Genomic DNA, 57,671 nt, shown 5'->3' on the forward strand with positions numbered 1-57,671 from the left:
GGTATTCCGTCTTCTCCTCGGCGACCTTCGTCGCCTCGATTACGTCGCGAATCTTCTTGGCAATGGTTTGCGGGGTTATCCCGTGCTCTATATTGTAGGCTTCCTGTATGGTCCGGCGGCGTTCGGTTTCCTTAATCGCCTTATCCATGGAATCCGTAATTTTATCGCCGTACATAATGACGCGTCCATCCGCATTCCGGGCCGCCCGGCCGATCGTCTGGATCAGCGAACGTTCCGCGCGGAGGAAGCCTTCTTTGTCGGCATCCAGAATAGCCACCAGCGAAACTTCCGGCAAATCAAGCCCCTCTCTGAGCAGGTTGATTCCCACAAGAACGTGGAAGGTACCGAGCCGCAGATCGCGGAGGATTTGCATCCTCTCCAAAGTCTTGATATCGGAGTGCAGATAACGTACCTTGATGCCGATTTCCTTAAAGTAATCCGTTAGATCCTCGGACATCTTCTTCGTGAGGGTCGTCACGAGAACCCGCTCGTCCTTAGCGATCCGGTCATGAATCTCACCGATGAGATCATCGATCTGACCTTTGGTCGGCCTCACTTCAATGATCGGGTCAAGCAGTCCGGTCGGACGGATAATCTGCTGAACCATCTCCGGACAGTGTTCCAGCTCATATGGCCCCGGCGTTGCCGAGATATAAACGATCTGGCTCACCTTGCGTTCGAACTCCTCGAACTGCAAAGGACGGTTATCCAGCGCGGAAGGGAGACGGAATCCGTGCTCGACCAGCACTTCCTTGCGCGCCCGGTCCCCGTTGTACATCGCACGAATCTGGGGCAATGTCACGTGGGACTCGTCGACCATCACCAGCATGTCGTCCGGGAAATAATCGAGAAGCGTATAAGGCGTCGCCCCGCGTTCGCGGAACGTCAGCGGCCCGGAATAGTTCTCGATCCCGGAGCAGAAGCCCATCTCCGCCATCATTTCGATGTCGTAGCGCGTTCTCTGTTCCAGTCTCTGCGCTTCGAGCAGCTTGCCCTTGCCGCGCAGTTCCTCGAGCCGTTCCTCCAGCTCGCGCTCGATGTTCACCAGCGCACGCTTCATCGTATCTTCTTTCGTTACGAAGTGAGACGCCGGAAAAATCGCGATATGGTCGCGTTCACCCAGAATCTCGCCCGTAAGCACGTCGATTTCGGTGATCCGTTCGATCTCGTCCCCGAACAGTTCCACACGGACGGCCTGTTCACTTCGGGAAGCCGGGAAAATCTCAATGACATCGCCACGGACACGGAACGTGCCGCGCACGAAGTTCATATCGTTGCGCTGATACTGGATGTCCACAAGCCGGTGAAGAATCTCGTTGCGGGACTTCTCCATTCCGGTGCGCAGCGACAGCAGCAGCGATCCGTATTCCGCAGGTGAACCGAGGCCGTAAATACACGACACGCTCGCTATGATAATAACGTCTCTGCGCTCAAACAACGAACTCGTCGCCGAGTGGCGAAGCTTATCGATTTCTTCATTGATGCTGGAGTCTTTCTCTATATACGTATCCGAAGAAGCTATATAAGCCTCCGGCTGATAGTAATCGTAGTAGCTGACGAAATAAGACACGGCGTTGTTCGGAAAAAACTCCTGGAACTCGCTGCAAAGCTGAGCCGCCAGCGTCTTATTGTGCGCAATAATGAGGGTCGGACGGTTTAGCTGGGCAATGACCTGAGCCGCCGTAAACGTCTTTCCCGTACCCGTTGCGCCCAAAAGCGTCTGGTGCCTCGTTCCGTCCTGTATGCTTTTGACGAGCTCTTGGATCGCAGAAGGCTGGTCTCCCTGAGGAGAAAAATCCGATACGAGTTCAAACTTGTTCGTGCTCTTGATTATTTCACTCAAAATTTATCACCCACCGTCAGGTAGTCAAATTTAAAAGCACGCGGCGGCTTGCACCCCCCGCATGCCTGTCTTAATACCTATAAACTTTTACCCGTCTTGCTCCGATATAGAACATATATACTTACCTACAACGGAGATATTCGGGCTGCCGGAAATAAGAATATGTGTTCCCGTATAATTATACTCTTTTTATGATCCGGTTGCAAATATTCAGACTCATTTTCATTTCCTTTTTTTAGGCGGCAGCCTGGTCTGCATCATGAACATATTTCGATTCTAGAGGTGGTCAATCGTGGATTTGGCAACATTGTTAGGGCTTATACTCGGCTTGGGGGCACTAATCGGGGGATACATGTGGGACGGCGGTCATCTGACCTCGCTCCTCGTTCCAAGTGCCATGCTGATCGTCTTCGGAGGCACCTTCGGTGCAGTCGCGGTGAGTTTCCCGGTAGCAACACTCAAAAAAATTCCGAAAGCGCTCGGAATCGCATTCAAACAAACCCAGCGGGACACGACCGCCACCATCGACGAAATCGTCGACATGGCTTCCATCGCCCGCCGCGAAGGCGTACTGGCCCTGGAACAGAGAGCCCAGGAGCATCCTAATCCTTTTCTGAGAGACGGTCTTATGATGGTCGTAGACGGAACGGATCCGGAGCTTACCCGGCAGATTCTGGAGCTTGAAATGGATTCCATCGAACACCGCAACGACGGCATGTCCAAAATGTTCGAAGCCGCAGGCGGCTACTCCCCGACCATGGGAATTATCGGAACGGTGCTCGGGCTTATTCACGTACTCGGCAACTTGTCCGACCCTTCCACACTCGGTCCGGCCATCGCGGTCGCTTTCTCCGCCACTCTATACGGCGTTATGTTCGCCAACGTGGTCTATCTGCCGATCGGCAACAAGATCAAGCTGCGCGGCAAAGAGCAAATTTCCGAAATGGAACTGATGCTTGAAGGCATTCTGGCTCTCCAGGCCGGTGAGAATCCTCAGTTGATCCGCAAAAAGCTGGCTTCCTTCGTTCACGAGAAGAATGCCGATAAGCAAAGCAGCGGAGAGGCGGGTGCCGATCTTGCGGAAGAGAGGTAAGAAACAAGAAGAACACGTGAACCATGAACGCTGGTTGATTACTTATTCCGACTTGATTACGCTGCTCCTGGTATTTTTTATCGTGATGTACGCGATGAGCAAAGTCGATATGAACAAATACGAGACTATGGCCAAGGCCCTGAACTCGCAATTTATGAAAAATGAATCCCTTCTGCCTCAAGGCAGCGGAATTTCCGGCACGATCATACCCACGGCGAGCGACGGAACCAAGCCTAAGAAGGATACCTCCGCGGAAGAAGCGGCCAAGAAAGAGCAGCAGCTCAAGGACATGCTTCAAGCGATCCAGGCGTACATCAAAGATAACAACCTGGAAGCTAAAGTTTCCGCATCGGATACACCGAGGGGCATCGCCATTACGCTGAACGATCTGTTCCTGTTCGATCTGGGTAAAGCCGATCTCAAACCGGCGGCTTATCCCGTACTTGAAAAGCTCGCTACCCTTCTTCCTACGCTGAGCAACCGGGTCAGCATCGAAGGGCATACCGATAATATTCCGATTTCATCCGGATCGGCTTACAAAGATAACTGGGGACTCTCGTTTGCGCGGTCGCTTTCCGTACTCCGTTATTTTACGAATACGGCTAAACTGAGCGATGATCATCTGATGGCGACGGCTTATGCGGATACCGTTCCTAAAATGCCTAACACAAACGAAGAGAACCGCGCCAAGAACCGGCGTGTGGAGATCGTCGTATTGAGGGAATTCCAAAATAATGAGCAGCAGCCACAGCCACAGAAAGAGGCGCCGCCGGCAGCTGTCGCGGAAGCGGCTCCTGCAAAAGCTAACTAGTCACGCTCCTGTTGTAAAGGCTTGGGAAGCTTTCCTTCCCTCCCGCCTGCATCGCAACGCTATAAAAACCTCGACGTTCACCATAAGGTGATGTCGAGGTTTTTATTTGGATGAAGAGCCCGCAAGCCGGTGTGCCAGTTCCTGCGGCGTCTGCTTCCGCCTGTCTCTAAACTGCTTGGCATCGTGCAGAATGCGGACATGCGCGTTTGAGAACCGATTTCCCCGCGGAACTCGCTCTGTTCGCCCCTACAAGGTTTCTTCCGAACGTTTCGTCAACAGCCCCGTCAGCTTTCTCGTAAAATAAGTCAGCAGCGGCAGCTGCCGGATTTCGACGTAATAAACGGCATCCTGATCCGGGCAGATGACGATACCCAGCTGATGATGTTCACCCGCGAAGACGGCCCGCTTGTGAAAACGGATCTCGCCTTCCATGTCGACGATCTCCAGCTTGCAGTACGCCGAGCTCACCTGGATCGCCTGGTGCAGCTCGGTTTTGCTGTGGACCCGGACGCCGTTTACCTTGTGTACAAGCTCTCCGGGTCTCAGCCCCAGCTCGGCGGCGGGGCTGCCGGGCACCACCGCCAGAATCTTCAGCCCGCGGGGCTGGTTGATAAAGCACGGGCTGCGCTGCGCTTCTTCCCATCGTCCGTACCAGATCACCGCTTCGTGCAGCACAATTCCAAGCACGGCAGCGACAACGGTGAACGGACTCCAGACCTGCGCAAGCAGCGCGGAGAGGAAGAGCACCGCTGCATAGACCAGCAGCATAGCGGAGCTTCGCCCCACCTTCTCCTTCGGAAGCCGGGTCATCGTCAGCTCCGTAAACCCGATCATGGCGGGGAATGCGAGCAAGCTCCAGCCCGCCATCAGAGCATCGCCGGTAAACAGCGGCGACCAGGGAAAATCAACCGCTCCCGTACCCGCTTGAACCGGAACCGCGAGGAAAAGCGGCACCGGCCAGAATCCCTGGAGCTGGTAGCCTCCGACGATCTTGCCCCGCTTGCCCTCGTAGAACATGGGGCTCGCCATCCGAGCTCCCTGCGAGCGGATCAACAGGGCCTCCGCCGCATGTAGGACGGCTACCAGAGCAAGCAGGGACGGAACGTCCGCATTCCTTACCACGGCAGCCACGCTGCTCCAGAAACCGTCCCCGCCAGGGGCGGGCAGTCCGGCCAGCACAACCTGCAGAATACCGAGGAGTCCCACCGAATAAGCGAGGCACAGAAACCGGATGCGGATGAGAATCATCGCGACGGACAGGCCCCACAGCAGCAGAATCGTATCGGCTTGCAGGGAGACGCCTACGAACAGCATAACGACCGATACGCCGAGTCCCGCGACCCAGCCCCATAAATAAGTCCGCCAGGTCTCCCCGATCAGGGAATGAAGGCGGGTGGCAAACAATTTTCGTTCAAATTGAATTTGTTTCCGGTACTGCAGAAGGACGAGAAGAAGTCCGATATACGTAAAAGGGTTCAGCCATAACCGACCGAACGCCGTCAAGAAACGTCCGGCAATTTCCGCAATAATGTCCATAACTCACTCCCTCAAGGCTCGAAACACGCTTCTTTTTTGTAAAAAATCCGACGGTCCGACTTAGTTATATACATTCGACCCGCCCCCTTCATTTCCTTCCGTCCCCATACAATTGGCAAAAAGAAGAGGACGGCCGGACCCGCGCCGGAGCGCGCAAAGTCCTACCGTCCCTCTTTTATTTCGAAAGCTGGGTCTGCAGCTCTTTAACGGCCGCTTTCAGCTGATTGTCGTTCTTCGGAAGCTTAACGGCTTCCAGAACGGCGCTTTCCAGCTTCTTGGCCGTCGCCGCATCCACATTACCGGTCACGGACAGACCGCTGCTCTTCTGGAACGCCTTGACGGCATCCGCCGTTTTGCTGCTGTAGTAGCCGTCTGTCCGGCCCGGTTCATAGCCTACACCGGTCAGCATCAGCTGCAGGTTCTTCACATCGTCGCTGTTGCTGTCCGGCTTTAAAGTATCTTTCTTGGACAGAATCGATGCTTTGAAGAATGCCGGCTGCTCGACCACGATATCCGGTTCGATCCCCTTCTTGTGGATCCAGTTCCCGTCCGGGGTCAGCCACTTGTAGACGGTCATTTTGATATTGCTGCCGTCTCCCATTTCCTTCACATACGTTTCCTGCACGGTGCCTTTGCCGAACGTAGTTTCGCCAACGGTCTTGCTGCCGACCGCTTCTTTAAACGCTCCCGCCAAAATCTCCGAAGCGCTGGCGCTTCCCTTATTCGTCAGCACGACAACAGGGTACTTCTTGCTGCCGTCCTTGGACGTAGTCGCTTCCCGTTTGCCTTCCCGGTTTTCGATCTGTACGATCGGTTTGCCCTTCGGCACAAACGGCTCGACAATATCTATCACAACGTTGAGAAGACCGCCGGGATCGTTCCGGACGTCGATTACGAGCCCTTTCATTCCCTGCGTCTCCAGCTTCTTCAGCTCCTGCTGGAAGTGCTCCGCAGTATTTGCCGAAAACTGGCGGATTTCGATTTTGCCGATGCCGCCCTCAAGCATTTCGCCGAAAACCGTCTCAATGTCGATTTCGTCACGGACTACAATCACTTGAACCGGCTCCGTCGAACCCTGCCGCAAAATCTCCAGTTTGGCCTGAGTGCCTTTCTGCCCGCGGATTTTGACGACCGCCTGATTGACGGTTAGCCCGTCCAATTTTTCACCGTTGACAGATACGATTACATCGTTAGCCATGATTCCGGCTTTCTCGGCCGGCGATCCCTTGATCGGGGAAACGACTTTGATCTTGCCGTCTTCCGACGTAACCTCTGCCCCGATTCCTTCGAACGAAGAATTGATGCTCTCGCTGAACTGCTTCGCTTCATTGGAATCCATATACACGGTATACGGGTCTTCAAGCGACTCCAGCATTCCGTTGATGGCGCCGTTCATAATTTTGTCGTGATCGACCTTGTTCAAATACTTGTTCTCGATCAGCTGGTACGTCTTTGCAATTTTGCCGACGTCCTGACTGCTGAGTCCCGAACTTCCTGCGGTTGCCGAAGCTCCGACGGATTTGCTTCCGAGAGGCAGCAGATTTCTGCCCGTAAAGGTCAGCGTCAGAATGCTGCTTGCAAACATCCCCAGCAGAACGAATGCGATCACCGTACGCCCTTTGAATTGCACTGCCGTTCACCACCTTTGTACTTGCACCCTTATGAGCTGCTCTTGTTAGTGTATGACAAGCTCTTCCAATTTATGAGTGCCAGTCGCCGAAAACCTTAATAGCCGATATAGCTGGACGGATTGACCGGTTTCGAATTGATCCGGACTTCGAAATGCAGGTGATTCCCCGTTGATCTTCCAGTTGAACCTACCTCTGCGATTTTCTCGCCGCGTTTCACGGATTGACCTTTGGAAACCTTAATGCCTCCGTTACGTATATGTCCGTATAGGGTCCAAACGCCGCCCCCGTGATCGATAATGACACAGTTGCCGTAGCCGCTCCACTCGGAAGCAACCAGTACGGTGCCGGATTCCGCCGCATAAATATCGGTTCCTTGCGGAGAAGGCATGTCAATTCCCGTATGACCGGCGTAGGAACCGTTGATCGGGTCTACACGGCCTCCGTAACCGGATGACAGCGAAACTCTCTTCGGAAGCGGATAGCCCATGCTGCCTCCGGAACCCGTTGCCGGGCCGCCACCGATGCCGGAGCTTCCGGACGACGAAGAATTCTTCGACGCGGCTGCCGCCGCAGCCGCCGCTGCAGCTTTCGCATCGGCTGCTTTCTTGGCCTGAAGTTGGGATTCTTTCTTCGCATATTCCATAATCGCCTGTTCCTGATCGCTGCTAATCTCTTCCAGATGCTGCTGCTCGGCGGACAGGGATGCGATTTTCACTTCTTTTGCTTTTTCCTTGACGAGGAGATCCTGTTTAAGAGTTTCCGTTTGCGCGTACAGATTCTTCACATAAGCCAACTGTTTCTCGATCTGCTGTTTCTTTTCGGCCACAAGGGCGCGGTCTTTCTTGTTCGCTTCCAGAATCTCTTTATCCTGGCCCACGATAGATTTCAGCGCCGACATCCGGTCGATAAAATCCGAAAAGCTCGTGGAGTTCAGGACGACTTCCAGATAAGACACCGAACCGTTCTCATACATAATGCGCATGCGCTTCTTCAAAAGCTCGTCCCGGGTTTCAACCCGCTTCTCCGCTTCGTCCAGCTGCCTGGCATTGTCTTCGAGGTCCTCGGTCGTGTTCTCGATCTGGACGTTCAAGCCGGAAAGTTTGGCCGTCGCACTGTCGAGCTGGTCCATCAAGGTGTCGATATCCTTGGCGGTTTCCTGTTTTTCCTGTTGAACCTGTGTAAGCTGATTTTGAACGTCCTTCGCCTTCTGTTCGGCTGCGGACTTCATTTTCTTCATATTCGAAATTTCCTGATCGATTTTGGCCGAGTTGGAAGCCCCGTTGGCCACCGCATACGGCAGCAATGTTGTCGAGATTCCGAGTGCAACCACTAAAGGCATGAGTCTTTTCTTCAAGTGTTGATCCTCCTCTTACACATTGTGCATGCGCCCATTCACGTCTACACTTTGAGAAACTTGCGCACGGAGATGATGCTGCCCCAAATTCCGATAAGGAAACCCAGGCATAACAGCAGTCCGGCAATGACATAACTGACTTCGGCAAAAGGCTTTAATTTGATAAAGACCATACTCAGGTCCGACTTGCTGGACTCCACCAGCTTGTTGTACCCGTACAGGAGCACGGCCACCGGTATGGCGGAACCGCCGACTCCCAGCAGAGCCCCTTCGATAAAGAACGGCCAGCGGATAAAAGCATTCGTCGCGCCGACCAGCTTCATGATCGAGATCTCTCTGCGTCTGGCGACAATGGTAAGCTTGATGGTGTTGGCAATCAGAAATACGGATGTAAAAGCGAGAAGCGCTACAAGAACGAGTCCGACGTTGCGGACAATTTGCGTAATTTTGAACATGTTCTCAACCGTGCCCTGGCCGTACTTGACGCTGCCGATCGGCTTCGGTTCCTTGCCTTCGTTAAGCTTATTGATTTTATCTGCAACTCCCGCCACTTGCCGGGGGTCTTTAACCTCGACTTTAAAAGCAGGCGGCAGCGGATTCTCGTCGCCTTCGAACCCTTCCAGGAACCCTTTTCCTTCTTCCCCGAGCCGGTTCCGGAGATCTTCAAGCCCTTGCTCCTTCGAAACGAAAGTGACCTGCTGGACTTCGGGCAGGGAATTCAGCTCCTGCTTCAACTGGTTGGTCTGATCTTCCGTAATGTTCAAATCCATGTACACGCGGATTTCGACTTGTTTCTCTATTTGATCTGCCACATAATTCACATTCAATGACAGCAGCAGGAATAAGCCCAGTATAAAAAGCGAAATGGTGATGGAACTGATCGACGCGAAGGTCATCCATCCGTTGCGAATGATGTTGCGAAAGCCTTCCCGCAGATGGCGGGCCATTGTCCTACTCTTCATAACCGTACTCACCTCGCAGCTCGTCACGGGCAATAATCCCGTTCTCGATAGCGATAACGCGTTTGCGCATCGTGTTGACGATTTCTTTGTTGTGGGTCGCCATCATGATCGTCGTTCCACGGAAATTGATTTCTTCCAGAAGCTTCATGATTCCCCACGAGGTTTCGGGGTCCAGGTTACCTGTCGGCTCATCGGCGACAATCACGGCCGGGTTGTTCACTATTGCCCGGGCAATTGCGATCCTCTGCTGTTCACCGCCAGAGAGCTGTCCCGGTAAAGAATTGGCCTTATCCTTCAAGTGCACGAGGTCGAGTACTTCCATTGTGCGCTTTTTGATCAACTTCTTCGGTGCCTCGATAACTTCCATCGCAAAAGAAATGTTTTCATAGACGGTCATCTTCGGCAGCAGCCGGTAATCCTGAAAAATAACGCCGATGTTGCGGCGCACATACGGGATTTTCCGTTGTTTAAGCTTCTCGATGTTAAACCCGTTCACAAATATTTGCCCTTTTGTAGGTTTTTCCTCCCGATAGATCATCTTCATAAAAGTAGATTTACCGGCGCCGGACGGGCCGACAATATAAACGAATTCGTTGCGGTCGACCTTGACATCGATCCCCCGCAGCGCATGAGTTCCGTTAGGATACGTTTTCCAGACATCCTGCATTTCGATCAAAATCATCACTTCCTGTTAACGGCGGATTGATCCTAGCTCATACAAGTTCGACAGCCATCTTAAAAATCCTTTTAAAAAAGGGAATTTTCAACATCTTTTCACAGCGGACGCGAATTTTGTTGAGGTTTGCCCTATTTTCGACTCAGGCATATTTGTCCGATGAATCCATAGACATGTAGAACAGGCATCCGTCTGAATGTTCAAGTTCAACTTGAGTCCAAAGTGTCAGTGCGCCAAATTCTTTGAAGGAGTTTACTTATGAAGCCAGTTAAGCGTGTGCTAACGACAATTGCCCTCGTCCTGCCGCTGACGGCCGTTATAGCTCTGGGTTCCATTGCCTTTTACGGCTCGCGCCCGGCTTTTCCGGAGCAATTCACCGTATCGGGATGGAAGGTGGGCGGAATGGCTTACGCCGATTTCCCCGGGCAGTTAAGCCGTCAGGTTGCGCTTCTGAATTCCGTCCCCGTACAGCTTGTGTCCGACCGGAAGGAAGTTCCTCCCCGCTCGCAGAAGCTTCAGGACCTGGGATTGCGTGTAGACGATCACGAGCTTCAGACACTCCTTCATGACCTTACGGAAGGAAATCTGCTGGATCGTGCGCGCAACCGGTGGAAGCTCCGCCATTACCAAGCGAAAATCGGCTTGTTCATAGAAGCGGATCAGCTCGAAAAGAAGCTGCGGATCCTATGGCCCGATATCTATGCCGTACAACCGGTATCTGCCCAGCGCATCGTTACGCCCGATGACCGCGTGCAGTATAAAGCGGGACAACCCGCCCTCCGCATTGATGCTTCCCGCTTAAAGGCGGACATAGAGCAGCAGATCAGGCAGATAGATCCGAAGCGGGCGGAGAATCCGCTTTCCATACAAGTCCCATTTCGGCTACAGGAACCCGAGGTGACGGAAAAAATGCTGCGCGACCAGCATGTGGACCGGCTTATCACGCAGTTCTCGACCCCGCTTAGCCAATCGTCGCCGGGACGCAAGCATAACGTCCGCTCGACCGCAGCAACGCTTCATGAAGTAATCCTAAAGCCGGGCGAAATTTTCGATTACGCCCCTATTATTGAACAGACCGGCGTTAAGTTCGGCTTTCGGGAAGCTCCCGTTATCCTAAACGGCAAGCTTGTTCCCGGAGTAGGGGGCGGAATTTGCCAAGTTTCCACCACGCTCTACAACGCGGTTCTGCGCGCCGGTCTGGAGATTGTCGAACGAAGAAACCATTCGCTGCCGATCAGCTACGCCCCTTTGGGGCAAGATGCCACTTTTTCGACAGGTTTCATCAATTTTCGCTTCCGAAACGACACAAAAGCCCACCTCCTTATCCGAACGGAAATGTCGGATATGGCGCTGACTATTAAACTATTCGGGAGCATTCCCTCGGATACGACGTATGAGATATTGTCGAATACCGTTGAGACGATTCAACCGCCCGTCAAATACGTGCACAATCCCGGGTTGAGAGCCGGCGAACAGGTGGAGCTAAGTCCCGGCAAGCAAGGGTTTGTGGTCGATACCTACCGGATAAAAAAGCAGGGCGGCAAAGAAGTCTCCCGTGAAAAAATTTCCAGAGACCGCTATACTCCGCAAGCGAGAGTCGTCGCGTCTAATACAGGTGTACTCAAGCCGCCGGCGGAATCCGCTCCTCCGCAAAAGAACGTCATTGAAGACGGAGTCACCCAGAACGGCAAGACACCTTAGTGCCTGCGAAACAACCCGTCCACCCGGCAAAAGAGGGACGGGGCGAAACAGGAAAGGCCCTGAATAACCCGTGCGCGGCACAACGGCCAAACGCATGAATTTCATGAGCCTTTCGGTTATTTCCCCATTATTTACTTTTATCGAGCTTGCTGTCAACCCATCTTACAGTTACTTCCAGCGACTTCTCCGCACGTGAAATAGCTCCCTCTACCTGGCTGCTGGCCGTACCTCCGTATACGTTACGGGCGTTAACCACCTGCTCCGGCTGAAGCACCTCGTAAATGTCGTCACCAAACAGTTCAGAGAACTTGTTGAACTCTTCCATGGACAGATCGAGCAGGAATTTACCCTCTTGGATGCAGTAGAGGACTGTCTTGCCGATCACTTCGTGAGCCTGGCGGAATGGCAGACCCTTGTTTACGAGATAGTCCGCAATGTCCGTAGCGTTAGAGAAATCCTGATTCACCGCCTGGCGCATGCGGGCTTTGTTCACTTTCATTGTCGAGATCATCGGTGCAAAAAGCTGCAGGGCGCCTTGAAGGGTACGAACTGTGTCCAGCATACCTTCTTTGTCTTCCTGCATGTCCTTGTTATAGGCCAACGGGAGTGCCTTGAGAACGGTCATGAGGCCGAACAGGTTGCCGTAGACGCGGCCGGTTTTGCCGCGGACAAGCTCGGCCACATCCGGGTTCTTCTTTTGCGGCATAATGGAACTGCCCGTACAGAACGCATCGTCCAGTTCGACGAAATTGAATTCGGTGCTGGACCACATAACTAGCTCCTCGCAGAAACGAGACAGGTGCATCATGATGAAGGATGCATTGGCGAGAAACTCCAGAATAAAGTCACGGTCGCTGACGGCGTCCAGACTGTTCTCGTACACTCCCTCGAAGCCAAGCTGTTCCGCTACGAAATGACGGTCAATCGGGAACGTTGTGCCCGCAAGAGCGCCGGCGCCCAGCGGCAGAACGTTGATCCGCTTGTAGCTGTCCTGAAGACGCTCGATATCACGCTGGAACATCGACACGTAAGCCATCAGATGGTGGGCGAACAGAATCGGCTGCGCACGCTGGAGATGCGTATATCCCGGCACGATAGTATCCAGATTGGCCTTTGCCTGCGTCAGGAGGGCTTCCTGAAGCTTCTGGAGCAGGCTGACGAATTCCACCACGCGCCCGCGCAAATACAGATGCATGTCGGTCGCCACCTGATCGTTACGGCTGCGGCCCGTATGCAGCTTGCCGCCTACCGGTCCGATCTCATCAATCAGCGTCTTTTCGATATTCATATGAATGTCTTCGTTGGCGATCGTGTATTCCAGCTCGCCGCGGCGGATCATGCCCAGTACGCGATTAAGACCGTCCTTGATCGTTTCGACATCCTCTTGAGGCAGGATGCCGCATTTGCCGAGCATAGTCACGTGGGCAAGACTGCCCTGGATGTCTTCTTCCGCCAGTTCTTTATCGAACGTGATGGAAGCTGTGTATTCTTCTACTAATTGGTCGGTTTGCTTCGTAAACCGGCCGCCCCATAATTTCGACACGTTGCTGCCTCCTTCGATTTTAACGGAACAACGGGCCGCTTCCGGCCCGTTCCCCGTTTCCTGTTTCACAGGTATATAAACAAACGATTGATTTCCCGTTTATTTCCCGGATTGCTGCTCTACGCCGGAACTTACTTTCAGACGCAGCGCGTTGAGACGGATGAAACCTGCTGCATCGCCCTGGTCGTAAGCTTGGGTCGGATCCGCTTCCATCGTCGCGATATTCGGGTTATACAAACTCACCGGACTCTTCACGCCGGCGGCAATCACGTTACCTTTGTACAGCTTCATACGAACCGTGCCCGTTACGTTCTTCTGGCTCTCGGATACAAGCGCTTGAATAGCCAGACGTTCCGGAGCAAACCAGAACCCGTTGTATACGAGTGTGCTGTATTTGGAGATCAGAGAGTCGCGCAGATGCATGACTTCACGGTCCATGGTCAGGGATTCGATGCGGCGGTGAGCCGCAAACAGAATCGTGCCGCCCGGCGTCTCGTACACGCCACGGCTCTTCATGCCCACGAAGCGGTTTTCGACCATGTCGATACGGCCGATGCCGTGCTTGCCGCCAAGCTCATTGAGCGTCTCCATCATTTGCAGCGGGTTCAGCTTCTCGCCGTTGATAGCGACTGCATTGCCCTGCTCAAATTCAAGCTCGATGTATTCCGGCTGATCCGGCGCATCTTCCGGAGCTACGCTGAGCACGTACATATCGCGGTTGGAATCGGCGCTTGCGTCGAACCAAGGATCCTCGAGCATGCCGCTCTCGAAAGAGATGTGCAGCAGGTTGCGGTCCGTCGAATACGGTTTCGACGCGGTCGCCTGCACCTGGATGCCGTGCTTCTCGGCATACGCGATCATTTCGGCGCGGCCCGGGAACTGCTCCCGGAATGCTTCCAGGCGCCATGGGGCGATTACGCCGATTTCCGGCGCAAGCGCAGCGGCCGTCAGCTCAAAGCGCACCTGGTCGTTCCCTTTGCCGGTTGCGCCATGCGCAATGGCCGTAGCGCCTTCGGCGCGGGCGATCTCGACCATGCGCTTGGCGATCAGCGGGCGCGCGATGCTCGTGCCGAGCAGGTATTGCCCTTCGTACAGCGCGCCGGACTGGAACATCGGATAGATGAAGTCGCTCGCGAATTCTTCGCGGAGATCATCTATGTAGACCTTGCTCGCGCCGGTCGCCAGTGCTTTTTCTTCCAGGCCGTCGAGTTCGTCCTTCTGCCCGATATCCGCTGTAAATGCGATAATTTCAGCGTCATATGTTTCTTTAAGCCAAGCCAGAATAACGGACGTATCCAAACCGCCCGAGTAGGCCAGCACGATTTTTTCTTTAGCCATGTTTTCCCTCACCTTTGCTGCCATAATTTTGGTTACATAATCGAAGCCATAACGGCTTTCTGTGCGTGAAGACGGTTTTCCGCCTGATCGAATACGAAAGAATTCGGTCCGTCGATTACGCCTTCGCTGACCTCTTCTCCCCTGTGTGCCGGGAGACAGTGCAGGAAGAGGTAATCCTTCTTCGCGTAGCGGGCAAGCTCCTCGTTCACCTGGTAGCCGCTGAAAGAACGCTCGCGCTCCTGCTGCTCCGCTTCGAAGCCCATGCTCGCCCATACGTCCGTATATATCACGTCCGCATCCGCCACGGCTTCCTTCGGATCCTGAGTAACCAGCACGGAGCCGCCCGATTGGGAAGCAAATTCCCTGCTGCTGCGGACAAGCTCTTCATCCGGCGTGTACCCTTCCGGAGAAGCGACCGTGATGTTGAGGCCGAGTTTGGCCGCTCCGACAAGCAGGGAGTGGACCATATTGTTGCCGTCGCCGACATAAGCGATTTTAAGCCCTTCCAGGCGGCCTTTATGCTCCTGAATCGTCATATAATCCGTCAGGGCCTGGCATGGATGAGAAAAGTCCGTCAACCCGTTAATAACCGGAATAGTCGCGGCACGCGCCAGATCGACCACGTTGCGGTGGGCAAACGTACGGATCATGATGCCGTCCAGGTAGCGGGACAACGTCTGCGCCGTGTCGGAAACCGTTTCTCCGCGTCCGAGCTGGATGTCGTTTTTGCTAAGGAACAAGGCTTGACCCCCGAGCTGAAACATCCCTACATCAAAAGAAACACGCGTCCGCGTGGATGATTTCTCGAAAATCATGCCGAGCGTCTTACCTTTGAGAAGCTGATGCGCTTCGCCGGCCTTTTGTTTGGCCTTCAGATCGCGGGCCAGCGTGATCAGGTAATTAAGCTCCGCGGGTGTGTAATCGACCAGCCCCAGGAAATCTCTTCCCTTAAGCTGCTGCTGCAATTCTTCCTGTACCGTGCTGGACATGGGAATCCGTCCTTTCTTCCTGCAAAATGTCGGAGCGCCCGCAGAGCTGCGGACGACCTTCTTGTCTATTGTACTAAAGCAGAGGCTTTTCTTGCCAGTACATCGCAAACGACGTCCAGGCCCTTCTGCAAATCTTCTTTCGGAATAACGAGGCTTGGCAGCAGACGCACCACTTGCGGGCCGGCCGATACGACCAGAACGCCCGCTTCATGAATCTCGGCTATAAGCTCCGCTGCGGGCTGCTTGCACACGATGCCGATCAAGAGGCCTTCGCCGCGCACTTCTTCGACGATCGGATTGCCCGCAAGCTTCTCACGAAGCGTCTTAACCGTCCATTCGCCAAGCTCCGCCGCGCGCTGAGGAATTTTCTCGCTCAGCATATATTCAACGGTTGCTATAGCTGCAGCCGTAGCGATTGGGGTTCCCCCGAACGTGCTGCCGTGGGAACCTGCCGAGAAAGCCGGCGCCACTTTGGCATTCCCCAGCATAGCCCCGATCGGGAAACCGCTGCCGAGGCCTTTGGCCAGAGTAAAGATATCCGGCTCGATGCCGTAATGCTCATAGGCGAACAGCTTGCCGGTGCGACCCATACCCGTCTGAATTTCATCGACGATGAGAAGCAGGCCGCGCTCCTTGCAAAGTTCGGCCAGAGCCTTCACGAAAGCGGGATCCGCCGGGATTACGCCGCCTTCGGCTTGAACCAATTCCAGCATAACGGCGCACGTACGCTCGCTGATCAGCTTTTCGACGGAAGCAAGGTCGTTATAGTCGGCGTAGACAAACCCTTCGGGAAGGGGGTGGAAGCCTTCCTGCACCTTCTCTTGTCCGGTTGCGGTCAGGGTAGCCAGCGTACGGCCGTGGAACGACTGATGGAACGTAATGATCTCGTAACGGTCCTCGCCCAGTACTTTCTGCGAATAACGGCGCGCAAGCTTGATAGCCGCCTCGTTGGCTTCGGCGCCGGTCGAGCAGAAGAACACGGCGTCCGCGCAGCTGTTATCGGTCAGCAGCTTCGCCAGCTTTTCCTGATTCGGGATATGGAACAGATTAGACACGTGCCAAAGCTGATCAAGCTGCGCCACAAGCTTCTCTTTAACCACTTCCGGAGCATGCCCTAAATTCGTAACGGCAAGACCGGCCATCAAATCGATGTACTCCTTGCCTTGATCGTCCCACAATCGGCTGCCTTCTCCCTTTACCAGTGTGATTGGAAACCGGGCATACGTCGGAAACAAACTGCTTGCCTGCTGAACCATGTTCTTCACTCCCATCGTTTAATTGTTAAAGATAGTTGCCGCTAGCGGATAATCCGGGTGCCGGCCTGCGCTCCGTCCAGAACGCTGCTGAGAATACCCGGGACGGAACCGTCCACGATCACGACTTCCCGCACGTCCCCTTGGATGCACTGGATCGCCGCCCGTACTTTAGGGATCATGCCCCCGTAAATATCTCCGCTCTCGATCATCGCCTCGATATCCGCAATGGTGACGGTCGGAAGCACCCGCTTCACACCGTCCTCCACCTTCATAATACCGGGTACATCGGTCACAACGATGAGCCGGTCCGTCCCGATCCGGGATGCGACCGCACCCGCTGCCGTATCGGCATTAATGTTGTAGCGCTGGTTCCCGTCGCCGCCGAGACCGATCGGTGCAATGACGGGCATGTAGCCCATCCCGACTACGCCTTGAATCAGCTCCGCGTTCACATCGGTCACGTCGCCTACGAGTCCTACTTCGGAGGTGTTTTCCACCGGGCGGGCCGTAATCAGGCGTCCGTCTACACCGGACAATCCCAGGGCTTTACCTCCGGACAGTTGGATGCGTCTAACGATTTCTTTATTGATCCGTCCGGCCAGCACCATTTCGACGACGTCGAGGACAGCCTCGCTTGTTTTGCGGAGCCCGCCCACGAACTCACTCGCTATACTGAGCTGATTCAGCGTCTCTGAAATGGCAGGCCCCCCGCCATGCACGATGACAGGGACAATGCCGCGGTCCTGAAGCTGCTTTAAATCCGTGAAAAAAGAATCCGGCAGTGCAGCTAGGGTACTCCCGCCGCACTTCATCACAAAACTTTCCATGTCTCCCCTTGCCTCCGTTCGTCTCCCTAAGCGGGTCCTGGCGGCCTAAGTCCGGTACGCCGCATTGATGCGGACGTAATCATAGGTCAAATCGCAGCCCCAAGCAGTCGCTCCGCTCTCACTCATATTTAAGTGCACGTCAATCTGCACGATATCTCCCTTTAAATAAGCTTCCGCCCGGTCCTCGTCAAACGCAACCGGTTTGGACTGCTTAAGTACGGCGATGCCTCCAAGACTTACATCCACCGTCTCCGTATTCACCGGCTGGCCCGCGCGTCCGACGGCTGCAATGATCCGCCCCCAGTTGGCATCCGCTCCGAAGCACGCCGTCTTCACAAGGCTGGAGCCTACGACGGTTTTGGCAATCGCGCGTGCAGCCTCCTGTGAAGCGGCCCCGTGCACGTTGACTTCGATCAGCTTCGTCGCTCCTTCGCCGTCTCTGGCGATCGCTTTCGCCAGATGCTCCGACACGTAGCGGAATGCGGCCGCGAAGTCTTCCCAGTCCGCTTGGCCGGGCTGCAGCGCTTCCCCGCCGGCCAGTCCGCTTGCCATCACGACGACCATGTCGTTCGTGCTGGTGTCGCCGTCCACCGTAATCATGTTGAAGGTGGAATCGGTCGCTTCGCCAAGCAGCTGCTGCAGGTGCTTGCTCTCGATGTTCGCGTCGGTGGTGACAAAACCGAGCATCGTCGCCATGTTCGGATGAATCATCCCCGAACCTTTGGCCGCTCCGGCGATATGCACCTCGCGCCCGCCGATGTTAACACGCACGCAGATGACTTTCTTCACCAGGTCGGTCGTCAGAATCGCCTGGGAAAAGTCTTCTCCGCCTGCGGCGTGAACCTTCTCCGGCAGCGCTTCAATGCCGGCGAGCACTTTCGTCATCGGCAGCAGCTCGCCGATGACGCCTGTCGAGGTGACGCCGACCAGCTCTTCGGCGATCCCGAGGCGGCGTGCCAGGGCATCGCGCATAGCGCGCGCATCCGCGAGTCCTTGCTCGCCCGTGCACGCGTTGGCGTTGCCGCTGTTGACGAGCATCGCCTGGAGCCTGCCGCCTGCGGCTATGCTTTCCTGCGTCACGCGAAGCGGTGCGGCCTGGAACGCGTTAAGCGTGTAAACGGCCGCAACGGCCGCCGGGACGTCGCATACGATCGCTCCGAGATCGTTGCGTTCGGTTTTCTTTAAACCGCAATGCAGGCCGCCAGCGCGGAAGCCTTGAGGTGTAGTCACCGTGCCATCCGGCACGACGGTAAAACGGCCTAGCAGCGTCATGGATGCTCACCTGTCCTTTTTGCCCATTATCCCTGGGATATCTACTATCTGTTAAATCTCTCGCAAGCCGGTAAAATATAACGGCTCCTCAATAGAGCCCTGCTAATCTATGCAAAGCAAACTATCATTAAAAAGGTCGGAACTATTACGGATAAACCGGTGTAAGTTGAAGACCCGTCGTTTCATCCCAGCCAAGCATCAGATTCAAGTTCTGCACGGCTTGCCCGGCCGCGCCTTTCATCACGTTGTCGATAACCGAAACGACGGTAACCCGGTTCGTCCTTTCATCTACGGCAAAACCGATATCGCAGTAATTCGAGCCCCAAACTTCTTTGGTAGCCGGCCACTTGCCTTCTTCGCGAATCCGCACAAAACGGCGTCCTTCGTAGAAATTACGGTACATTTCAATAAACTCGCGGGTGTCATGCTTTCCGTTCAACTGCGCATAACAGGTCGCCATAATTCCGCGCGTCATCGGCACAAGATGCGTCGAGAAGGTGATGATGACTTCACGTCCCGCGGCATCGCTCAGCACCTGCTCGATTTCGGGAATATGCTGATGGCGATTAAGTTTGTAAGCCGAGAAATTCTCGTTGGCTTCCGCGTAATGAAAGCCGAGGCCCAGTCCTCTTCCCCCACCGGAAATACCGGATTTGGCATCCACGATGATCGTGGACGGATCGATCCATCCCGCTTTCACAGCCGGAACTAGACCAAGAAGAGTAGCCGTCGGGTAACAGCCCGGGTTGGAAATAAACTCTTTTCCCGGCACCTGCTCACCGTAAATTTCGCACAAACCGAAAACCGCTTTATCCAGATCTTCCTGGGACGCGCCCTCGCGCTTGTACCACTGGGTATAGATCTCCGGGGTTTTCAGCCGGAAATCTCCGGACAGATCGATCACTTTGAGACCGGCCTCCAGCATTTGAGGCGCCAGCTTGGCAGCCACACCCGCCGGTGTCGCCAGAAAAACGACATCCGCTTTGGACGCGATAAGCGATACGTCCACAGCATCCAGTGAATCGTGTATAATGCTGTTCAAATGAGGAAATCCGTCCGAAATAGGCGTTCCTGCACTCGAAGACGAAATTACCGAAGTGATCGTTACAGCAGGATGTCCGAGCAGCAGCCTGATCAGCTCCACTCCTCCGTAACCGGTTGAACCTACAATTGCCGCTCTCATGTGTTCCGTCATTGCTTTTTCCCCCAAACGTCCTAAAAATGATATGTATTATTATACAGACACAGGTATAATAATTCAACGACTTTTTTGCCTGCCGAGGAGCCTCTCTTCCACAGTATTAAATCACGCGCAAAAAAACAGCTGTCTATGGTAGACAGCTGTTTTCTGTTACAGGATACATGTTCGAAGTTGAGTGTTATTGGAGAGGATCAGTCTCCAAGTCTTTGATCTTTTATGCAGAATGTTTTGTATATATGCAAAGTTATACCGCGCGTTTGAAACCTTCCCCCAGCACCTCGTTCGCATTGCTTAAAATGATAAACGCTTGAGGGTCGATCGACTGTACCAGCGCTTTGAGCTTGCTGACTTCGCTTTGACTGACGACAACCATAAGCACAAGCCGCGCATCACCCGTGTATCCGCCGGCTCCGGTCAACTGGGTCAGGCCACGGTCCAGATCATGAAGAATCGCTTCGCGAAGTTTCTCCGGATCATTCGAAATGATGTAAGCCACCTTTGACGTATTGAGCCCGACTTGCACGATGTCAATGGTTTTCGTGGTCACAAAGAGACCGATCAGCGCGTAAAGAGCTTTTTCGGGACCGAAAAAAAGACCGGCCAGCAAAATGACCATTCCGTCAAAAACGGCAACCGATACACCTAGGCTCAAGCCTGAATACTTATGTAAAATTTGCGAGGAAATGCTGAAGCCTCCCGTCGAACCGCGGCCGCGGAACACGATCCCGATACCGAGTCCCAGCACCATGCCGCCGTAGATCGTTGCAAGCAGAATGTTATGAGTCAGAGTGGGCAAATGGCTGGTCAGCATGACGCAGAGCGGCAGGACGATCGAACCTACGACTGCCTTAAGACTGTATGAGCGGTCCAGAAGCCACAAGCCGAGGAGAAATAACGGAATATTCAAGCCCCACTGCGTTAAAGCGGGCTGCCAGCCCAAAGTTTGCTGGATAATGGTCGACAGGCCCGATACCCCTCCGGAAGCAACCTGATTGGGATTGAGAAAGACGTTAAAACTGATGGAAATAATCAAACAGCCGATCAGCAGCATCGCATATTCGTACACTTTCTGCTGCGGACTGTTCAGGACAAGACGGGCTTTTCTCCGTTTGCCTTTGGCCATAGCCATGGGGCGTTCCTCCTATCTTTTACCGGCCGTTCGCGCCGGTTATCTCTAGTTTTGCCTGATGAAGGTCTATTGTTGTATGAGTAAGGTACTGGAATTATTATGGCATCAAAAGAAGAGTTTGCCTACCTCTAATTAACCGCAGGTCAAAAATAATTCGGAAGCGTTGCATAACCTGAACCTTGTATAGGACTGGCTCGCACCACTCGTCAAGTATCCTTCTGATTTGAAAAGATTTCGCTCCTTCAATGGCGTGCCCGCTCCGGTTTTTCAGCTGTGACCAGCAAGCTGGCTGACCACCACCAACATCATGCGACGCCTTATCGGCGCACTGGGAAATCGCGCGGCGGCGCGAATAGTCAGCATGAAATCCAAGCGGTATATGCCTCAATCTGAGGGAGTACAGCCTGTTCTTACCTCTCTGACAGCGGAATTGGCTGAGCGCTTGAATCCTCCTCGGTCATCCTTCCCCGGCATACAAAAAAATGCGGGGCCGCAGGCACTCGGCCTCCTTCCCCGCACGCTTCTTATTCTTCTTTCTTCTGGATCTGCAGGCGGAGATAAGCATCGATGAACGGATCGAGATCGCCGTCCATCACCGCTCCCACATTGCCTGTCTCTTCCGTAGTCCGGTGATCCTTGACCATGCTGTAAGGATGGAAGACGTAGGAACGGATCTGGCTGCCCCACGCAATGTCGGACTGCTCTCCGCGGATTTCCGCGAGATGCTTCTCCTGCTCCTCGATCTTCTTCTCGTAGAGCTTCGATCTCAAGTGCTTCATGGCCCGTTCCCGGTTCTTGATCTGGGAACGTTCCGTCTGGCACGTTACCACGACACCCGTCGGCAAGTGCGTAATCCGCACGGCCGAATCCGTCGTGTTGATGTGCTGGCCGCCCGCTCCGCTCGCGCGGTACGTGTCGACCTTCAGATCCTCCGTACGGATATCGACCTCCACGTCGTCTTCGATCTCCGGGACTACGTCGCACGACACGAAAGACGTGTGGCGGCGGCCCGAGGCGTCGAACGGCGAGATGCGCACGAGTCGGTGTACGCCCTTCTCCGCTTTAAGGTACCCGTAGGCGTTGTGGCCCTTAATGAGGAGCGTAACGCTCTTCACGCCGGCCTCGTCTCCGGGAAGATAATCGAGCACCTCGACCTTGAAGTCCCGTTTCTCGGCCCATCGGCGGTACATCCGCAGCAGCATCTCCGCCCAGTCCTGGGACTCCGTCCCGCCCGCGCCCGGATGCAGCTCGAGAATGGCATTCAGCCGGTCGTACGGCTGATTGAGCAGCAGCTGCAGCTGGAAGTCTTCCAGTTTGCGGAGAACGCCTTTCAGGCCGTCGGCCAGTTCGGCCGCCATGTCCTCATCGTTCTCCTCGTCAGCCAGCTGCGCCATAACGTCCAGGTCTTCATATTCGTTATTCAGCGCCTGGAACTGATCCACAACGCTCTTGATGGCGTTGAGTTCGCCGATGATTTTCTGGGCCTTCTCGTTATCGTCCCAGAAATCCGGCGCCGCCATTTTCACTTCATAATCTCCGATCTCTTCGAGCTTATGATCTAAGTCAAAGAGACCCCCTTAATTCCGTTAGTCGCTTTGCAATTTCGCGCAGGTTTTGTTTTACTTCCGGTTCCAGCATACCAACACCTCGGAGTCCTCATATTTGTTCTAGCAGTTAGTTGCAACACATAGTAGTAAAAAAATTGCCGGTCCCGGCCGCTCTAAGCTTATCATAACCGGGCCTGTGCCAGGATATAAGCGAATATGCAAGGCTATGCATGAAAAATGCATAACCTTGCATAAGATACAGCTTATAAAGTCCCGGACGGGTACGAATTACGCTCCGTGGCACTGCTTATATTTCTTGCCGCTTCCACAAGGGCAAGGATCGTTGCGGCCGATTTGCTCTTCTTTTACGATCGGCTGTTTGCCTGCGGATTCCACTTTGGGATCCACGGCTTGGCCTTCGGCCACGGCTTGACGCTCCAGATTGCTTTCGACATGGGCCTTCATGATATAAGTGGCCACTTCTTCCTGGATGCTGTCGACCATTTCGTGGAACATTTCGAAGCCTTCGAATTGATACTCACGAAGCGGATCCGTGCCGCCGTATGCACGAAGGTGAATCCCTTGGCGCAGCTGGTCCATCGCGTCGATGTGATCCATCCATTTGGAATCGACCGCACGCAGAACGACGACTTTCTCAAATTCGCGCATAAATTCAGCGCCGATCTGTTCTTCGCGCTCGTTGTATTTTTCTTTGACTTTCTCATCAATAAATTCAATGATTTCGTCGATCTCTTTACCCCAGATATCTTTGTTGTTCAGCGCATCTTCGGAAAGGAAGTTGTTATTTACGTAATCGACAATCGCCTGAAGGTCCCACTCTTCCGGAATTTGAGATTCGCTGCAGTGGGCGTTCACGATACGCTCAATGCTGGAACGAAGCATCGTTTCCACGATCTCACGGATATTCTCGGACTCGAGCACCTCACGGCGCTGTTTATAAATAATTTCACGCTGCTGGTTCATAACGTCGTCATATTGGAGGACGACTTTACGCATGTCGAAGTTGTTGCCCTCTACACGCTTCTGAGCGGACTCGATCGCACGCGTGATAAGCTTGCTTTCGATCGGCTGATCCTCTTCCATGCCAAGACGGTCCATCATAGCCATGATGTTCTCGGCGCCGAAGCGCTTCATCAGTTCATCGCCAAGTGACAGATAGAACTGGGAGGAACCCGGATCACCCTGACGGCCCGCACGACCGCGGAGCTGGTTATCGATCCGGCGGCTCTCATGGCGCTCCGTACCGATAATATGCAGTCCGCCGATTTCGTGGACTTGGTCGCCCAGCATAATATCGGTACCGCGGCCCGCCATGTTCGTTGCGATCGTTACCGCGCCGGCTTGTCCCGCGCGGGAGACGATTTCCGCCTCTTCGGCGTGGTACTTCGCGTTAAGTACCTTATGCTGAACGCCTTTTTTCTTCAGCATTTCGGACAGCAGCTCGGAATTCTCGATGGAAACGGTACCGACCAGTACCGGCTGTTTATTTTTATAGCGCTCGACGATTTCTTCCACGACCGCTTTGAATTTGCCCATCTCCGTCTTATAAACAACGTCAGGCATATCTTTACGGATCATTGGACGGTTAGTCGGCACAATAATAACGTCCAGACCGTAAATCTTCTTAAACTCTTCTTCCTCCGTCTTCGCCGTACCGGTCATGCCGGCCAGCTTGCGGTACATACGGAAGTAGTTCTGGAACGTGATCGTCGCCAGCGTCATGCTTTCGTTCTGCACCTGGAGCTGTTCTTTCGCTTCGATCGCCTGGTGCAGGCCTTCGCTGTAACGGCGGCCTGTCATCAGACGGCCCGTAAATTCATCGACGATAAGAACTTCATCGTCCTGAACAACGTAATCCACATCACGGCGCATAATGACGCGGGCTTTCAAAGCCTGGGTAACGTGATGGTTGAGGGTCACGTTCTGATGATCGAACAGGTTCTCAATCCCGAACGCCTTCTCTGCCTTCTCCACACCCTGCTCCGTCAAAGACACGGAACGCACCTTGATATCGACGGTGTAATCCTTCTCCGCTTCCAGCTTGCTCACAAAACGGTCCGCCGCATAATACAAATCCGTAGATTTGGCAGCTTGTCCCGAAATGATCAGCGGTGTTCTCGCTTCATCGACCAGGATGGAATCCACTTCGTCGATAACGGCAAAATAAAGCGGACGCTGAACCATCTGCTCTTTGTAAAGCACCATATTATCGCGCAAATAGTCGAATCCGTATTCATTGTTCGTGCCGTAGGTTACGTCGCAAGCATAGGCACCCTGCTTCTGCTCATGCGAAAGATCATGAAGATTGACCCCGACGGTCATCCCCAGGAAATCGTAAATCTGGCCCATTTCGCCGCTGTCACGCTGCGCCAGATAGTCGTTGACGGTAACCACGTGCACGCCTTTGCCCGCCAGCGCATTCAGATAGACGGGAAGCGTACCGACGAGGGTTTTACCTTCACCGGTTCTCATCTCGGCGATTTTGCCTTCGTGCAGCACCATGCCGCCGATTAACTGCACGTCATAGTGACGTTTGCCCAGCACCCGCTTGGAAGCTTCACGCACAACGGCAAATGCTTCCGGCAGCAGGTCGTCCAGGTCTTCACCCTTTTCCAGACGCTCACGGAACTCGACGGTTTTGCCTTTTAATTGTTCGTCGGACAGAGCGGAAATTTCCGGCTCGAGCCCATTTATAGCATCGACTGCTTTCCAATATCGCTTGATTTCACGTTCGTTGGAATCACCAAACATTTTTTTGACCAGTCCTAGCATCGGTGAACCCCTTTCCCTTACACTCAGTATCCTTAAATTGTATCAGTTTGCTCGTCAAGCCGCAACAAAACAAGGCTTCAGAGCGGGAACATTTCAGTTTATCAGATGTGCTTCTCTGTAGCAAACCTACTCCTTTACATACGTAAAAGCTCGCGCTTTGTTGCAGTTGTTGTCGGCAAAGCCACTGAAAAGCCGATTTTCCGTTTCCAAAGTTGGCGAAATTTTACCGGTCGGCTGTTGAACGGACGAGAGCCTTTAGAATTGTTTTATTATTCGTAAACGAGCGCAAGATCTGCAAGCTTCTTTCTACTATTAAAGAGAAGATAACGTAACGGTGGCTTCCACGTCAAACGCCAGCTGTTTTCACCCGATTTTTTTGTGCTGGATATGAGCTGTAAACATTTAAAAAGCCTGACCCTGTCGGATCAAGCTTTGGTTTCATATTTTCAGTTAGAAGTTCGTCTGGCACTTGCGCAATCAGTAAGACGGGTTGGGGTCAAATAGCCGGTTCGATCAGACCGTATCTGCCATCGTCCCTTTTATAGACCACGTTCACTTGCTCCGTATCCATGTTGGAAAAAACGAAGAAATCATGACCAACCATGTTCATCTGCAGAATCGCTTCGTCGATATCCATCGGTTTCAGCGTAAACCGCTTCGTCCGGACCAGCTCGTAATCCTCCTCTTCCTCATCCATGGTGAGAACCGGGCTTTCCAGCTTGCTCAACTCTCGTTTGTTGCCTTCCAGGCGGATTTTACGATTCATTTTCGTTTTGTGTTTGCGGACTTGACGTTCCAGCTTGTCGACCACCAGGTCAATAGCCGCATACATGTCTTGATCTTTATTCTCGGCACGGAGCAGGACGCCCTGGAGCGGAATCGTCACTTCCACCGTGTGGATGTTTTTGACTACGCTAAGTGTCACAAATCCTTCCGAGTTGAGGGGGGCTTCAAAGTACTTCTCCAGTCTGCTCAGCTTCTTCTCCACATACTCCCTGAGGGCAGCTGTTATCTCGAGATGATCTCCTCGAACGGTGAATTTCATATAAAACTCCTCCCTTCTGTCTCTATTATACACTAACTATTTTGAATATTCAAAAAATCTTAATATACGTTTTGTGTCCGTTCTGCGGCTAAACTGTGAACTCCGATCGCATGCAAAAAAACACCCCGGATCGCAATCCAGGGTGCTGGTTCAAACATCTTTACCATGTTTTATGAACCGGCCAAACGGCCGAATAATTACAGCTTGTTTACGTTAGCTGCTTGTGGTCCGCGAGCGCCTTCCACGATGTCAAACTCGACAGCCTGACCTTCTTCTAGTGTTTTGAAACCGTCCGTTTGGATTGCAGAGAAATGTACGAATACGTCTCCGCCGTCCTCGCGCTCAATAAAACCGTAGCCTTTTTCCGCATTGAACCATTTTACTTTACCTTGCATCGGACACATTCCCTTCGTCTTCAAATAAATGTAAGCCTTTGCTTACCTTTTGAATATATCACCGCGGAAATAATTGTGTCAATCTGATGACAAGATAATCCTAAATATTTTGAAAATTTAGGTATTCACACTTTCGACAGCATAGGCTTTAAGCCCTAGATCCCTTTTTGAAAGCGGGATTTAAGCACTTATTCACAGAGTTATCAACAAAGTTATACACATTGTCCACAGGGAGAGATTTATGTTAGTTTTGGAATTCCAATAGAACAAATGGATAAAATTCGAAGGCTGCCAGATCTTTTAACGTTGTTTCTACCACTTCGCCTTCTTTGTCCAGCAGCGTGAGACGTGCTCCCCGATTTGTAATTAGATCGCTGATCAGATCAAGGAAGGGGCCTTCATCCGCTCCAAGCATCGCTTTATTCCATTCAAAAGTGATTGTCTTAATCTTCCGGTCTTGTATCAATTTTTTCATCCCCAGAAAAGCATGATACTCTCCACCCTCGATATCGATCTTAACCAGATCAATCGTATCCAGTTCTTGCAATTCGTTATCTAAGGAGACAGCCTCGACGTCCCGGATTGTATAGTGATCGATTAAATTGTCGTCTTTAGGCTTCTCCTTCCACGAAGAATAACCATGAAATCTTTCCGAGCTCCGAAATTGCAGCGTCTTATTTTCCGAATAAACCGCTTTATTTATGATGGTCACGTTCTCCGTAAGCCAGTTCATTGCCAGGTTATCCTTTAAGACAGCAGCCGTGTTAGGGTCCGCTTCATATCCGATAACCCTTCCCGTATTTCCGACTACTTTGGCGGCCAGCACGGTGAAATAACCGATATTGGCGCCCACGTCCACGACTGTATATCCGGGTTTCAGCTGGGTAAGGAAATATTTCGTCAACGGAACTTCAAACATTCCGGTCGTCACCAATGTCGGCATTAGACTCAAATCATTGGACGGTATCGTAATTACGGCATTATACGCTAATTTAACCATCATTTTATTGTTCCCAATGTAGGTTCCGTGCATGATTATTTGCTCTCCTTTAACTGTTCACTGTTGTAAATTTTTTAATAATGCGGAGCTGTTAAGGAAAAACTCGGGATAGTGGGCCGCGTCTCCCACTAATTTTGCTATCCCTATTACCGGAGCCGCCTCGCTGCCTTTACCCAGCAAAGTGAGTACAAGAGCGTATAAATAATATAAATCCGTATAATCCGGATATTTAGGAAGAGCTTTATTTAACATTTGGAGAGCATCCTCGTCTCTCTCAAGTTCTATCAAACATAGTATTAGCCATTTCGTATAAATGCCTTGCTGCTCTGGCGAAGAGTCGTTTGTATTTATCAAGCGCTGCCACAGCCGATACGCTTCATCCGGCATTCCTTGTGCAAGCAAACCGATAGCAGCATCGTGATCGGATTCGGGCGATATTGCATTCCGGACTAAGCTATACACTTTGTCTACAGACTCTCGGCTGCTTCCCGGTTGCTTTCTTACAGCCGCTGTCTCCCATCTGCCGAACGAATGATTTTCGATGAGAGAATATACGGAAACAAGCTCGATTTTATCTTTACTGCTATGCAGCAGCCTTTTTATAAATCTTTCGTGCTCCTCTTCGGTCATGAAGTCTATCTTCTGGAGTAAGATGTCCCACTCATCCAAAGTGTTCACCGGGACCGGATCGTAGCCGGCCGCTTCTTTGTAGTACATCTCTACCTGTGGCAGAACCGCTTCCCATGAGAAACGGGCTGCCGTTTCCAGGCCTTTTACAATCTGACTTTCTCTTAGCAGAGGACTCTCAAGCAAACAAGTCAATTGCTGGGACAAGCTCTCCGGATCACCGATTTCCGCCAGCAAAATATTTGATCCCTCTTCCGAATATTCCAGCACACCCTGATTACGGGTACTCACAACCGGGCAACCACAAGCCATGGCTTCAATTACAGGCAGTGAGAAGGATTCGTAATGAGATCCGGAAACGAACACAGCCGCTCCCCGATACAGCTCGGCAATCTTTTGCTGAGTCGGATTCACATGTATCTCGGATATCCACGGTTTTTCTTGTGGCAGAAACTGAGGTTTAACCGGAGTAATCCAAATTAAATCATAATTTGCTTGGATTGCCGGTGAATGCAGATAGGCTTTCCACACATCTTGAATGCCTTTAAATGCTATTTGCTCGTTTCCCATCATTAAGATATATGGACGTATTCTTTCGGGTGCGTAGTCTTCCCGATTAAAAATATCAGAATCAATGCCATTATGAATAACTGTGGAATCACAATTATACAAATCCTTGAGCAGGTTGCTAACCTGATGAGAAACCGTTAATACCCGATCCGCGCGATCTAATTGCTTTTGAATAAATTGCAGCTGTTCTTCTTCCAGCTTCTCCGGTTCAAATAAATGTTTATCCCCCTGTTCGAAGTAAACAACCGGCGCGATCCCCGTCTGCACACATTCGTAGATGTGATCGTAATAGGTAGCCACTATTAGATCGCAAAGAGGAATCTCCTGCCCCAAATCCAAGCCGTATGGGATCTGAATATATTCTGCCTGCAGTGGAAACCATTCAGGAAAAGGATGCCTGGATAGGATGGTTATGCGGAAGCCCTTTTCAATTAGTCGATTGGCTTGCTCAAAAACTATTTTAACGCCGCCCCAAATACCGACCTGATTCATGACGAAAACGATATGGGGCCGGTGGTCTTGATCGATTATCCGACTTTCTAAAAAACGTTTTACACTATGACCCTCATTGATTAAATCATCTACTCTTTTCCGTCGAAGCTCCGAACGAAGTTTATCCAACATATTTACTCCTAATATTCAATTCGGCATAAAATCATCTTACAAATTAAGAACCTTTAATCTCTCAAGAGCCGGAGTAAAAGAATACTCGCTGCTTTTTGTATAGTATGAAAGAGCAAGTTCCCTGTTACCTGTTACTTCATAAAATAGTCCTAAATTATATAGGGATCTATATGAACCCACTCCCTCAACCGTCTCATAACTTCCTGAGATTACTTCGCCTAAGGATAGACAGTACTCAAAGGTTTGTTGGATCTCAGAAAAGCGGGTTACGTCTTTTCTTTCTATTAAAGAGAGACCATATAAGAAATATAGGTCTGTATAATCAGAGTAATAGTCCATTGCATCATTCAATAAATAATCAAGTTCTTGAAACTTAAGATTGTAAAATAGACAGTAACCATAGGATAGAAAAATTGTCGAAGCATAGACAGGAAGAGTTTGATAAACCGACAATAATCTTAATGCTATATCAAAATAGCTTTCTGCTTTTTTGTATTCCTTACCAACGTAATAAGTTTGTCCAATTTGAAAATTAAGATAAGCCGAATCAGGCTCTTTCAGCAACTGCTTTTTCAGTAGCAATAAATTTCTTTCTACTTTTTTCTTATTTTCAATTTCTTTTTCTTCGTACCCGTAATGTCTAATTAAAATTTCTGTTTCTAATCTTCTTTCAATAGATTCTCCGTTTAAACAAAGCTGCTCATGTATAAGTCCACTAAAATCGTAGCCTCCATTGTTTGGAAATAGCCGGGTCAATCTATTCCTAACACACTTTTCCGTGCTGATATAATTTTCAATTATTACTGTAGCTGGCAATTGGTTATTGTTGTTACTTGTATAATCTATAAATTTATTCAAAGATTGTGCTTCCAAAACTTCATCAGCGTCGATAATTAAAATATAGGGTTCTTTTGCAAGTGAAATGGAAAAGTTTCTTGCTTTCGAAAAATCATTGTCCCAAACATAATTGTGTACTTTTACTCCCATACTCTCTACCTTACTTACAGTAAGGTCCGTAGATCCTGTATCTACGACAATGATTTCTTTTACAACTGACTTTAACGAAGATATACATCGTTCTATGTGCTTTTCTTCATTCTTGACAATTAGACAAGCAGAAACTTCAGCAGGAATATTCATAGAAAACCTCAATCTTTTACAAGAGTTACAAGATGGGCAAGAGTATCAAATTTCTGCTCTTTAAACATACTTATAATATTATCAAGATATGAATTATTATGTTCCACTACCCTAACGTAGGACTGTACAATCTTCATGGCCATGTCAAGTTCTATTCCTTCATAATGACCAGAAATGCCAATGAAATGAATCTTCAACATAGCATATACTACTATAATTTTTACATACTGCTCAAAAATATCCTCCACTTTGAAATCAGGGAACTTTGTCTCAAAAATGTAATTGACAAGATAATTCTCTAAGATGTAAGAGTGCTTATTCATAAATGGTTTAAAATATGTTTGCTCATTAAATAGATATTTTTCCTTTAAAAGTTTTAAATCAATCTTTTCACCTGCCTCTATCCCTAATCCACGGAGCATGTCAGAATAGCACTCGAGGTAACGTTTATTTCCAGAGCCAAATGTATCTCGTACCCGAATCAATTCCAGTATTGATTTTATTTGAAATTCATAATCCACTTTTATATCTTTTATACTGTTAAGAAATACAGTATTTCTTATCTTCATTTTATATTCTTCAATAAGAAATTGAATACCCGTAATATTAGTCATTATGACTTTCTTAACTTTTTCAATAAATAATCCCAAGAAAATGAGGCGATCGCTTACAGTTAAATTACGATCTTGCAGAACCTCTATAGTAAACATTCTGACCGCCCAAAAAATCTGCTCCTGTTCCTCCGTATAAGTCGAATGTGTTGATCTTCTAACTCCCCATAGAGGGTTTATTTCATAGCTTAGTTCTTCAAAATCTATTCCCTCTTCATTTAAAAGGGCAAGTCGTGCAATTTCAGGACATGATAATTTTGCTGATAACTCGTACCCCTCGTTCATTTTATTCAAAATACGAGGATAAGTGTTACAGGTGGGAGACAACATGGCTTCTCCCATATTCTTTTGAATACTGCAAAGGTTAGCGTCATCTAACATCGGGCAACGAAGAGTTTTGGCATCCATAGCAAAATAGCCATAACTCGTATCGCTAGGATCCTTTTTGTTTCGTTTAAGTCCCTGTTTAAATTTTTCTGTTAGCGCCGGATGTTTAAGATTTTTATAATTTTTAAAAGATTTTTTATCTAACGTTACTCTCCAACCGACACAACAACTATCTTCACATTCTGAACCTATACAAGAAAAGGATTTCATGTAAGTTGGTAAAAGTACATTGTCTGTCATTATGAGCACTTCCTTGTATGTTTTAAATAAGAAGGGCCTAGAGAGGCCCTTCTTCAAAACTTATTTATATTCAAAATTCAAGTATCCACTTTCTTGACCATCAGGGTTAACGACTTTAAAAGTAATTACTCCGATTGTGACAGCAGATGGAGTCTTAAACTTTAAGCGTGCTGCACTTACATAGGTGGCATCATACTGGATACCATTGAATATTAGTTTGGAACCTTGTTGTAAGCCAGAACCATCAATATAGATAGTGGTTCCCCCACTAAGAGGCCCATACGCCGGTGAGACACTCGTAATCTTCGGAGCAGGTACTGCAGGGGGCGCATCATAAGTAAAAGTTGATGAGGCAGAAAGCCCGCTCGGATTAATTAGTTCTACACTTACTGGACCAGACGCCGCAGCAGAGGGTGTTTTAAACTTAATTCTGGAGGAACTGATGTAATCATGTGCAATCACAGTGTTATTAAATTTAAGAGTCAAGCCTTGTTCAAAGAAGCTACCATCCACATATACAACAGTGCCACCTGCCAATGGCCCATTACCAGGTGTAAGTCCCGTTATGGATGGTTTGTCTAATTCAAAAGTAAATCCCTTTATGATAGTAGATGACTTACCATCGGGGTTAGTCAGGGTAATATCAACAGCACCGGTGTCGGTTGCAACAGGGGCTTTAACTCTAACTAAACTTGGACTCAAATAACCACTTAGTGGAACTACCGTGCTGCCGAATTTCACAGTAGCATTTTGTTGGAAGTTGCTACCGTTAATTTCAACTAAATATCCGCCTCTTTTGTTTCCACTGTTCGGGCTTATACTTGTTATAACCGGATCAGGATAGACAGGTGGCGCATCATAGGTGAATGCATTAGCTAATTCCGCGGATTGTGCATCAGGATTTGTGACTTTAATGGTAACTGGCCCCGGTGTAGAATAAGCGGGCGTTGTAGCTTTCATGCGACTCGCACTTACGTAAGTTGCATTAAGGTCTATTTCTTGACCACCCGCAACAAAGAACATTTTTGTCCCTGCTTTAAAATTAGTACCATCCACATAAATAATGGTTTTACCTTCCAGCGGACCGTGATTCGGAGATGCGTTAGTTACTGTAGGCGCTGGTGCTTGTGGAGGTGCTGAATAAGTATAGGCTTGGAAAAGTGTATTTGACTGAAGATCAGGGTTGGTTACCACAAAATTTACAACCTCTGCTTTCGACCAGTCCGGCATTTTGACCTTTAAACGGTTAGCATTGACGAAAGTTGTTTCTACATCTTTACTATCAGTACCATTATTAATGGTTGCTTTTACTCCCGCTACAAAGTCTTTACCTTCAAGATATACAGTCGTTCCACCCTCCATAGGCCCATTGTTAGGAGAGACAGAAGTAATCGTAGGTGCATTGGGGGCCGGTGGCAAAATGTATTTATACGCCTGAGATAATGTAGATGATGTACCATCAGCATTTACTACCTTAACGTCAACCGTTGCCTCTTGGGGAACCGCCGGTGTTTTTACGGATAAAGAACCTTGATTCACAAAAGTAACACTTGCCGCTGGAATGTCACCGAAAAACACCTTACTTGAGGGTTCAAATAGCTGTCCCGTCAGTATGACTGTCTCGTTGCCACTGATTAAACCTTCGGCAGGCGAAATAGATTTTAATGCTACTTTTGGGGGTTCATTATAAGTAAATGCATTTTTAAGCAAGACTGTCGTTCCATCAGGGTTTTCAATAGATACATCAACAGTCCCAGGCTGATCTCCTGGAGGAGTTAAAGCAGTTATATATTGGCTCGTGTTATAAGTAACGGCAGAAGAATAATTCGTCCCCACCTTCACTTTAACTCCATTCATAAAGTACTTTCCTGTTACCACCAATTTAGTGCCGCCAGATAATGGTCCCGAATTAGGTTCAAATTTAGAAACTTCAGGATCAGCATAATAATTAAATTTTTCTGTAGCGGTTTGATTATCTGGATTGATTACAGATAGGGTATTTTCTCCTTGAATACCTGCTGGAGTGATGAATTCTATTTTTTTATCATTAATTAAATTAACTGTCGGTGAGAAGGCGCCACCAATCCTAACTTTAACATTAGGCAGAAAGTTTGCTCCCTCTATCACAATCTTTTCACCGCCAAGCACATGCCCTTTATTGGGAGTAACGGAGGTGATAACTGGAGCCGGATACTTCACTTCAATATTAGAAGCAGGAATATCATAGCTTCTGCTAGTGCCCGTATAATCTTTATAGGATACTACCGAACCTTTACTTACTGGAAAAGTTCCTGCAACAGAACCTTTATGTTTAATTTTATATTTGAAACTTAAAGTATCTTTCTTGAGCTCAAGGAAATTCCATGTTAACGTGTTCCCGCTTACCGTAGGCTTGGGTATGTTGTTATCATATGATCCAGGAACAATTTCGAAACCATCGGCCACAGTATCTTTTACGGTAACATCATAGGCGCTGGCCAATCCAATCTCTTGCACGATCGCAGCATAGATTTCGCTTAGTCCTACAGAGCCTAGGATAAAATGATGATGGTGAGACGTTGTAGCCATATTTTTCATCAAAATATTTGGTGCACTTGTTTCTGGATTGTCTGTTGAATTTAAAAGAGCAATAGTATAAAAAACTATTCCTGCGTCTTTCGCTTCTCTGGCTTTTTTAAGCGTGTAATCAAAAGCATTAAGCCCATCTCCAGTCCCAGTAGCTTCCCCGTCCGTTAATAATACAATGACTGGTTGGGCATCTGAACGATGATTGGCTAGTAATTCTGTAGCTTTTTGTATTGCCGTCCCCGTATTGGTAGAACCGTTGGCAGTTAAAGTATCAATATAACTTTTAGCTCCCTGAGTATCTGTCGTCAAATTAAAGGAGCCTACATTCGTACTAAAATCAACAATCCCTACTTGATGTTTAGTAAAATCCATTAGATCAATGAAGCCTTTAGCTGCATTTTTAGCACTGTTCATTTTTTCAGTGCCCATACTGCCCGATTTATCAATAACCAGTATAACATCATTAGGTTTAACCACATTCACAGGAGGTGTCCCTTGAATATTCAGTGTAACCTCGGTTTCGTCCCCGACAATGATGCTTGAGGGATTAATAGTTTTGGTAGCTGACACGTAATTGGTAGCAGCTGAAACCTTAATTGCATTCATAGGTAACAAGCTTATTACCATGATTGCAATAAGAAAAAGTGTTATTGAACGCTTAATAGTGTTCATATATAGCCCCCGAATCAAAATTTTTGATCAAAGAAATAAGCATCAGAATAACCATAAGAATCGTATTTACTTGATAATTTCAATGAAGTCTGGTTAGCATGGTCCATTTCATTCTTTTTTCTTACCATCGTTGATGTAATTTCTTTATTTAACTCTAATAGCTGTTTCATTAACTTTTGTTCAGCTTCAGTATAAGATTGGTTGCTCAAGGAATTCATCACTTCGAAAAGACGATCTAATTTTTTTTCTGTATCTTGATACTTATTTAACATAATCTCATCTAGCAATTCTTCATATGTTCTTTTTATTTCGACCATTATCTGAATTCGTTCCATGGCTTCTAACCCTTACTGCTCTTTATAATGTGTAAAGCTTTCTTCCAAGTCTCCGCATATTCCTTGGCAAACTCAATCACTTCTTGAAGGATTTCTTCTTGCCTCTTTATCGTAAACTCATTAATCCTGCGTAAATAGTAATCATACAAATCTTTTAGTTGGTTGGATATCTCGTAATCATAATTAAGAGTTACGATTAACTCATAAAAAATTGATCTTGCTCCATGAATACGTTCAAGCATTGCCTCTTGATTGTTTTGTTTGTAAAACATCTTGGCCATATTCAGCTTCCGATACAACTCTTCGTATAAAAGGAGGGTAAGGTCACCTGGGCTTGCCGTCTCAACTTTCGTTTTTAAATATTGTTCTTTATAATTGGGTGCAATCATTTACTTCTCTCCTTAAATCTTTTTGTTGTTCTTTCAGCAAGAATAGACCGTTTCTATAATTACTACCTTCCTAATTGCTGTGACAACCAGGATCCTTGACTGTTAAGTTTCTGGATAGCTTGTTCCATGGCAGTAAACTGTTTATAATACCTGTTCTGTACCACTTTAATTCTATCTTCCAGTGTCTCCATCTTATCATTTAGTTCTTTGATTGATTTACCCAACTGGCTGCCGTCTACATAATCGGAAATAGTAGACGTTCCAATCCGCTTAACAATCTTATTTATCTGATTGGTTAAATTACTATAGATTCGTTCAGCAAATCCAGTTTCGGATTTGTAGTTTTGATCTTTAGGGTCCAAAGAGCTTGTTTTAGTGAACAAGTTCATAACAGCTTCCGGATTTGTATCAATAGCTTCTTGCAACTTTTTTTCATCCAAATTTAATTTCCCGAGCTCGTTAGGTTGTCCTTTTTGATATCCTTTAAAAGTAATACCAATGTCCGACAAAGAATTAAATTCATCGGGCAATCCTTTAACAGTTCCGACAAGAGAACTACGGGTGAGTTCCAAGGTTCCTTGAAGGATATCATCCTTATAGAGAACTCCCACTTTAGCTTTAGTTTCCCATAAATTAATTTGGTTCTCGGTCATAGCTTCTCTTTGCTCATCTGTTAGTGGAAGATAAGTTTTTGAGGGAATAGCTTTTGTTTTTACATTTATTTTGTCCACAAGTTGATTGTATTGAGTAACAAAATCCTTAATTTGGGTGGCCACATTTTCTGTATCCTGTGAAACTCTCACAGTGACTGCCGATGTTGAAACACCTTTTAAATCAAACTTTACACCATTGAATTCTAAAGAATTATTTTTTAACTCCATAGCAGACCCATTCAGAATAACACTGGCGTCACTACCGGTAACAGTTTTAGTCGTGTCCAACTTCAAGATTGTAGACGCTATATTATTAGTTCCGTCTTGGACTTTTACAGAAGCAGTTTTACCGGTGGATGTTGTACTAAGCATAAAACGTTTATTGATTTTGTCGTAGCTCATGTTAACGCCTATGCCTGAACTGTTTACCTGTTTCATTATTGAATCATACGTGGTATCCGGAGTAACCGAGACCTTAATACTTTTTCCATCTGGGCCTACTACCTCAAAATCGCCGGTGACCCCTGCCTTGCTCTTAGTATCAAGATCAACGTTATCGCCCGTTAAAAGTGCCGAGGAGGCTAGTGATTTAACTTCTACCGTATAGCTTCCACTAACAGCTGCTGAAGTTGTCGTTGCCGATACCACAGAAGTATTACTGCTAGTTGCTGCCTGTTTGTTATAACCTGAAGAAAATCTTAGCTTATCAACTAATGTACGCAGCGAACTCAAGGACGTATTAAAATCCCTATAATCGTCACGTTTCCAAGCGAAGATTTGTTTTTGCTGTTTTAGTTTGTTAAGCGGCATTCGTTCCACTTTCATCAGATCACTTATAACCTTTTCCGTATCTATCCCGGATGCCATACCGCTAAATTTTATTGAAGAAACCAACTGCACTCACCTCCAAAATAGTTATCTTTTCTCATCTAATAATATACCTGCTTGTTTAATGAGCTGATCTACCATATCTATAAATTTTTCAGGCGGAATTTCTCGTATTACTTCATCTGTTTCCGTATTCATTACTTTTACGATAACCCTATGATTGCTGGAATGAATAGTAAATTCCAGATGTGTGTTAGCGCCTATTAGAGTTTTGTTAGCTTGGTTAACCAGTTTAGACAGCTCGTCTTCACCAACTGCCGCTCTCTTATCAACATAAGCGTCTGATTTTTCCGACCCTGGAACTGCTGGCTGTCCGTACGTCTGTGTGTCCGAGGTTTGCGGAACAAAGCCTGTTGTGACCTCAAGCCTCATCCTGTGAACTCCCTTTCGAAATTATATTAAAAAGACCGACCGGATAATCCGGCCGGACCAATTCCAAGAAGGAATTAAATTAACGAAGCAATTGCAGTACACCTTGTGGCTGTTGGTTAGCTTGAGCCAACATTGCTGTAGCTGCTTGCTGCAAGATGCCATTCTTAGTGAATTCAGACATTTCTTTCGCCATGTCTGTGTCACGGATACGGGATTCTGCTGCCTGCAGGTTCTCGGAAGTCGTACCAAGGTTATTGATAGTGTGCTCGAGACGGTTTTGAACAGCACCCAGGTTGGAACGGTTAGTAGAAACATCATCAATAGCTTTTTGAATTTTGTCAAGGTTACCAGCTGCTGTAGCATTGGTGCCATCCAGCTTGGTCAAACCATCAATTTTCAACTCAGTTGTAGTAGCTTTTGTTAGTGTCAACTTGATAGTTTCATCTTTGTTAGCGCCGACTTGGAATGTAAGCTCAGTCGGAGCGTTATCACCAAGTAGATTCTTAGTGTTGAAGCTTGTTTGATTAGCGATAGAATCAATTTGAGCTGTCAGTTCTTTTACTTCAGCGTCAATTTTTGCAGTATCTGCGGAAGTTAAAACTTCGTTAGCTGCTTGAGTGTACAGTTCGCCCATACGTTGCAGCATAGCGTGAGTCTCATTAAGAGCACCTTCAGCAGTTTGGATCAAAGAAATACCGTCCAAAGCATTCTTGGAGGCTTGTTCCAGACCACGAACTTGGTTACGCATTTTTTCAGAGATTGCCAGGCCAGCAGCATCATCAGCTGCACGGTTAATTTTGTAACCGGAAGACAACTTTTCCAGAGATTTACTTTGGGAGTTGTTGTTAATGCCTAGTTGACGTTGAGTGTTGTAAGAACTGATGTTGTGGTTAATACGCATGATTATATTCCTCCTTGAATGTGGGCAGTGATCGCATCCTTGCGTTCACCTGATTAGTGGATTAAGCGAGTTCAGTCGGCCGCCAAAGCCCGCTTGCTCCCATGATATATATATCGGTGGAGGTCGACATTTACTTTATAGCTATTTGCGTGAATTTCAAAAAATTATTCTGAATTTCCTACTTTATTTGAGATACCTCTTAAGGCATGAATAAGAGAAGTTTTATTAGCATTCAAACTGATCGCAGCTTGATTTTCAGCTTGTATAGCCTGGTAGATTTCTTCCCGGTAAATTGCAATCTCTTTTGGTGCCTCGATACCGATCCTCACCTGGTCTCCTGCCACGTCCAGTATCGTCAGAACAATGTCTTGGCCTATCATAATTTTTTCGCCTTTGAGACGGGAAAGGATCAGCAATTTAATCCCCCCCCTTAACCAAGGAATATCTAATAGGGAAAGAGGAATTTTCTAATACAATTTGTGCCGCTTTATTTAAATTCCGATTAACAACAATAGGGGCTTTGAGATTCATTGTAATGTTATCCTTATCCCTAACAGTGACTATGCCCAATACTCGTGCATCCCGCTCACTTTTTAAACCAAGCTGTTCTTTGATTAATTTTGGCAAATCAAATTCATAACTGGGCTCGAATAAAAAAGGCTCTGCCACTATAAAAGCAAGATCTTTGTCATCCAGGGATTGAAGTGCAAGAAAAACAGACTCTTCCTCTTCTAAATCAAGCAAAGCATACTGATCATAGTGTTCAAAACCAAATATACCCGTCTCGAAATTAATCAGTTGATTTTCAGTAACTTCAATTTCACCAAATCGTGTAGATTGTATAATCATCGAATTTCCTCCCTATAAAAAGAAACAATAGCTATAATATTATAGCTATTGTCTCATACGCATTAAATAGATGCATCCATATTACCGCCTACCACGGAAAAGGAAACGGAATTTTTTTGCTTAAGATAAACTTCCAGTTTCCCAGGAGCATAGTGCACTAGCGGTCTATTCTGAGTTGGATTGAACGAAATTCGGCCTTCTTGAACCTGGGTATCCAATGTACCTGGGGTATATGCAATATCTACGTTATCATACGATGGCTCACCTGTTATTTGTATCGGCCTATCTTTAAATGCATTTTGTCGAGCAATTTCAGCGAATGCATTTGAGCGGTTGGTTATGTCCATCATACGATCACCGTTTTGGGCAATTTCCGCAATGTTTTGCATAGAGATATCAAAAGCACTCTGTGTAATACGTTCCCTCATCTCAATGAGCTTAGAAGATCCCAGAGCGGACCAGGCTTTGGATGAATCTATTTCAAGTACGGGGTTTTGTTTATCTATAATAATCTTGGAATTCTCACGATGAATGTTAAGCTCTCCCTTAGGCTGTTCAACAGATAATTCACCGGGAGTCTTGGAAATTCCGATTTTACTATATTGTTGACTAATCTGGACACGAGGAATTTGCATGGACCTGTCCTCCTATCTAAGGAAGTCCAGCAGACTAGGACGAATAATACGCCCCATCGTATCAAGAGAAGCCTGAAAAACACTCTCCGCCGTCTTAAGATCGGTAATCGTTTTGGGCACATTAACGTCTTCGATTTTAGATTGCAAATCCGTGTAATTTAATGTGAGGTCCTCTAAGCGGTCCGTTGTAAATTGAAGTCGGTTTTGACGAGCCCCGACATCGGCCTGAGCGTAAAGAACACGATCCATGCTGGATTGAATATCTTTTATGCCTTGCTCGATACCTGTTGTATTATCGTTATTTAAAGCAACCTTCAAATTGTCCAGCACTTTGAAGACATTGGTCACCTTAGTAGGATCTGACGGATCCTGAAAGGTACCAAACACATCTTTTCCAAGCGAATTTACGTCTACGTAAATACCCGCGCCTATCTGATAACGCATTATTCCTTCATCAAGAGTATAAGCGGTATTCGCTGGATCATCTGAGAAAGGTTTCTGATCTGTTGTTTGTCCATTAAAGATATACTTGCCTTTGAATTGAGAGTTGCCAATTGCGACCAGCTGCTTGTATAATTCATCAATCTCTGATGCCAGAATTTTACGTGCTTCAGGATTAATTGATTCCGTGGTGCCCTGTATTGCTTTTTCAGAAGCTGTTTGTAAAAGCTGTACGGCTTCATTCATCACAGTATCCGAAAAATTCATCCAAGAGTCCGCATCCTTGGCATTTTCCGAAAATTGATCCGTCATACCGATTTCGCCTCTATAGCGAAGCGAGCTGGATATGCCTACGGGATCGTCGGAAGGCCGATTAATCTTTTGCTGAGTTAGCAACTGCTCTTGATACTTATCCAGCCGGTTATAGTTCGTTTGGAGATTTTTCATCATCGACGAACTCATCATGTTCTGTGTGATCCGCATTTAGCTATCCCTCCTATCTGCCGACAACGCCGGTCCCGTTAATCAATTTGTCGAGCATTTCATCTACAACGGTGATAACACGAGCTGAAGCGTTGTAGGCGTGCTGGAATTTAATCAGGTTGGCCGTTTCCTCATCGGGCGACACACCGCTGATGGATTGACGCAAGCTGTCTGCGTGATCGGTGAGCAGCTCGCCGTTTTCGAGCATTTTTTTGGCATGATCGGTTTGAACGCCCAGTTGGCTCATTACTGCTTCATAGTAACCGCCGTACGTAGAGGACGCTGTCAGAGCTGTACCGCCGAAATCAAACGTCTTCTCCGCCAGGCCGCCGATAAGAAGCGCCAGATCGCCGTTGCTTTGCACCACTTTGTCGGTAGGTGCCGCAGGCGGTTTGCTGACGGTTTCGATACGCAGCGAAGCTGCGATCTTCTTCAAATCTTTAGCGATGTCCGGGTTAACCCGAATGTTCTGCGCCGTAAATTTCCCCGATCCGTCGGAAGTGACGAAGAAGTCCTTCCCGTTGGTAGCCGGATCTTCGAGGGTGTATCCGAGCCTATGAAGCCCATTCAAGCCATCGACGGTTACCTTCGCGTCGGCAGCCAGTTTGCGCGGATTGGCCGGGTCCATTTTGGCCCCTGCAGGAGGCGTCATCCCTTTAGGCAAAATGCTTCCCGCCGGAAGGGTGACCTCGATTTTGCCAGTAGCCAGTGTGTTGGCCATAAGATCGATTTGCTTGGTATATTCGGCAATGAATGTGTCACGGGACTGTACATAACCGAAGATTTCACCGGAAGTAACGCCCGCGACATCGGCCTGCACAATAGTATCCGAGTTGAGATCATCGATAACCTGTTTCGTTCCGAACGTGATCTGGTAAGTCTGCGAAGTCTCCGTTACTTTCACGTTGCCCAGTTTGGACAATTGGTCGACGAGGTAGTCGCGTTTATCCCGGAGATCGTTGGCATTATCCCCACCGGACTCAATGTGTTTAATTTGCTTCGTCAGGTCGGAGATTTCGGTCACATAGCTGTTCGCTTCAGACACTTTGACGTTGATTCTTTCCGTGATGTTGTTACCCATCGTCGCAAACTGATTAGCCATGCTGTTAAAAGAATCGGCCATCGCCATCGCCTGCTGAACGACTGCGGAACGGGCGGCCAGGTCTTCCGTGCTCGGGTTTTTGCTAAGCGTCTGCCAGGCTTTCCAGAATTCCGTGATATTCTTAGCCAGACCGTTGTTCGACGGTTCGTTAACGACGCCCTCAATGTTGCCGAGCGTTTCCGAAATAACTTTCGATTCGTTCATTAATGAGTTCTGATTCCGGTATTCCACGTCAAAATAAATGTCCCGGATACGCTGGATCGCATTGACTTCAACCCCCATGCCCAGCTGGCCGGGAGAGGTGGAATTGGTTACAGAAGGATATTCGAGCGGACGGGCGGCAACCATCTGGGCTACCTGGCGGGAATATCCCGGAGTATTGGCGTTGGTAATGTTGTGGCCCGTTGTATTCAGCGCGACTTGCTGTGCGATAACACCCCGCTTGCCGAGCTCCAGTCCATGAAATGTAGAACGCATAAATTCACTTCCTTTGCTGTAGGGCCTTAAACGGCCGGAATATGTGCCGGGCTAAGCCCGTGTATCGAAGTAAGCGTTCTTGCGTTTGGCCTGCCCCTGCTGGGTAGGGTTCGCATAGATCGCGTCCTGCTCGGGTGTTGCCGTTAAGAGGTCGAGTGAAAGGTCGATAAATCCCAGTGACTGTTCCACCAACTGCTGATTTAAAGCATTAAGTTCTTTAAGCTGTCTGATTTCTTTTAAAAGCCGCTCCTGACAATCCATCAGCTGCTGTTTTTCTTCCGCTTTGAACACCAGCTTAACCAATTCTCCAACGGTTATAAAAGGGTTCGTTTTATAGCAGCGTGTTACCATGTACTCATTGATCTTGACTACACGGCGCTGATCCAGCTCCTGGATTTCTTTAACGGCCTTGGATTCTTTCTGGACAATAGCCGACAGCTCTTCTATGGAGTTTTGAAGAATCGCTTCTCTCTTCCTTGTCCCAAGCTCCCGAAGCTCCTGGTGACATTCAATAATGCGATTCAAAACGTTGACAATTTCGGATACGGACACAGCTTTTCACCCGTTTCTGCCGGTCTTATTTGAGATACGGAAGGAGCTTCTCGGCGATCTTGCCCGCTTCCACATGGTAGGTTCCCGATTTAACCTGCTGCTTCAATTCTTCTACTCTGCGCATTCTATTCTCATCCCCTGCGGCTCCAAGCAGCTCTTTAGCTTCCGTGGAAATTTGAACCTCGTCTTTGGGACGGTTACGTTTATCAGCGGCAGCCGTCTGAAACTGTTCTTTATGCTTGGCATACGGATTTACATTTCCGATACGATGGCTATCATTAATTTTCATAGTTATTCACCTCTTGTTATCTGATGAAGGATCCTCTACTTTCCAAGGCCGCTTTACGGCTCGATTCTACAAAAAAACCGATAATGGTTATTACTATTATCGGCAGAAGGATATGATCTTTTTAGTTAAATACAGCTTTTCTGATTAGTGCCGGTCTTTTAAGCGGTCCGTAATGCGAAAATGATGAGCGTCTTTTTCCGCGTTTGCGCTGTTTTTGCCCTCATCCATCATCTGATTCACATCCCGTACAAGGCGCTGGCGACAGGAGTCGCACATAGTATGTTCACGAATAGGGTTTCCGCAAACTTCGCAGGGATAGGTCAGATTCGGTGAATCCGCTATCGAAATGCGGCCTTCGCGGATAAAACGGATAATCTGGCGCATAGGGACTTCCGTCTCTTCATGCAGCTCCTGGAGATCGCATTTACGATTCTGCCGCAGGTAGTCCGCACATGCAACATACTGAGCCTCAATGTCTTTTACGCAGGCCGGGCAAGTTTCGGCAAATCCTTTCACAAAAAGCTTTCCGCAGCGCGGACAATTTTGAACGTTCATGCTCATTATGATCACCTTATCAAACTTCAAGTATAGTATACGACTAGTGTAACGTATTGGACTTGCGTTGAGAAGGGGCCTTCTGAAAGAGTTGGAAATATGTTTATTTCTCTCCATATCGTGCACCTTGGCAGAATTAGCGCGCCCACATCAGCCCGTAAACCTCTACCGGTAAAGATTGCGTTATAGTCTGGGCACATTGGTTTAGAGTACTCCCTGTTGTGTAGACATCGTCAAGCAGGAGGACGCGAACCGGCCAACCTTGACCCGCAAACCCCTCCTGCAGCCGTACAATCGATCCTGCGGCTTCCTCAAGAAGCATGAAAGCTCCCTGCAGATCGTTGAGCCGCTCCCCCCTTGACTTAAAACTCTGCTTAGCCGTATGCCTTGTCCGCTCAAGCAGAGGCATCACTGGCAGCGAGAGCCGTCTTCCCAGCTCTACGGCCATGGCCTCGGCCTGATTAAAGCCTCTTTCCGCCAAACGGCTGGCATTCATGGGTACGTAACTGATGCAGTGAAAGCCGGAACCTTCGTGCCCCGCCGCCGGCAGTTCTTTGACCAATTGATGATAGGCATGTACCAGCATTCCGGAGAAAAGAGGAAGCAGGCGCTCATTGCCCCTGTACTTGTAGGAGGCCAGCCATTCTTTCATCAGGGAGTCATAGCGGACTGCACTTCGGCTGTACCGGAAAAAACACGTCGTTCGTCGGATACAGTCCGGACAATCATCCGGACGGCCGCAAACCGGACAACGTACAGCCATTATCCAAGGAATGGCGTTAAAACAGGTCATGCAAAGTCCGAGACTCTCTTTGGCGGAGCTTCTGCGCCCGCCGCAGCAAACACAATTAGCCGTTTCTCTATCGCGTGCGTTTATCTCGGCTTCAGGAAACTGGAACCAACGTTTCACCTTGCTCCACCATACCGCAGGCGGCTTGGGGTTGGACAGACCGATCATTCGTTTATCCTTCCTTTCACTAACTTAATTCAACAAATAACCTCTTCTCCGTGCTGTCCGGTTCATTTTTTTGATTTGCCGGATTGCCCCTGTTTGCGAGACGGTATTTTCCAATCCTGCAAAAAAAACAAGTCCTCGGGGGTCATCCTTCGATCTTCCCGCACGTCCTGCCATTTGAACCAAAGCCGCTTCGTTGAACAAACTGGAATCCGCGTCGAGAATGAATACGTCCGTTTTAGGCACGGTCACGCCACGCTCCAAAATCGTTGTGGTGACCAGGATGTCCGTAACCTTGCCGCGGAAGTCGGTTACCTTCACCGACCTTTCGTGGTCTTTGGACGATGTGCCGGCGATAACCTTGTCCGGCCAAAGGCCTTGAAGCAGCCCGACAAGAGGGTCCACCAGCTTGATCTCCGGCACGAACACGAACAGCTGCGCACCGCGTTCGAGCGAGCCTTCCAGACGCGCACGCAGCGTCTGGGGCAGGGCACCGCTGCGGAGGATACGCCGCAGCGGTGGCACCGGCACCCGCTTGGGCACAGGCAGCGGATGCCGGTGAAAGCGCACGGGCACGGTGACGTGAGGCAGGCGTCCGGACGCCGCCTCGCGCTGCAGTGCCCGCGGGGGCGTCGCCGAGAGGAGGACGTAGCGTCCTCCCGGCGCGAGAGCTTTGCGCGCGGCGAATTCCAGCGCCGCGCTGTTCAGGTACGGGAAAGCGTCGATCTCGTCGATAATCACGGCATCAAAAGCATGCGTGAAGCGCATAAGCTGATGCGTGGTTGCGATCGTGATATCGCCGCTTTCCCAAGTCTGGCTACCGCCGCCGTACAGCGTCACGATGCTGCGGCCCTCAAATGCGCGCATCAGGCGCGGCTGCAGCTCGAGTACGACGTCCCGGCGCGGCGTGGCAATCGCGATCTTGCGGCCGTGCGCAAGTTCGTATTGGAGGAGCGGGAAGATCATTTCGGTCTTTCCCGCTCCCGTGACCGCCCAGATCAGGAAGCTGGGCGCTGTTTTGCCGCCTTTCTCTCCCGCATCCGGGTCTCCGTCGCTTCGCGGCAGCCCCACTTTTTCTGCTGCATCTTTGCTGCCGGGCGATGTGCTGCTTAAAAACGCAAGCGCCTCCTTCGAAGCTGCTGTTTGAGCCGGACTCAGACCCCAAGGGGTTAAATAAACCTCCAAAGTAGGATCGAATGCAGATTCCCTTGTACTAATTTTAGGATAACGGTTCCCCCTTGGGCTTTCTTTTACATCTCCAGGCCACCGGTAAACATTCTCCTCGCCCTTGTCGCTTCCCTTAACTCCTTCAATGAGCAAAGTACAGGAGCGCACTCGCCCCATAGTCAGACATTCTTCACAGTAGGCGCAATCCGTTCCGCAATGATAACAGGGAGTAAAATGAAGTTTGCCGCTTCCGCATCTTCTGCAGCTATAGGTGGTCTGCCGCCGCCAAAAGGCCGGAAACCTTCTCATCTGGTTGCTCTGTAATCCATTGGTTAAGGTGATATCCCCGTTTAAATAAGCCAATTGGATGTAAGCTTTCCAAACTCCATTTTCCAACAGCTCTGCCATTCCAGAAGCCTCCAGCAACCGGATGACTTCTTCACTCAAAAGACTTCTGCCGTTTAGTGCTTCTATAAGCCGATCATATGTGGGGAAATTATGAGGAAACGCAGATGGGCCGTAAGTAAGCCAGCTGTCATAGTCTATCGAACGGGAAGTAAGAGATTGAATGATTTCTGAAGGAACCGGAGGGGGGGACGTACGCATTAATTCTTCTGGGAGGAGCGTGCTTTTTCTACCGTCAGGCGGCGGAGAATGGTTTAAAGCTGCGGTTGAATCGGTTAGGGTTGCTGCTTGTAAGTAGTCATTTAAAGACTCTGGTGAAGAAGATGTAGGATGAATTACATTAGGGGGGGTGAAGAGATCAGACTTGGTTTCGGGGGTACTTCTTTTACCTGTAGAATGAGAGTGGGGGATTAAAAAATCGGTTTTCAGCCAATCAGGGTCTTCTCTTGACGAAGAGGGTGTATAAACAGACGAATGAATTTCGGGGAAAACATGGGGGAATCTTTTCTTGCAAGAGGGAGAGCTCAACACATCAATCAGAGCCAGAGCTTGTCCAACTGAGACAGGAGGCTCCAGCAGCACAATCCGGACGGAACGTCCGAGCCGCTCGAACCAGTACGTGAAGTCGACGGCCATTGCAAGGGAAATGTGCCATTGCCAACCATTATCGTCGGCAGCAGCGTAAACCTGAACTTTCATGCCTCACCTACTTCAACGCTTATTCGGTTGTAAACGATTACGTAAACCACAGACGGCAAAGAGCCAATGAAGAATCCTAGGTGCTTACTCAAACAACGGAAGCTTAACCAGCTGTTTCTGGTTGCTCACATGCATAACCACCAGGTTATCCCGTTCGGATGATGAAGCCCATTCTTCCCAGGAAGATTCGGGCAAAACCGTTCTGATCTTAATCTCGTAGGAACGTGAAAGCTTCTCGGCAATCCGCAGCGTATCGTCCGTAGAACCTTCGTCAATTACGGAGACGGACAGAGATTTTCCGCTGAACCTCGCCAGAAAAAACAAAGAACGGATATACCACTCGATATGCAATTGGTTATCCTTGGTCACTAAAATCAGGTGGTACGAACGTACCTCTTCATTGGGGCGTTTTAACGCATGGAGCATACATACACAGAAGATGTAGCTCCCTACAAATAACATCAATCCGGTCCACATGACGGCTCCCTCCCTTAGCATACTATATGCCTTGGCGGGAGGGTTGGTTCCTAGAGAGTCACCCAGCCGTTTTTGATGGCGATAATAACGGCCTGTGTACGGTCGTCTACTTCCATCTTTTGCAGAATGCTGCTCACATGGTTTTTTACAGTCTTCTCGCTGATATAAAGGAATTCTCCGATCAGCTTGTTGCTTTTGCCTTCAGCCATCAAACGCAAAACTTCCGCTTCACGCTTGGTCAGCGGGCTTGTCGGAACATGAATATATTTTAGTCCGGATTCTTGAACGCCGTTGCCGGAACCCATAACACCGTTATCATCCAGATATGTCATACGACGGAGCTGGTTGATCAATTTACCGGTGACTTTCGGGTGAATATAGGCATGCCCGGCTACAACGGAGCGAATCGCATTGATCAGCGCCTCCGCCTCCATATCCTTCAGCAGATATCCGGAAGCACCTTTGCGAAGCGTCTCAAACACATAACTTTCATCATCGTGAATCGAAAGGATGATCACCTTAACGTCGGGAAAAATAAGCTTTAGCCGCTCAGTAGCGACAACGCCGTTTTCCAGTGGCATGTTAATATCCATCAGGACTACATCCGGCTGCATTTCGTTGCAGAGCTCGATAACCTGAATACCGTCGCCGCACTCCCCGATGACTTCCATATCGTCTTCCATATTAATGATTCGTTTGAGGCCTTCGCGAAACAGCTGATGATCGTCCGCAAGAATGAGTCTTACGTTACGCTTGGGACTCCCCTGGTTGTCCATTACCAATTTCCTCCTTGTTCTCTGCGCGAATGGGAATCAACATCGTAATCTTCGTTCCCACGTCCTTTTCTGAGTAGATGGCCATGTCCCCTTCGAGTAGCTTCAACCGTTCCCGCATCCCGATGATGCCAAAATTGTTGCCCTTGGCAATCTTATGCTCCGTCAAGTCCACATTGAAACCGATTCCGTTGTCATTAATGGAGATACTCACCAGATCCTCTTGGAAAGACAGCTCAAGTGTAACGAACGTTGCGTGGGCATGCTTGAGAATATTGGAGAAGGTTTCCTGAATCAGGCGGAAAATAGCGACCTCCATCCCGGATGGAAGTCTTGTTTCTTTGCCCGAAATTTCAAGCTTCGTATGTACCTGGGTCTTATCTTCAAAATCCTGTACGAATTTACGTACGGTCGGAATCAAGCCAAGATCGTCCAGCGCCATCGGCCTGAGATTGAAGATCATTTTGCGAACTTCCTCCAGCCCGCACCGCAGCTGGGACTTAAGATCTATGAGTTCTTCCTTTGCCGCCGTATATTCCTGTTTGGTCACCATGCGCTCCGCGATTTCCGTGCGAAGTACGACGTTCGCCATGGTCTGCGCTACCCCGTCATGAATCTCACGGGCCATGCGCTTGCGCTCGTCTTCCTGGGCCAAAATTATTTTCAGCCCGAGCAGTTGGCGGTTTTTGGCCGACTCCAGAATGCGGGTGACCTGATTAAGATCACCCGATAAATATTCGAGAACGACATTCATCTGGGAGACGATCATTTCCGCCCGCTCGAGCTGTTTGTCTACATTTTTGATTCTTTGTTGGATGTCGTTGCGTCTTTCTTTCAGGTGATTCTCTTTTTCTCTGGATACCGTAAGCTGCAGTTGGAGCGATATAGCCGCCTCGTAGGCGGTTTTGATGTCATTTTCCCGGTATCTGGCAAAATCACGGCTTACTTCCGTAAGACGGATACGCGCACGTTTGTAGCCACGTTCCAGGTTGTCCACCAGCTCGATCGTCTGGGTAACTTCATCCTTAACTTGACTTAATTCCCTAAGAAGCGACTCTCGTTCGCCCCGGGCGCTTTCGCAAATTTCGAATACCTGGTACTTGCTGCTCTCCATGACTTCGATGGCGTTCTTGATGACACGGTCTAATGCATCCACCTGCAAATCGCTCCAAACCCCTTTTCAAAACAAATTGGTCTGCCTTCTATAGTACCATACTTTGTGCTGTTTGAGAGTAAACTAATAGAACTATTTATTGCAGGTTAACGATCTGTTCGGCCTGATTCCACGTGACTTTCCAGCCTAAAGTTTCAGTCAGCAGACGCAGCGGAACCATCGTTAAATTGTTCATGATACGCGGCGGAACTTCGGCGGTAACCCGCTTGCCGTTCGTGATTAAATCGAGCTCATTGTTCCACATATCGACGATGTTCCCGTCTTTTACAACCGTTGCCCGGAGTGCTTCCTGATCCCACAGCACTTTCGCTCCTAGAGCTTCTGAAACAAAGCGTGTCGGAACGAGCGTGTTTCCGCGATCGTTAATCGGAGCTTGCTCCAACCAGTACGATTTTCCATTGACGGTTGCCATCTGATTGCCGATTTGCAGGGTTACTTTGTTCAGGCTGCCGGACGGTGTATCATAATTCGGATAGCTGAATGAGATGTCGTCAAGCTCGATCTTGCCTTGCAGCGCACGCTCGTCCTGACCTTGCTCCGGATTAACCACATAGATGCTGCGCAAAGTCAGCGGGTATTTCAGGTTAAGGCCGGACAAGTTGGCCGAGATGGACTTCCAGCCCTGCCAGTTGATGTTCTTGGCGAGCTCAACCAGTTCTTTTTTACCATCCGCATCGATCACTTCGGCGCGGAGCCAGTTCTGGCTTTCGTCACCTTTTACCTTGAGGTTGATCGTTTGCGGGTAGCCGTACAACTGCGCGCCGGTATTGTTGAAGACCGCGTAAGACGCCTTGTTGCCGCTGCCTTTGGTAAAATCGTAAGCGAGCTGCAGGCTGTTGTTGCCGGACTCGTTCTTCACGATGCTCAGCTTCGTACTGACTTCAGCCGGGAAACTTTCCGAAGTGGTCAGAATCGATTTGTCATCGAGGTTGTACCACATAGACTCATTGCCGAGCGGGATGTTCAGCATACTGCTGTACCCATCGTACCGGGCGATAACTTGGGCATTCTTGCTGCCCTCCAGGCTGTCTACTTTCAGGACGCCGTTCTTGACTTCGCCCTTCACACCGAGCACTTCCCACTCAAGCGACGCCGGGGAAATTTCCTTGGTTTTGCCGCTCTTGGTCGTCGCGGTTACGCTCAAATTGTAGCTTCCGCCCGCAACAAGCCCTTGTCCGCTTGCTTTCGAAACCTTCATAGAGCTGATATCCGCACGGCGTATTACTTTTACGTCCAGGTTCGACGACCCTGCACCGGTTGTTGCCGTAATTTTACCGCTTCCGAAGCTAGTAGGAATGAAGGCATTTCCGTCGAATTTCCCAAGATTGTTGGAAACGCTCCAGGTCGGCTGAACGCTGTCCGAAACAATCGGGTTGTAATATTCGTCATAACCACTGAAGGTGAACGTCGCTTTCTCGTTCAGGAACAGTTCTGTGTCGCCTTTCATAGTGAAACCCTTCGGCTGGCCTTTCGGTGCCGTTGAGAAGACTCCCAGGGCATTCACGACAGCCCTCTGCGTGCCATATTCCGTTACATGGGCCAGTTGGATATTGTTCGTGCCAAGAGGACGTTCGACCATTTGCGTGGAACCGCCGCCGTCCAGATTCATCGCTTTGTAAGCACCGATCTGAATCAGAAAACGCTGGAATTCCTGCAGGCTCATTCCTGCACTGTTGTCGTTCTTATCGGCTGTAACCAGATAGGCTTTCTTCATATCTTGGGAGTATCCTACGCCGGTACGGGAACGGTAACCACCCAGGGAAGAGACATCACGGGAGAAGGAAGTGGCTTTAGCTCCGTCTACGAGAATGGAGTGGCCCCCGATCATTGTTTTAAAAGCATCGTTCGCATAGGCCGTTCCCGTACGCTGGTTAATAAACGCGTAGTCCGCCGTAAGAGGGTCTCCGACTTTTAAATGTTCTTTGACGAATTGAGCAGATTTGCCCGCGGCTCTTAAAATGTATCCGTTCTTAGGCGGCTCGACTTTAATAACCGTATCCGGTGCGATTTGTTTGATAACCCCGTCTTGTACCAAGACCTCGGTCGGCACGGATTTTCCGTCATTGGAACGGTCCACCTGTCCCCAAGCATCGGTATACATGAACAACCCGTCCGTATGGCTGTGAGTGCCGTCATCATACCAATAGTACGTTTTGTTGATGCCTCCGAGTTCGAAAGAAGTGCCGTCCTTGGCTTTTACCGCACCTTGGAAAGCAAACAGGTCAATCACCGGCTTGTTGTCTTTTGTTATCCCAAAAGCGTAAAGACCGGACATTTTATTGGATGGGGTCGACATGATTTGACCGTTGGTGATTTGCGGGCCCAAGGGCACGCCCTCCGCTTGCGTATTAAAAAAATCGCCGTTAACCGCCGCGACTGCGCCGGCTGCTTTGGCCATCGTAGCCACCGTCTGCTTGTCGGTAAACTGATTATTTTTCCCCGCGATAACATCCAGTTTTACATATGGATTCGTCAAATCTACCTCTACTACGTTGGCAGTCGCCGAGACCTTTTTATTGTTTCTGGTAAAGTTCCAAACATACTTCTTCATAACGGCACCCGAAGTTAAAATGCTCTCCGACTTCAAAGTAACCGTAGGATCAGCGGCAAATGTGGGAACAGGCAGGGATACGACTACCTGAAAAGCAACGACGAATGCGAGTGTCGATCTCCACAGCTTGTTGGTAAACCTCATTCTTCTTTCACTTTCCTCTCTCCTGAATAGGTAAAATCAACTTGGATACACAATAGTATAGACTCTTAAACTAGCTAAAAAGTTACGAAATTTATGTGATTTTTCCTAGAGTAATTGTGAAAAGAGAGCAAAAGGCTCGGAATTTGGTCCAAACTGGAATAATCGGGTCTAAAATCGGTCTTTATATGCCTTTTTGAGGGTATGAGAAGGTTAGCTGCGCTTAAGGAGGTAGTAATTCAGCGGCTATTAAGGAGAGCAAGGTCGTTGTTCTGTGGCGATTATTTTCACAAATTCTGTTCAACATATTTGCCGCTGTTCCCCGAATATCGCTATCTTCTTGTTTCTAGCTATATAGCCGCTTAAATCTAAACCATTCTTCCGCAAATATTTAGCGAACAAAAAAACACGACCCGATCCCTTAGGATCAAGCCGTGTTCTTCACGTCTTGTCAGACAATTGTTGAAAAGTAAAACCTCAGTTCTACAGAGCTTCCGCTTTGAGCAGTTCAGCTTTGTCTGTACGTTCCCAAGGAACATCCAGATCGTTACGGCCAAAATGACCGTAAGCAGCCGTTTGCTTGTAGATTGGACGACGCAGGTCGAGCTGCTTAATGATACCGGCAGGACGAAGGTCAAAATGTTTGCGAATCAGCTCAACGAGCTTCTCTTCGCTTACTTTGCCTGTGCCGAACGTATCGATGCTGATGGAAACCGGCTTAGCAACGCCGATGGCGTAAGCAAGCTGTACTTCGCATTTTTCTGCGAGTCCTGCAGCAACGATGTTTTTAGCAACGTAACGAGCCGCGTAAGCGCCGGAACGGTCGACTTTTGTCGGATCCTTACCGGAGAATGCGCCGCCGCCGTGACGAGCGTAACCACCGTAAGTATCTACGATAATTTTACGGCCAGTCAGACCGGCATCCCCTTGAGGTCCGCCGATTACGAAACGGCCCGTCGGGTTGATGAAATAGTTCGTGTTCTCATCCAAGAATTGCTCCGGAACGATTGGCTTGATAACGTGTTCTTTGATGTCTTTTTGGATTTGTTCCAAAGTGACTTCTTCACTGTGCTGTGTAGATACTACGATCGCATCAACACGTACAGGCTTGTCCCCATCGTACTCAATCGTCACTTGAGTTTTACCGTCCGGACGGAGGTACTCCAGGGTGCCGTTCTTGCGGACTTCAGTCAGTCTGCGGGAAAGCTGGTGCGCCATCGAAATCGGCAGCGGCATCAGTTCCGGTGTTTCGTTCGTTGCATATCCGAACATGAGACCTTGGTCGCCTGCACCGATCGCTTCGATTTCAGCGTCGCTCATTTGACCTTCACGGGCTTCGAGAGCCTGGTCTACCCCTTGCGCAATGTCAGGGGATTGTTCGTTCAGGGATGTAAGCACAGCACACGTTTGGTAGTCGAAACCATACTTCGCGCGTGTGTAACCAATATCCTTAATTGTTTTTCTGGCAATGGCTTGAATGTCCACATATTCGGAACGGGACGTGATTTCGCCGATGACCAGAACCAAACCGGTAGCCACAGATACCTCACAAGCTACACGTGCGTTCGGATCGTTCTCCAAAAATGCGTCTAACACCGCATCGGAAATCTGATCGCAAATTTTATCGGGATGACCTTCTGTCACGGACTCGGATGTAAACAAACGTCTGCCGCGTTCTAGTGCCAATGTCATCGACCTCCTACTGGATTTAGTATGTAGAAACAAGTGCGAACTTACACAAAAAATGAACCTTTTCCTCGGTGGAAAAGGTTGCTTCAGGACCTTCTTGAAGTTATGTTACTTCATTTGTCGATGAATGTCAACGAAACAGGTATGAATTATAAAGTGAAAAGAACCTCTTCCGCTTTGCGGATTAACCGGCTAGTGATAGCCCCTCCAACCGCCCCGCTGTCCCGTGAACTGATGTGCCCCCAGTAGTCCTCTTTTATCGAAGTTGCGGGTATAGAACCAAGCTCCGATGCAAACTCAGTGCTTAAATCCAAACTTCCTAAAGCTTGTTTCCCAACAGGCAGCCCCATCTCTGCAGCGATTTCGTATTTAAGTAGGTCTAAAGCTTTATGCGACTCCGGTACCACCTTATTGTTGTTCTTCGACATCTTTTTCACACTCCTTCACTGGTTGTGCGATTAGTATCACCTTTCGACTTCATTCGACCCGTATAAGTTGTTGTCAGCTTGGTTAATTTATGGAGGAGTTTGCATTCGTCATAGATCATTTTGGGTGAAATAAAATCATTTACAAAAATAAAAAATGACAAGGACTCCAAAATTGGAATCCATGCCACCATTAATGTTATAAAAATATTCCAGCCTAGAGTCCTCTTTATTGAGGAACCTTAGAACCATCCGCGTTCTGAACCACATATCCGCCACGGACCATCACATACACGTCTGCTGTTTCCTTAAGATCAGGCTTAACTCCGCGGCCGTCTCTCGGGAAAATTAGCAGGTGATTGTTTTGTACCACTGTACCAGCAGCTAAGTCTTTACCAGCCGTTACATCCGGAATGCCATTATCGTCGTTGCTCACAGCCAGTGTCTTACCATTACGAACAATCAGCTCAGAACCTGCATCGGCTAGAATAGTTTGTCCGGCTTTAAGCGTAACAACTTTCATAGCATTGCCTTGACCTGTGGATGGCGTTCCGCCTCCACCGTTGTTCGTTGGCAGCTTTGCGATTTCTTGCGCAATGATTTCTTTAATTTTGCTCTCTGTTAAGCCATTGCTTCCTCCACCAGTACCGACAGACCCGCCAAGCCCTTGAACATATTGTTCCAGATAGCTCTTAGTTACGACTGGATCATCTGCGGAGCCGGGAGTGGGAGCTGCGGCATGAATAGGAGATGCAAGTAATGTTAATATAACCATCCCAAGTCCTACAACCTTCTTCATAAAAGTACCTCCTTTAAGAAAAAAGGAGACCCTATTGGGTCCCCTTTATTTTACTATTGGAAATTTGATTACTTAACTGTGATTACAGCAGAATCGGATTTTCCGTTAGCAATAGCTTGCAGTGTGAAGCTCGAAACAGTTCCATTAACTGTGATTACACCTTTGCTGGAGATTGTTACAGAGCCGCTACCTTGTACATCTGTTGCAGTGTAGATAACACCCAGAAGGTTGTTGTTATTAGCAATTACAGCTTTGCCATACTCAACACCGTAGTTATCAGTCACTTTCAGGTCAAGAAGTTCTTGAGCAGTTTCAGGAGTAGCCTTCACGTAATCTGCTTTGTCATTTTCACCTACAACTTTAGCAACTTGAACGGCTTCGTCTTTAACGTTGATAGAGATAGAAGCAGTTTTTTGCTCGCCTTTAGCAGTGTTGTAACCAACAGCTACTGTAGTGGATCCAACTTTATTACCTAACACGTAAGGTTTACCGTCAGTACCAATCTCTGCTTTTACAATAGAATCATTGTAAGTAGCGATGGAAGTAATTACGCCATCAGGCAATGCTACAAGATCACCAGCGTTGTCTTTTGCAGTGATTTTAACTTTTTTGTGGAGATCACTTTTCAGAACATTTGCTTGATCATCTTTCAGCTTATCAGCAGCTGCATAGAGATCAGATACAGGAGTTACCGTGTAAGAAAGATCTGCTTTATTGTCAATCACTTTAACGTCTTTAGTAATGCTTGCAAGTACGTTACCTTTAGTGTTAACAAGCTCAGCTTTGAATGTTCCAGAAACGTCGTTCTTAGAGTTATCAACGCCAGCTCCAACTACAATATCGAACCCTTTATTGAAGGTTTTAAGTTGATCAGACTGATATTTCTTAGTAGTAGTAATAGCTGTTTGCCCTGCTTTACCGGACTGACCATCTTCCCAAAGTTCAACACCCGCACTACCCGTGAAGGATACTTGAACATACACATCGCTAGTAACAGCCGCTTTATCAAGCTTGGAATCAAATTGATCAAGAACGTTCAGTTCGATATCAGCAGTTGCGCCTGGCAGTGCTTTCTTAGCTGGATCGTTAGTCAGCTTAAGTGTGCTTGCTACACGAGTACCTTTAACGTTATAAGTTTTTGTGTCGAATGAGTTCAGACCTGGGGAAGTCAACACAATGCTTACGCTGATAATGCTCTTGTCAGTTGCAGTCATATCAGTGATGCGCAGTTTACCTTTGTTTTCACCGCTTTGAACAATTTCAATCTTACCGTTCGAAGTCGAAAGGTTCACAGTGTTATCGTTACCTTGGTTTGTTTTCAGGCTGTTAACGATGTCATCAGCACTCAGTTGGTTGCCTTCACTGTCAAATGCAGCTAGATCGATAATTGCTTCGTCGTCACCTGCGGAGATTTCTTTTTTAACATCTCCCAGTTTAACCTTCGTAGCTACTTTCGAAGATTTAACGTTGATTTTAACAGTAGAGAAGGAAGCTTGAGTTTGAACATTCAGTGTATAAGTGCCGGATTTTGCTACGTTATCAAGCAAAGATACCTTAACGGTCAGAATGCCGTCATTTCCGGATTTTACAACTTCAGTTTTCAGGTTTTTCTCATATTCAGAGAAGAAACGAGTAATTGTTTTGTCATAATCTTCGGAATCATCGGCAGCTACCAGGTTACCGTATTGGTCGTAACGAAGCAATTCAACTGTTGCTTGTTGACCTTTGCCGGAAAGAGCATCACCAGTGGAGTATTTCACTGTGCCCAGTTCACTCTTCGTGATGATTGGCTGCGTACCAATTTTAAACGTCTTATTTACGCTAACACGGGAATCGTTCTCAATGATGTTAACGGAAACAATGCCGTAGCCTTGCTTGTAGTTATCACCTGTAGCTGTATCGAGAATCAAACGAAGAGTACCGTCTTCTGCTTTAGTGATTCTTTTCAGTACATCGTTGTTGTTGCCGGCATATACAGTGTACGCACCAGCAGACAGGGAGGCAGCTTCACCGTATTGGTTCGTAGCAGCCAGTTTAATCATTACGTTCTTGCTGTAAGCGATGGTGTCGCTAGGGTTCAAGAACTCGATTTTAGTCAGCTTCTCGTCTTCAGC

49 protein-coding genes (2 of these 49 cut by a window edge) are annotated in these 57,671 nt (G+C 48.7%); 3 read left to right on the plus strand and 46 right to left on the minus strand.

From position 1 onward, the window contains the following. Nucleotides 1-1,843, minus strand: partial view of an excinuclease ABC subunit UvrB gene (gene uvrB, locus AC2TF6_RS27585; protein ID WP_491309349.1) — the 5' portion only. The gene continues 155 nt to the left of window position 1, outside the view; 1,843 of the gene's 1,998 nt are visible here — the first part of the coding sequence; the start codon lies at nucleotides 1,841-1,843; its stop codon lies beyond the left edge, outside the window. Between the two features lie 292 nt (nucleotides 1,844-2,135). Here uvrB and AC2TF6_RS27590 point away from each other — a divergent pair, with 292 nt between their 5' ends. Continuing rightward, nucleotides 2,136-2,936 (plus strand): flagellar motor protein, encoded by an 801-nt coding sequence (locus AC2TF6_RS27590; RefSeq protein WP_491309350.1) that lies wholly within the window; start codon nucleotides 2,136-2,138, stop codon nucleotides 2,934-2,936. Beyond that, nucleotides 2,920-3,747 carry a flagellar motor protein MotB gene (locus tag AC2TF6_RS27595; RefSeq protein ID WP_491309351.1) on the plus strand — a complete coding sequence of 276 codons (828 nt, stop codon included), beginning with the start codon at nucleotides 2,920-2,922 and terminating at the stop codon, nucleotides 3,745-3,747. The genes AC2TF6_RS27590 and AC2TF6_RS27595 overlap by 17 nt, the downstream gene beginning before the upstream one ends. A gap of 246 nt (nucleotides 3,748-3,993) precedes the next feature. Here AC2TF6_RS27595 and AC2TF6_RS27600 read toward each other — a convergent pair whose 3' ends face one another. The 5 genes from AC2TF6_RS27600 to ftsE all read right to left on the minus strand — a co-directional run bounded on the left by AC2TF6_RS27600 (nucleotide 3,994) and on the right by ftsE (nucleotide 9,906). Beyond that, the gene (locus tag AC2TF6_RS27600) at nucleotides 3,994-5,283 is read right to left on the minus strand and encodes a PDZ domain-containing protein (RefSeq protein WP_491309352.1); all 1,290 of its coding nucleotides are present in this window, start codon (nucleotides 5,281-5,283) and stop codon (nucleotides 3,994-3,996) included. A gap of 175 nt (nucleotides 5,284-5,458) precedes the next feature. Further along, a complete protein-coding gene (locus AC2TF6_RS27605) occupies nucleotides 5,459-6,913 on the minus strand; it encodes a S41 family peptidase (protein WP_491309353.1) in 1,455 nt (484 codons plus the stop codon). A gap of 95 nt (nucleotides 6,914-7,008) precedes the next feature. Then, nucleotides 7,009-8,268 (minus strand): murein hydrolase activator EnvC family protein, encoded by a 1,260-nt coding sequence (locus tag AC2TF6_RS27610; protein ID WP_491309354.1) that lies wholly within the window; start codon nucleotides 8,266-8,268, stop codon nucleotides 7,009-7,011. A 44-nt stretch (nucleotides 8,269-8,312) separates the two neighbouring features. After that, complete coding sequence (gene ftsX / locus AC2TF6_RS27615) at nucleotides 8,313-9,230, minus strand: permease-like cell division protein FtsX (RefSeq protein WP_491309355.1); 918 nt, start codon at nucleotides 9,228-9,230, stop codon at nucleotides 8,313-8,315. Continuing rightward, nucleotides 9,220-9,906: a cell division ATP-binding protein FtsE gene (gene ftsE, locus AC2TF6_RS27620; protein WP_036739723.1), complete on the minus strand. Its 687-nt coding sequence runs from the start codon at nucleotides 9,904-9,906 to the stop codon at nucleotides 9,220-9,222. Before ftsE ends, ftsX begins: the two co-directional genes overlap by 11 nt. A gap of 258 nt (nucleotides 9,907-10,164) precedes the next feature. Between ftsE and AC2TF6_RS27625 the strand changes: the two genes are divergently transcribed. After that, nucleotides 10,165-11,607 (plus strand): VanW family protein, encoded by a 1,443-nt coding sequence (locus AC2TF6_RS27625; protein WP_491309356.1) that lies wholly within the window; start codon nucleotides 10,165-10,167, stop codon nucleotides 11,605-11,607. Nucleotides 11,608-11,734: 127 nt separating this feature from the next. Here AC2TF6_RS27625 and argH read toward each other — a convergent pair whose 3' ends face one another. From argH to AC2TF6_RS27825, 40 genes are all read right to left on the minus strand, one after another. Further along, nucleotides 11,735-13,150 carry an argininosuccinate lyase gene (gene argH, locus AC2TF6_RS27630; RefSeq protein ID WP_491309357.1) on the minus strand — a complete coding sequence of 472 codons (1,416 nt, stop codon included), beginning with the start codon at nucleotides 13,148-13,150 and terminating at the stop codon, nucleotides 11,735-11,737. Between the two features lie 99 nt (nucleotides 13,151-13,249). Beyond that, nucleotides 13,250-14,488: an argininosuccinate synthase gene (locus tag AC2TF6_RS27635; RefSeq protein ID WP_491309358.1), complete on the minus strand. Its 1,239-nt coding sequence runs from the start codon at nucleotides 14,486-14,488 to the stop codon at nucleotides 13,250-13,252. Between the two features lie 32 nt (nucleotides 14,489-14,520). Beyond that, nucleotides 14,521-15,477 carry an ornithine carbamoyltransferase gene (gene argF / locus AC2TF6_RS27640; protein WP_491309359.1) on the minus strand — a complete coding sequence of 319 codons (957 nt, stop codon included), beginning with the start codon at nucleotides 15,475-15,477 and terminating at the stop codon, nucleotides 14,521-14,523. A gap of 65 nt (nucleotides 15,478-15,542) precedes the next feature. Continuing rightward, nucleotides 15,543-16,733 (minus strand): acetylornithine transaminase, encoded by a 1,191-nt coding sequence (gene argD / locus AC2TF6_RS27645; protein ID WP_491309360.1) that lies wholly within the window; start codon nucleotides 16,731-16,733, stop codon nucleotides 15,543-15,545. Between the two features lie 41 nt (nucleotides 16,734-16,774). After that, the gene (argB, locus tag AC2TF6_RS27650; protein ID WP_009677010.1) at nucleotides 16,775-17,560 is read right to left on the minus strand and encodes an acetylglutamate kinase; all 786 of its coding nucleotides are present in this window, start codon (nucleotides 17,558-17,560) and stop codon (nucleotides 16,775-16,777) included. A 45-nt stretch (nucleotides 17,561-17,605) separates the two neighbouring features. Beyond that, on the minus strand, nucleotides 17,606-18,832 hold the full coding sequence (gene argJ / locus AC2TF6_RS27655) for a bifunctional glutamate N-acetyltransferase/amino-acid acetyltransferase ArgJ (protein ID WP_491309361.1): 1,227 nt from the start codon (nucleotides 18,830-18,832) through the stop codon (nucleotides 17,606-17,608). A gap of 145 nt (nucleotides 18,833-18,977) precedes the next feature. Next, entirely contained in the window at nucleotides 18,978-20,027 is a 1,050-nt protein-coding gene (gene argC, locus AC2TF6_RS27660) for an N-acetyl-gamma-glutamyl-phosphate reductase (protein WP_491309362.1), read from the minus strand. Between the two features lie 250 nt (nucleotides 20,028-20,277). Beyond that, a complete protein-coding gene (locus tag AC2TF6_RS27665; RefSeq protein ID WP_009676976.1) occupies nucleotides 20,278-21,162 on the minus strand; it encodes a YitT family protein in 885 nt (294 codons plus the stop codon). A 524-nt stretch (nucleotides 21,163-21,686) separates the two neighbouring features. Further along, nucleotides 21,687-22,800 (minus strand): peptide chain release factor 2 gene (gene prfB / locus AC2TF6_RS27670; protein WP_491309363.1). Its coding sequence is split into 2 segments (ribosomal slippage): nucleotides 21,687-22,727 and nucleotides 22,729-22,800, totalling 1,113 coding nucleotides; the frame shifts between segments, so codons are not numbered across the junction. Between the two features lie 197 nt (nucleotides 22,801-22,997). Further along, entirely contained in the window at nucleotides 22,998-25,502 is a 2,505-nt protein-coding gene (secA, locus tag AC2TF6_RS27675) for a preprotein translocase subunit SecA (protein ID WP_491309364.1), read from the minus strand. Nucleotides 25,503-25,998: 496 nt separating this feature from the next. Further along, nucleotides 25,999-26,547: a ribosome hibernation-promoting factor, HPF/YfiA family gene (gene hpf / locus AC2TF6_RS27680; protein ID WP_218231312.1), complete on the minus strand. Its 549-nt coding sequence runs from the start codon at nucleotides 26,545-26,547 to the stop codon at nucleotides 25,999-26,001. A 197-nt stretch (nucleotides 26,548-26,744) separates the two neighbouring features. Beyond that, nucleotides 26,745-26,942, minus strand: coding sequence for a cold shock domain-containing protein (locus tag AC2TF6_RS27685; RefSeq protein WP_009677088.1), 198 nt, complete (start codon nucleotides 26,940-26,942; stop codon nucleotides 26,745-26,747). 244 nt (nucleotides 26,943-27,186) lie between these two features. Further along, nucleotides 27,187-27,975 (minus strand): FkbM family methyltransferase, encoded by a 789-nt coding sequence (locus AC2TF6_RS27690; RefSeq protein ID WP_491309365.1) that lies wholly within the window; start codon nucleotides 27,973-27,975, stop codon nucleotides 27,187-27,189. A 24-nt stretch (nucleotides 27,976-27,999) separates the two neighbouring features. Next, nucleotides 28,000-29,760: a glycosyltransferase gene (locus AC2TF6_RS27695; protein ID WP_491309366.1), complete on the minus strand. Its 1,761-nt coding sequence runs from the start codon at nucleotides 29,758-29,760 to the stop codon at nucleotides 28,000-28,002. 39 nt (nucleotides 29,761-29,799) lie between these two features. Beyond that, complete coding sequence (locus AC2TF6_RS27700; protein ID WP_491309367.1) at nucleotides 29,800-30,903, minus strand: glycosyltransferase; 1,104 nt, start codon at nucleotides 30,901-30,903, stop codon at nucleotides 29,800-29,802. Nucleotides 30,904-30,911: 8 nt separating this feature from the next. Next, nucleotides 30,912-32,141, minus strand: coding sequence for a flagellin lysine-N-methylase (gene fliB, locus AC2TF6_RS27705; RefSeq protein ID WP_491309368.1), 1,230 nt, complete (start codon nucleotides 32,139-32,141; stop codon nucleotides 30,912-30,914). Between the two features lie 60 nt (nucleotides 32,142-32,201). After that, nucleotides 32,202-35,381, minus strand: a complete 3,180-nt coding sequence (locus tag AC2TF6_RS27710) for an IPT/TIG domain-containing protein (RefSeq protein WP_491309369.1) — start codon at nucleotides 35,379-35,381, stop codon at nucleotides 32,202-32,204. 14 nt (nucleotides 35,382-35,395) lie between these two features. Then, nucleotides 35,396-35,716: a hypothetical protein gene (locus AC2TF6_RS27715; RefSeq protein WP_491309370.1), complete on the minus strand. Its 321-nt coding sequence runs from the start codon at nucleotides 35,714-35,716 to the stop codon at nucleotides 35,396-35,398. A 5-nt stretch (nucleotides 35,717-35,721) separates the two neighbouring features. Next, nucleotides 35,722-36,105, minus strand: coding sequence for a flagellar export chaperone FliS (fliS, locus tag AC2TF6_RS27720; protein ID WP_491309371.1), 384 nt, complete (start codon nucleotides 36,103-36,105; stop codon nucleotides 35,722-35,724). 62 nt (nucleotides 36,106-36,167) lie between these two features. After that, a complete protein-coding gene (fliD, locus tag AC2TF6_RS27725) occupies nucleotides 36,168-37,652 on the minus strand; it encodes a flagellar filament capping protein FliD (RefSeq protein ID WP_491309372.1) in 1,485 nt (494 codons plus the stop codon). A gap of 21 nt (nucleotides 37,653-37,673) precedes the next feature. Further along, nucleotides 37,674-38,018 (minus strand): flagellar protein FlaG, encoded by a 345-nt coding sequence (locus AC2TF6_RS27730; protein ID WP_491309373.1) that lies wholly within the window; start codon nucleotides 38,016-38,018, stop codon nucleotides 37,674-37,676. A 79-nt stretch (nucleotides 38,019-38,097) separates the two neighbouring features. Beyond that, the gene (locus tag AC2TF6_RS27735; protein ID WP_491309374.1) at nucleotides 38,098-38,919 is read right to left on the minus strand and encodes a flagellin N-terminal helical domain-containing protein; all 822 of its coding nucleotides are present in this window, start codon (nucleotides 38,917-38,919) and stop codon (nucleotides 38,098-38,100) included. Between the two features lie 164 nt (nucleotides 38,920-39,083). Continuing rightward, entirely contained in the window at nucleotides 39,084-39,335 is a 252-nt protein-coding gene (gene csrA, locus AC2TF6_RS27740; protein WP_491309375.1) for a carbon storage regulator CsrA, read from the minus strand. A 1-nt stretch (nucleotide 39,336) separates the two neighbouring features. Next, nucleotides 39,337-39,768, minus strand: coding sequence for a flagellar assembly protein FliW (gene fliW / locus AC2TF6_RS27745; RefSeq protein ID WP_491309376.1), 432 nt, complete (start codon nucleotides 39,766-39,768; stop codon nucleotides 39,337-39,339). 62 nt (nucleotides 39,769-39,830) lie between these two features. Then, nucleotides 39,831-40,403 (minus strand): DUF6470 family protein, encoded by a 573-nt coding sequence (locus AC2TF6_RS27750; protein ID WP_491309377.1) that lies wholly within the window; start codon nucleotides 40,401-40,403, stop codon nucleotides 39,831-39,833. A 12-nt stretch (nucleotides 40,404-40,415) separates the two neighbouring features. After that, nucleotides 40,416-41,327, minus strand: a complete 912-nt coding sequence (flgL, locus tag AC2TF6_RS27755) for a flagellar hook-associated protein FlgL (RefSeq protein WP_491309378.1) — start codon at nucleotides 41,325-41,327, stop codon at nucleotides 40,416-40,418. 13 nt (nucleotides 41,328-41,340) lie between these two features. Further along, nucleotides 41,341-42,906: a flagellar hook-associated protein FlgK gene (flgK, locus tag AC2TF6_RS27760; protein ID WP_491309379.1), complete on the minus strand. Its 1,566-nt coding sequence runs from the start codon at nucleotides 42,904-42,906 to the stop codon at nucleotides 41,341-41,343. 51 nt (nucleotides 42,907-42,957) lie between these two features. Next, the gene (locus AC2TF6_RS27765) at nucleotides 42,958-43,458 is read right to left on the minus strand and encodes a flagellar protein FlgN (protein WP_326050658.1); all 501 of its coding nucleotides are present in this window, start codon (nucleotides 43,456-43,458) and stop codon (nucleotides 42,958-42,960) included. A 25-nt stretch (nucleotides 43,459-43,483) separates the two neighbouring features. Next, nucleotides 43,484-43,747, minus strand: a complete 264-nt coding sequence (gene flgM, locus AC2TF6_RS27770; protein WP_009677024.1) for a flagellar biosynthesis anti-sigma factor FlgM — start codon at nucleotides 43,745-43,747, stop codon at nucleotides 43,484-43,486. Between the two features lie 144 nt (nucleotides 43,748-43,891). Beyond that, nucleotides 43,892-44,308 (minus strand): flagellar protein, encoded by a 417-nt coding sequence (locus AC2TF6_RS27775; RefSeq protein WP_009676992.1) that lies wholly within the window; start codon nucleotides 44,306-44,308, stop codon nucleotides 43,892-43,894. A gap of 130 nt (nucleotides 44,309-44,438) precedes the next feature. Beyond that, on the minus strand, nucleotides 44,439-45,260 hold the full coding sequence (locus tag AC2TF6_RS27780; protein WP_491309380.1) for a ComFC family protein: 822 nt from the start codon (nucleotides 45,258-45,260) through the stop codon (nucleotides 44,439-44,441). A 24-nt stretch (nucleotides 45,261-45,284) separates the two neighbouring features. Further along, nucleotides 45,285-46,832: a helicase-related protein gene (locus tag AC2TF6_RS27785; protein ID WP_491309381.1), complete on the minus strand. Its 1,548-nt coding sequence runs from the start codon at nucleotides 46,830-46,832 to the stop codon at nucleotides 45,285-45,287. Between the two features lie 780 nt (nucleotides 46,833-47,612). Next, nucleotides 47,613-48,005 (minus strand): hypothetical protein, encoded by a 393-nt coding sequence (locus tag AC2TF6_RS27790; RefSeq protein WP_491309382.1) that lies wholly within the window; start codon nucleotides 48,003-48,005, stop codon nucleotides 47,613-47,615. Between the two features lie 50 nt (nucleotides 48,006-48,055). Next, nucleotides 48,056-48,781 carry a response regulator gene (locus AC2TF6_RS27795; RefSeq protein ID WP_009677083.1) on the minus strand — a complete coding sequence of 242 codons (726 nt, stop codon included), beginning with the start codon at nucleotides 48,779-48,781 and terminating at the stop codon, nucleotides 48,056-48,058. Continuing rightward, nucleotides 48,753-49,940: a sensor histidine kinase gene (locus AC2TF6_RS27800; RefSeq protein ID WP_218231327.1), complete on the minus strand. Its 1,188-nt coding sequence runs from the start codon at nucleotides 49,938-49,940 to the stop codon at nucleotides 48,753-48,755. The genes AC2TF6_RS27795 and AC2TF6_RS27800 overlap by 29 nt, the downstream gene beginning before the upstream one ends. Nucleotides 49,941-50,028: 88 nt before the next feature. After that, nucleotides 50,029-52,647, minus strand: a complete 2,619-nt coding sequence (locus AC2TF6_RS27805; RefSeq protein WP_491309383.1) for a stalk domain-containing protein — start codon at nucleotides 52,645-52,647, stop codon at nucleotides 50,029-50,031. A gap of 480 nt (nucleotides 52,648-53,127) precedes the next feature. Further along, nucleotides 53,128-54,336 (minus strand): methionine adenosyltransferase, encoded by a 1,209-nt coding sequence (gene metK / locus AC2TF6_RS27810; protein ID WP_491309384.1) that lies wholly within the window; start codon nucleotides 54,334-54,336, stop codon nucleotides 53,128-53,130. 146 nt (nucleotides 54,337-54,482) lie between these two features. Continuing rightward, nucleotides 54,483-54,761: an alpha/beta-type small acid-soluble spore protein gene (locus AC2TF6_RS27815; protein WP_009677087.1), complete on the minus strand. Its 279-nt coding sequence runs from the start codon at nucleotides 54,759-54,761 to the stop codon at nucleotides 54,483-54,485. A gap of 226 nt (nucleotides 54,762-54,987) precedes the next feature. Then, nucleotides 54,988-55,557 (minus strand): hypothetical protein, encoded by a 570-nt coding sequence (locus AC2TF6_RS27820; protein ID WP_491309385.1) that lies wholly within the window; start codon nucleotides 55,555-55,557, stop codon nucleotides 54,988-54,990. 68 nt (nucleotides 55,558-55,625) lie between these two features. Next, a protein-coding gene (locus AC2TF6_RS27825) for an S-layer homology domain-containing protein (RefSeq protein WP_491309386.1) crosses the window boundary here: on the minus strand, nucleotides 55,626-57,671 show its 3' portion. 969 nt of this gene lie beyond the right edge of the window; the window shows 2,046 of its 3,015 coding nt (coding positions 970-3,015); its start codon lies beyond the right edge, outside the window; its stop codon occupies nucleotides 55,626-55,628.

Source organism: Paenibacillus sp. JNUCC 35, assembly GCF_058269095.1.

Bases quoted from the DNA above. Each gene is read 5' to 3' on its own strand.
- metK (WP_491309384.1), bottom strand. From the start codon at position 54,336: ATGACATTGGCACTAGAACGCGGCAGACGTTTGTTTACATCCGAGTCC.
- hpf (WP_218231312.1), bottom strand. From the start codon at position 26,547: ATGAAATTCACCGTTCGAGGAGATCATCTCGAGATAACAGCTGCCCTC.
- AC2TF6_RS27785 (WP_491309381.1), bottom strand. From the start codon at position 46,832: ATGGCAGAGCTGTTGGAAAATGGAGTTTGGAAAGCTTACATCCAATTG.
- ftsX (WP_491309355.1), bottom strand. From the start codon at position 9,230: ATGAAGAGTAGGACAATGGCCCGCCATCTGCGGGAAGGCTTTCGCAAC.
- flgL (WP_491309378.1), bottom strand. From the start codon at position 41,327: ATGCGGATCACACAGAACATGATGAGTTCGTCGATGATGAAAAATCTC.
- AC2TF6_RS27715 (WP_491309370.1), bottom strand. From the start codon at position 35,716: ATGGAACGAATTCAGATAATGGTCGAAATAAAAAGAACATATGAAGAA.
- AC2TF6_RS27710 (WP_491309369.1), bottom strand. From the start codon at position 35,381: ATGAACACTATTAAGCGTTCAATAACACTTTTTCTTATTGCAATCATG.
- AC2TF6_RS27790 (WP_491309382.1), bottom strand. From the start codon at position 48,005: ATGTGGACCGGATTGATGTTATTTGTAGGGAGCTACATCTTCTGTGTA.
- AC2TF6_RS27730 (WP_491309373.1), bottom strand. From the start codon at position 38,018: ATGAGGCTTGAGGTCACAACAGGCTTTGTTCCGCAAACCTCGGACACA.
- AC2TF6_RS27685 (WP_009677088.1), bottom strand. From the start codon at position 26,942: ATGCAAGGTAAAGTAAAATGGTTCAATGCGGAAAAAGGCTACGGTTTT.
- argF (WP_491309359.1), bottom strand. From the start codon at position 15,477: ATGTCCAGCACGGTACAGGAAGAATTGCAGCAGCAGCTTAAGGGAAGA.
- AC2TF6_RS27735 (WP_491309374.1), bottom strand. From the start codon at position 38,919: ATGCGTATTAACCACAACATCAGTTCTTACAACACTCAACGTCAACTA.
- AC2TF6_RS27795 (WP_009677083.1), bottom strand. From the start codon at position 48,781: ATGGACAACCAGGGGAGTCCCAAGCGTAACGTAAGACTCATTCTTGCG.
- fliS (WP_491309371.1), bottom strand. From the start codon at position 36,105: ATGATTGCACCCAATTATAAAGAACAATATTTAAAAACGAAAGTTGAG.
- argJ (WP_491309361.1), bottom strand. From the start codon at position 18,832: ATGACGCTGCTAGGCCGTTTTACCGTCGTGCCGGATGGCACGGTGACT.
- AC2TF6_RS27665 (WP_009676976.1), bottom strand. From the start codon at position 21,162: ATGGCTATGGCCAAAGGCAAACGGAGAAAAGCCCGTCTTGTCCTGAAC.
- argC (WP_491309362.1), bottom strand. From the start codon at position 20,027: ATGACGGAACACATGAGAGCGGCAATTGTAGGTTCAACCGGTTACGGA.
- AC2TF6_RS27805 (WP_491309383.1), bottom strand. From the start codon at position 52,647: ATGAGGTTTACCAACAAGCTGTGGAGATCGACACTCGCATTCGTCGTT.
- AC2TF6_RS27635 (WP_491309358.1), bottom strand. From the start codon at position 14,488: ATGGCTAAAGAAAAAATCGTGCTGGCCTACTCGGGCGGTTTGGATACG.
- AC2TF6_RS27820 (WP_491309385.1), bottom strand. From the start codon at position 55,557: ATGAAGAAGGTTGTAGGACTTGGGATGGTTATATTAACATTACTTGCA.
- flgM (WP_009677024.1), bottom strand. From the start codon at position 43,747: ATGAAAATTAATGATAGCCATCGTATCGGAAATGTAAATCCGTATGCC.
- AC2TF6_RS27625 (WP_491309356.1), top strand. From the start codon at position 10,165: ATGAAGCCAGTTAAGCGTGTGCTAACGACAATTGCCCTCGTCCTGCCG.
- AC2TF6_RS27815 (WP_009677087.1), bottom strand. From the start codon at position 54,761: ATGTCGAAGAACAACAATAAGGTGGTACCGGAGTCGCATAAAGCTTTA.
- argD (WP_491309360.1), bottom strand. From the start codon at position 16,733: ATGGTTCAGCAGGCAAGCAGTTTGTTTCCGACGTATGCCCGGTTTCCA.
- fliW (WP_491309376.1), bottom strand. From the start codon at position 39,768: ATGATTATACAATCTACACGATTTGGTGAAATTGAAGTTACTGAAAAT.
- AC2TF6_RS27775 (WP_009676992.1), bottom strand. From the start codon at position 44,308: ATGAGCATGAACGTTCAAAATTGTCCGCGCTGCGGAAAGCTTTTTGTG.
- AC2TF6_RS27780 (WP_491309380.1), bottom strand. From the start codon at position 45,260: ATGATCGGTCTGTCCAACCCCAAGCCGCCTGCGGTATGGTGGAGCAAG.
- AC2TF6_RS27690 (WP_491309365.1), bottom strand. From the start codon at position 27,975: ATGCACGGAACCTACATTGGGAACAATAAAATGATGGTTAAATTAGCG.
- secA (WP_491309364.1), bottom strand. From the start codon at position 25,502: ATGCTAGGACTGGTCAAAAAAATGTTTGGTGATTCCAACGAACGTGAA.
- flgK (WP_491309379.1), bottom strand. From the start codon at position 42,906: ATGCGTTCTACATTTCATGGACTGGAGCTCGGCAAGCGGGGTGTTATC.
- AC2TF6_RS27600 (WP_491309352.1), bottom strand. From the start codon at position 5,283: ATGGACATTATTGCGGAAATTGCCGGACGTTTCTTGACGGCGTTCGGT.
- AC2TF6_RS27700 (WP_491309367.1), bottom strand. From the start codon at position 30,903: ATGAATATTCCTGCTGAAGTTTCTGCTTGTCTAATTGTCAAGAATGAA.
- fliB (WP_491309368.1), bottom strand. From the start codon at position 32,141: ATGACAGACAATGTACTTTTACCAACTTACATGAAATCCTTTTCTTGT.
- AC2TF6_RS27750 (WP_491309377.1), bottom strand. From the start codon at position 40,403: ATGCAAATTCCTCGTGTCCAGATTAGTCAACAATATAGTAAAATCGGA.
- argB (WP_009677010.1), bottom strand. From the start codon at position 17,560: ATGGAAAGTTTTGTGATGAAGTGCGGCGGGAGTACCCTAGCTGCACTG.